At 66.2% G+C, this 57671-nt stretch carries 53 protein-coding genes (2 of these 53 only partly in view); 32 read left to right on the forward strand and 21 right to left on the reverse strand.

Going from position 1 to position 57671, the window contains the following annotated elements:
• From G539_RS0114860 to G539_RS0114965, 22 genes are all read left to right on the forward strand, one after another.
• Positions 1 to 1022, forward strand: the 3' portion of a protein-coding gene (locus G539_RS0114860) for a LacI family DNA-binding transcriptional regulator (protein ID WP_051231435.1). The gene continues 43 nt to the left of window position 1, outside the view; 1022 of the gene's 1065 nt are visible here — the last part of the coding sequence; its start codon lies off the left edge, out of view; its stop codon occupies positions 1020 to 1022.
• A 180-nt stretch (positions 1023 to 1202) separates the two neighbouring features.
• A complete protein-coding gene (locus tag G539_RS0114865) occupies positions 1203 to 2474 on the forward strand; it encodes an ABC transporter substrate-binding protein (protein ID WP_029075897.1) in 1272 nt (423 codons plus the stop codon).
• Positions 2475 to 2493: 19 nt separating this feature from the next.
• On the forward strand, positions 2494 to 3426 hold the full coding sequence (locus tag G539_RS0114870; protein ID WP_029075898.1) for a carbohydrate ABC transporter permease: 933 nt from the start codon (positions 2494 to 2496) through the stop codon (positions 3424 to 3426).
• Positions 3426 to 4253 carry a carbohydrate ABC transporter permease gene (locus tag G539_RS0114875; RefSeq protein ID WP_029075899.1) on the forward strand — a complete coding sequence of 276 codons (828 nt, stop codon included), beginning with the start codon at positions 3426 to 3428 and terminating at the stop codon, positions 4251 to 4253. The genes G539_RS0114870 and G539_RS0114875 overlap by 1 nt, the downstream gene beginning before the upstream one ends.
• Positions 4254 to 4257: 4 nt before the next feature.
• Positions 4258 to 5301 (forward strand): zinc-dependent alcohol dehydrogenase, encoded by a 1044-nt coding sequence (locus G539_RS0114880; protein ID WP_029075900.1) that lies wholly within the window; start codon positions 4258 to 4260, stop codon positions 5299 to 5301.
• Between the two features lie 34 nt (positions 5302 to 5335).
• Positions 5336 to 6115, forward strand: coding sequence for a hydroxypyruvate isomerase family protein (locus G539_RS0114885; protein ID WP_029075901.1), 780 nt, complete (start codon positions 5336 to 5338; stop codon positions 6113 to 6115).
• Positions 6116 to 6462: 347 nt separating this feature from the next.
• Positions 6463 to 7476 (forward strand): BMP family lipoprotein, encoded by a 1014-nt coding sequence (locus G539_RS0114890; protein ID WP_029075902.1) that lies wholly within the window; start codon positions 6463 to 6465, stop codon positions 7474 to 7476.
• A gap of 187 nt (positions 7477 to 7663) precedes the next feature.
• Positions 7664 to 9202 (forward strand): ABC transporter ATP-binding protein, encoded by a 1539-nt coding sequence (locus G539_RS0114895; RefSeq protein WP_035831430.1) that lies wholly within the window; start codon positions 7664 to 7666, stop codon positions 9200 to 9202.
• Positions 9202 to 10245, forward strand: a complete 1044-nt coding sequence (locus G539_RS0114900; protein ID WP_156911988.1) for an ABC transporter permease — start codon at positions 9202 to 9204, stop codon at positions 10243 to 10245. Before G539_RS0114895 ends, G539_RS0114900 begins: the two co-directional genes overlap by 1 nt.
• Positions 10233 to 11228, forward strand: a complete 996-nt coding sequence (locus G539_RS0114905) for an ABC transporter permease (protein WP_029075904.1) — start codon at positions 10233 to 10235, stop codon at positions 11226 to 11228. Before G539_RS0114900 ends, G539_RS0114905 begins: the two co-directional genes overlap by 13 nt.
• 12 nt (positions 11229 to 11240) lie before the next feature.
• On the forward strand, positions 11241 to 12254 hold the full coding sequence (locus tag G539_RS0114910) for a nucleoside hydrolase (RefSeq protein WP_029075905.1): 1014 nt from the start codon (positions 11241 to 11243) through the stop codon (positions 12252 to 12254).
• Between the two features lie 15 nt (positions 12255 to 12269).
• Positions 12270 to 13217: a nucleoside hydrolase gene (locus G539_RS0114915; protein ID WP_035831432.1), complete on the forward strand. Its 948-nt coding sequence runs from the start codon at positions 12270 to 12272 to the stop codon at positions 13215 to 13217.
• Positions 13218 to 13681: 464 nt separating this feature from the next.
• Positions 13682 to 14716 carry a LacI family DNA-binding transcriptional regulator gene (locus G539_RS24955; RefSeq protein WP_035831434.1) on the forward strand — a complete coding sequence of 345 codons (1035 nt, stop codon included), beginning with the start codon at positions 13682 to 13684 and terminating at the stop codon, positions 14714 to 14716.
• Positions 14717 to 14911: 195 nt separating this feature from the next.
• Positions 14912 to 15988 (forward strand): ABC transporter ATP-binding protein, encoded by a 1077-nt coding sequence (locus tag G539_RS0114925; protein WP_029075907.1) that lies wholly within the window; start codon positions 14912 to 14914, stop codon positions 15986 to 15988.
• Positions 15989 to 16069: 81 nt separating this feature from the next.
• Positions 16070 to 17446 (forward strand): ABC transporter substrate-binding protein, encoded by a 1377-nt coding sequence (locus G539_RS0114930; RefSeq protein WP_029075908.1) that lies wholly within the window; start codon positions 16070 to 16072, stop codon positions 17444 to 17446.
• Positions 17447 to 17521: 75 nt separating this feature from the next.
• The gene (locus tag G539_RS0114935; protein WP_084640019.1) at positions 17522 to 18376 is read left to right on the forward strand and encodes a carbohydrate ABC transporter permease; all 855 of its coding nucleotides are present in this window, start codon (positions 17522 to 17524) and stop codon (positions 18374 to 18376) included.
• Positions 18373 to 19209, forward strand: coding sequence for a carbohydrate ABC transporter permease (locus tag G539_RS0114940; RefSeq protein ID WP_029075910.1), 837 nt, complete (start codon positions 18373 to 18375; stop codon positions 19207 to 19209). Before G539_RS0114935 ends, G539_RS0114940 begins: the two co-directional genes overlap by 4 nt.
• Positions 19206 to 19940, forward strand: coding sequence for an SDR family NAD(P)-dependent oxidoreductase (locus G539_RS0114945; RefSeq protein WP_029075911.1), 735 nt, complete (start codon positions 19206 to 19208; stop codon positions 19938 to 19940). Before G539_RS0114940 ends, G539_RS0114945 begins: the two co-directional genes overlap by 4 nt.
• Entirely contained in the window at positions 19937 to 20701 is a 765-nt protein-coding gene (locus G539_RS0114950; protein ID WP_051231436.1) for a creatininase family protein, read from the forward strand. Before G539_RS0114945 ends, G539_RS0114950 begins: the two co-directional genes overlap by 4 nt.
• Positions 20698 to 21624, forward strand: a complete 927-nt coding sequence (locus tag G539_RS0114955; protein ID WP_029075913.1) for a phosphotriesterase family protein — start codon at positions 20698 to 20700, stop codon at positions 21622 to 21624. Before G539_RS0114950 ends, G539_RS0114955 begins: the two co-directional genes overlap by 4 nt.
• Before the next feature lie 6 nt (positions 21625 to 21630).
• Positions 21631 to 23124 (forward strand): xylulokinase, encoded by a 1494-nt coding sequence (locus G539_RS24960; protein ID WP_051231437.1) that lies wholly within the window; start codon positions 21631 to 21633, stop codon positions 23122 to 23124.
• 106 nt (positions 23125 to 23230) lie between these two features.
• Positions 23231 to 23581: a RidA family protein gene (locus tag G539_RS0114965; RefSeq protein WP_029075914.1), complete on the forward strand. Its 351-nt coding sequence runs from the start codon at positions 23231 to 23233 to the stop codon at positions 23579 to 23581.
• 119 nt (positions 23582 to 23700) lie between these two features.
• Here the strand turns inward: G539_RS0114965 and G539_RS27110 are convergent, their stop codons facing one another.
• The 5 genes from G539_RS27110 to G539_RS0114990 all read right to left on the reverse strand — a co-directional run bounded on the left by G539_RS27110 (position 23701) and on the right by G539_RS0114990 (position 27272).
• Positions 23701 to 23862 (reverse strand): hypothetical protein, encoded by a 162-nt coding sequence (locus G539_RS27110; RefSeq protein WP_156911989.1) that lies wholly within the window; start codon positions 23860 to 23862, stop codon positions 23701 to 23703.
• Positions 23863 to 23936: 74 nt separating this feature from the next.
• A complete protein-coding gene (locus G539_RS27115) occupies positions 23937 to 24095 on the reverse strand; it encodes a RidA family protein (RefSeq protein ID WP_156911990.1) in 159 nt (52 codons plus the stop codon).
• Between the two features lie 51 nt (positions 24096 to 24146).
• Entirely contained in the window at positions 24147 to 25037 is an 891-nt protein-coding gene (locus G539_RS24965) for a carbohydrate ABC transporter permease (protein WP_035831437.1), read from the reverse strand.
• A gap of 1 nt (position 25038) precedes the next feature.
• Complete coding sequence (locus tag G539_RS0114985; protein WP_029075915.1) at positions 25039 to 25917, reverse strand: carbohydrate ABC transporter permease; 879 nt, start codon at positions 25915 to 25917, stop codon at positions 25039 to 25041.
• Between the two features lie 86 nt (positions 25918 to 26003).
• Positions 26004 to 27272: an ABC transporter substrate-binding protein gene (locus tag G539_RS0114990; RefSeq protein ID WP_169516655.1), complete on the reverse strand. Its 1269-nt coding sequence runs from the start codon at positions 27270 to 27272 to the stop codon at positions 26004 to 26006.
• A gap of 153 nt (positions 27273 to 27425) precedes the next feature.
• On the opposite strand from G539_RS0114990, the gene G539_RS24970 reads away from it, so the two are divergent.
• From G539_RS24970 to G539_RS0115010, 4 genes are all read left to right on the forward strand, one after another.
• A complete protein-coding gene (locus tag G539_RS24970) occupies positions 27426 to 28862 on the forward strand; it encodes an aldehyde dehydrogenase family protein (RefSeq protein WP_084640021.1) in 1437 nt (478 codons plus the stop codon).
• 1 nt (position 28863) lies between these two features.
• Positions 28864 to 29634, forward strand: coding sequence for a creatininase family protein (locus tag G539_RS24975; RefSeq protein WP_051231440.1), 771 nt, complete (start codon positions 28864 to 28866; stop codon positions 29632 to 29634).
• A 12-nt stretch (positions 29635 to 29646) separates the two neighbouring features.
• Positions 29647 to 30645, forward strand: coding sequence for a Gfo/Idh/MocA family protein (locus G539_RS0115005; protein WP_084640022.1), 999 nt, complete (start codon positions 29647 to 29649; stop codon positions 30643 to 30645).
• Between the two features lie 84 nt (positions 30646 to 30729).
• Complete coding sequence (locus G539_RS0115010; protein ID WP_029075919.1) at positions 30730 to 31467, forward strand: FadR/GntR family transcriptional regulator; 738 nt, start codon at positions 30730 to 30732, stop codon at positions 31465 to 31467.
• A gap of 269 nt (positions 31468 to 31736) precedes the next feature.
• On the opposite strand, the gene G539_RS0115015 is transcribed toward G539_RS0115010, so the two are convergent.
• The 5 genes from G539_RS0115015 to G539_RS0115035 all read right to left on the reverse strand — a co-directional run bounded on the left by G539_RS0115015 (position 31737) and on the right by G539_RS0115035 (position 36883).
• Positions 31737 to 32894 (reverse strand): helix-turn-helix transcriptional regulator, encoded by a 1158-nt coding sequence (locus tag G539_RS0115015; protein ID WP_169516656.1) that lies wholly within the window; start codon positions 32892 to 32894, stop codon positions 31737 to 31739.
• 193 nt (positions 32895 to 33087) lie between these two features.
• Positions 33088 to 33847 (reverse strand): IS5 family transposase gene (locus tag G539_RS26760; protein ID WP_156912059.1). Its coding sequence is split into 2 segments (ribosomal slippage): positions 33088 to 33697 and positions 33696 to 33847, totalling 762 coding nucleotides; the frame shifts between segments, so codons are not numbered across the junction.
• Positions 33848 to 33981: 134 nt separating this feature from the next.
• Complete coding sequence (locus G539_RS0115025; RefSeq protein WP_029075921.1) at positions 33982 to 34302, reverse strand: antibiotic biosynthesis monooxygenase; 321 nt, start codon at positions 34300 to 34302, stop codon at positions 33982 to 33984.
• Between the two features lie 57 nt (positions 34303 to 34359).
• Positions 34360 to 35925: an autoinducer-2 kinase gene (lsrK, locus tag G539_RS0115030; protein WP_029075922.1), complete on the reverse strand. Its 1566-nt coding sequence runs from the start codon at positions 35923 to 35925 to the stop codon at positions 34360 to 34362.
• Positions 35926 to 35935: 10 nt separating this feature from the next.
• Positions 35936 to 36883, reverse strand: a complete 948-nt coding sequence (locus G539_RS0115035) for a sugar-binding transcriptional regulator (RefSeq protein ID WP_029075923.1) — start codon at positions 36881 to 36883, stop codon at positions 35936 to 35938.
• 242 nt (positions 36884 to 37125) lie between these two features.
• Between G539_RS0115035 and lsrA the strand changes: the two genes are divergently transcribed.
• From lsrA to G539_RS0115060, 5 genes are all read left to right on the forward strand, one after another.
• The gene (gene lsrA, locus G539_RS0115040) at positions 37126 to 38622 is read left to right on the forward strand and encodes an autoinducer 2 ABC transporter ATP-binding protein LsrA (protein ID WP_029075924.1); all 1497 of its coding nucleotides are present in this window, start codon (positions 37126 to 37128) and stop codon (positions 38620 to 38622) included.
• Positions 38615 to 39670 (forward strand): autoinducer 2 ABC transporter permease LsrC, encoded by a 1056-nt coding sequence (lsrC, locus tag G539_RS24985; RefSeq protein WP_051231444.1) that lies wholly within the window; start codon positions 38615 to 38617, stop codon positions 39668 to 39670. Before lsrA ends, lsrC begins: the two co-directional genes overlap by 8 nt.
• Entirely contained in the window at positions 39667 to 40668 is a 1002-nt protein-coding gene (locus tag G539_RS0115050; protein WP_029075925.1) for an ABC transporter permease subunit, read from the forward strand. Before lsrC ends, G539_RS0115050 begins: the two co-directional genes overlap by 4 nt.
• 14 nt (positions 40669 to 40682) lie before the next feature.
• Positions 40683 to 41714 (forward strand): autoinducer 2 ABC transporter substrate-binding protein LsrB, encoded by a 1032-nt coding sequence (gene lsrB, locus G539_RS0115055; protein ID WP_029075926.1) that lies wholly within the window; start codon positions 40683 to 40685, stop codon positions 41712 to 41714.
• Between the two features lie 72 nt (positions 41715 to 41786).
• Entirely contained in the window at positions 41787 to 43034 is a 1248-nt protein-coding gene (locus G539_RS0115060) for a class II aldolase (protein ID WP_029075927.1), read from the forward strand.
• A gap of 247 nt (positions 43035 to 43281) precedes the next feature.
• On the opposite strand, the gene G539_RS0115065 is transcribed toward G539_RS0115060, so the two are convergent.
• From G539_RS0115065 to G539_RS0115105, 9 genes are all read right to left on the reverse strand, one after another.
• The gene (locus G539_RS0115065) at positions 43282 to 44082 is read right to left on the reverse strand and encodes a glycerophosphodiester phosphodiesterase (protein WP_029075928.1); all 801 of its coding nucleotides are present in this window, start codon (positions 44080 to 44082) and stop codon (positions 43282 to 43284) included.
• 20 nt (positions 44083 to 44102) lie between these two features.
• Positions 44103 to 44942, reverse strand: coding sequence for an ABC transporter permease (locus G539_RS0115070; RefSeq protein WP_029075929.1), 840 nt, complete (start codon positions 44940 to 44942; stop codon positions 44103 to 44105).
• A gap of 9 nt (positions 44943 to 44951) precedes the next feature.
• The gene (locus tag G539_RS0115075; protein ID WP_029075930.1) at positions 44952 to 45824 is read right to left on the reverse strand and encodes an ABC transporter permease; all 873 of its coding nucleotides are present in this window, start codon (positions 45822 to 45824) and stop codon (positions 44952 to 44954) included.
• Positions 45821 to 46879 carry an ABC transporter ATP-binding protein gene (locus G539_RS0115080; RefSeq protein WP_029075931.1) on the reverse strand — a complete coding sequence of 353 codons (1059 nt, stop codon included), beginning with the start codon at positions 46877 to 46879 and terminating at the stop codon, positions 45821 to 45823. Before G539_RS0115080 ends, G539_RS0115075 begins: the two co-directional genes overlap by 4 nt.
• 62 nt (positions 46880 to 46941) lie before the next feature.
• The gene (locus tag G539_RS0115085) at positions 46942 to 48186 is read right to left on the reverse strand and encodes an extracellular solute-binding protein (RefSeq protein WP_051231446.1); all 1245 of its coding nucleotides are present in this window, start codon (positions 48184 to 48186) and stop codon (positions 46942 to 46944) included.
• A gap of 65 nt (positions 48187 to 48251) precedes the next feature.
• The gene (locus tag G539_RS24990; protein ID WP_156911992.1) at positions 48252 to 49136 is read right to left on the reverse strand and encodes an inositol monophosphatase family protein; all 885 of its coding nucleotides are present in this window, start codon (positions 49134 to 49136) and stop codon (positions 48252 to 48254) included.
• Entirely contained in the window at positions 49061 to 50128 is a 1068-nt protein-coding gene (locus tag G539_RS26315; protein WP_029075933.1) for a LacI family DNA-binding transcriptional regulator, read from the reverse strand. Before G539_RS26315 ends, G539_RS24990 begins: the two co-directional genes overlap by 76 nt.
• A 408-nt stretch (positions 50129 to 50536) precedes the next feature.
• Positions 50537 to 53434, reverse strand: coding sequence for an HAD-IC family P-type ATPase (locus tag G539_RS0115100; protein WP_210162823.1), 2898 nt, complete (start codon positions 53432 to 53434; stop codon positions 50537 to 50539).
• Between the two features lie 20 nt (positions 53435 to 53454).
• Positions 53455 to 54420, reverse strand: a complete 966-nt coding sequence (locus tag G539_RS0115105) for a polyphosphate kinase 2 family protein (RefSeq protein ID WP_245576892.1) — start codon at positions 54418 to 54420, stop codon at positions 53455 to 53457.
• 346 nt (positions 54421 to 54766) lie between these two features.
• Between G539_RS0115105 and G539_RS0115110 the strand changes: the two genes are divergently transcribed.
• Positions 54767 to 56125: an aminotransferase family protein gene (locus G539_RS0115110; RefSeq protein ID WP_029075936.1), complete on the forward strand. Its 1359-nt coding sequence runs from the start codon at positions 54767 to 54769 to the stop codon at positions 56123 to 56125.
• A 30-nt stretch (positions 56126 to 56155) separates the two neighbouring features.
• On the opposite strand, the gene G539_RS0115115 is transcribed toward G539_RS0115110, so the two are convergent.
• Complete coding sequence (locus G539_RS0115115) at positions 56156 to 57181, reverse strand: ABC transporter permease (protein ID WP_035831440.1); 1026 nt, start codon at positions 57179 to 57181, stop codon at positions 56156 to 56158.
• A protein-coding gene (locus G539_RS0115120) for an ABC transporter permease (protein WP_029075938.1) crosses the window boundary here: on the reverse strand, positions 57178 to 57671 show its 3' portion. The gene runs 487 nt beyond the window's last position; 494 of the gene's 981 nt are visible here — the last part of the coding sequence; its start codon lies beyond the right edge, outside the window; its stop codon occupies positions 57178 to 57180. The genes G539_RS0115115 and G539_RS0115120 overlap by 4 nt, the downstream gene beginning before the upstream one ends.

The following is a 57671-nucleotide window of genomic DNA, read 5'->3' on the forward strand; positions in this document are numbered from 1 at the left end:
TGTCGACCGCGACGGTCGCACGCGTGCTGAAGGCGAAGGGCTATGTCTCCGACGTGGCGCGCAGCCGCGTCGAGGCGGCGCTGAAGGCGACCGGCTACAGGCCCAATGCCGTCGCCCGCGGCCTGCGCCAGCAGCGCAGCTTCACCATCGGCCACATGCTGACGGCCATCACCGCCAATCCGTTCTTCGTCAACGTCGCGCACTGGGCCGAGGAGGCCGCGCTCGCCGAGGGCTACAAGACCTTCCTCTTCAACCATGACGGCAATCCGGAACGCGAGCGGCTCGGCGCGGAACGCTTCATCGAACGCCGCGTCGACGCGGTGCTGTTCACCAACGCCGTCGACAGCCGCAACGTGCAGCTGTTGCGAGAGGCCTCGATCCCGGTCATCCAGCTCGAGCGCGCCGCGACGATCGAGGCGCCCTCGATCCGCGTCGACAACCAGACCGGCGCGCTCGAGGCGATCGCTCATCTCGCCGAACTCGGCCACCGGCGCATCGCCTTCATCGGCGGCGACCCGAACCTCATCCGGCGCGGCGACAGCCATTTCACCAGCGTCGAGGAAGAGCGCCTGGCCGGATACCGGATCGGACTGCGGCAAGCCGGCCTTCCTGTCGACGAGGCGCTCATCCGGCTCGGGCTCTACTACAGCATCGCCGACGGCGGCTCGGGCATCGAGGGCTACAAACACATGAAGGCGCTGCTCGCCCTCCCCGAGCGCCCGACCGCAATCTTCGCCACCTGCGACATCCTCGCGGCCGGCGCGCTGCAGGCGATCTACGAGGAAGGCCTCCGGGTGCCGCACGACCTGTCGATCATCGGCTTCGACGACACGCTCGCCGCCAACCTCGCGCCGCAGCTGACCACGGTGGCGCAGCCGATGGAAGATCTCGGCCGCCTCGGATTCCGCACCGCACTCGCCGCGATCGAGGGCGAAAGCGTCCCGAATGACTTGGTTCTACCCGCGCGCCTGGTCCTGCGGCGCTCGACCGGTCCCGCACCGCACCCAAACTCGCGCCGCTGAGCCGATTGACCTCGCCTTGTGCGGGTGCTAACGATTTTAAATGTGTCATCGATGACACATGATGAAAACAGCCGTTTTCGACGAACGACAGGCCTGCGCAAGACAGGCTTCAGAACGAATTCCAGGAAACGCCGGCCACCGTCGCACGACGGCAGAGCCACTCATCGGAGGGCATACCCCATGCGCATCAAGACTCTTCTGGCCGCGACCACGATCGCGGCGGGCCTTCTGTCCGGACCCGCCCTCGCGGAGACGACCGTCAATTTCTGGCAGTTCTCGACCCGCGATGCCGACATCGCCGCCTGGAACGAGGCGATCGCCGCCTTCGAGAAGGCCAATCCGGACATCAAGGTCAACATGGAGATCGTGCCCTGGTCGGAACAGCAGCAGCGCCTCGTCAGCGCGCTCTCGGCCGGCGGCCTGCCCGACGTCTCCATGCTCGGCAACAACGTCGTCGCGCAGTTCCAGTCGGCCGGCGCCCTCGCCCCGCTCGACGACTATTTCGCCGCCTATGACAAGGAACACGGCACCAATGTCGCCGAGGACATCTGGCCGGGCGACAAGGGCTACTACAACCTCGCCGGCAAGTGGTGGGCCTCGCCGATCAGCGTCGAGACGCGGGCGCTCTACTACCGCAAGGACCTGTTCAAGGACGCCGGCCTCGCCCCCGCGAAGCCGCCGCAGACCTGGGCCGATTTCGCCACCGACGCGGTCAAGCTGACCAAGGACGGCACCTATGGGGCGGCGCTGTCGATGAGCCTCGACTACTTCACCGTCCAGAACTTCATGAGCGCCTATCTCGGCTATGGCGCACGCATGATCGGCGAAGACGGCAAATGCGGCTTCGAGACGCCCGAGTTCAAGGAAGCGCTCGACACCTATGTCAGCGTCTACAAGAACAAGGCGACCCATCCCGACGCGCCGAGCATGAGCGGCGACACCTTCCGCAAGGGCTTCCGGGATGGCAAGTTCGCGATGATCCTGTCGGATGCCGGCCTCTACAAGGACCTGCAGAACGACAAGTCCGCCTTCCTCGACGAAGTCGGCATCGCCATGGTGCCGGCCGGCCCGAAGAACCGTTCCGGTTTCCTCGGCGGCTGGCCGCTGGTGCTCTGGGATGCCTCGGAGAACAAGGAGGCGACGGCGAAATGGATCATGTTCGCCACCCATGGCGACGCGCTGAAGACGCTTGCCACCAATGGCGGCTTCATCCCCGGCAGCGTCTCGCTCGCCAAGGGCGCGCCCTGGACGGAGTTCCCCTACCCGCTCTTTGTCGAGCAGCTGCAGGATGCCCGCCCGTACCAGTATCCGAACGAGGCGATCCCGCAGATGGGCCAGCTCGAGGTCGACACGATCCAGAAGGCCGTGCAGGCCGTGGCGCTCGGTCAGCAAACGACCGATCAGGCGACCGCGCAGCTCTGCACCAGCATCAACGAAGTGCTGGCTCGCTAAGGCGCGCCAGGTCATCCTCATGGCCACGACACGCCAGGATTCCGTCCGGGCAACCATCGGGGCGGCCGCGCGCCGCCCCGATCGGGCCCGCCTCTATGATCGCCTGCTGCCCTACGGCATGATGGCGCCTGCGGTGTTCGTCGCCTTCGCGATCGCCATCGTCCCGCTCTGCTACGCGTTCTGGCTGTCGCTGCAGGACTGGTACATGCTGCGCCAGCCCGTACCGAAATGGGGCGGGCTGGTGAACTACCGCCAGCTCCTCGTCGACACCCAGCTCTGGATGGCCTTCGGCCGCACCTGGATCTGGACGATCGGCACCGTCTTCGTCGAGCTGCTCCTCGCCCTTCCGATCGCGCTGCTGCTCAACCGCGAGACGGCGATCGCGCGGACCGCCTCGGCGGTGATCCTGCTGCCCTGGGTCACGCCCTTCATCGTGCTCGGCTTCGGCTGGCGCTTCCTGCTCGATTCCGACGTCGGCCCGATCCACGCCTTCCTGCACGCGATCGGCATCGCCGGCGACAGCTCCGTGCTGAACGATCCGGTGCTCGCCTTCGCCACCATCATCTTCATCTCGGGCTGGAAGGGCACGCCGTTCCTGGTGATCGCCCTGCTGGCGGCGCTGAAATCGATACCCGACGAGCTCTATGAGGCCGCCGAGGTCGACGGCGCCAATGCCTGGGCGCGCTTCCGGCACGTCACGGTACCGGCGATCCAGAACACGGTCGTCACCGTCGGCCTCGTGCTCGGCATCCTCGCCTTCTACTCGTTCGACCTGCCCTGGATCATGACCAAGGGCGGCCCGCAGGACGCGACGACCATCGTCGGTATCGCCATGTACAAGGCCGTCTTCCTCGATCTCAGGCCCGCCTACGCCGCAGCGATCAGCATCGTCATGCTGCTCCTGCTGTTCATCGCCTCGCTGCTCGCCCTGAGGGCGCGGAGGACCACCTGATGCGCCGGACCTCCCCGCTTCGCGAAGCGACCCTCGACGCGGTCACGCTCGTCGTCCTGTTCCTGCTGCTCGTGCCGATCCTCTGGGTGTTCGTCGCCTCGGTCCGGCCCGAGACCGACATCACCGGGGGCGGCCTCTGGCCCGAGCGCTTCACCTTCGACCACTATGCGGCGATCCTCGCCAAACGGCCATTCCTGATCGCGCTGAAGAACAGCCTGATCGTCGGCATCGTCGTGGCTGTCGTCACCACGGCGCTGGCGCTTCCCGCCGCCTATGCGCTGAGCCGCTTCCAGTTCCGGGGCCGCAACGGGTTCGGCCTGCTGATCCTCGGCACGCAGATGCTGCCGAGCCTCGCCGTGCTGGTGCCGCTTGTCGTGATCGTGCGCCAGCTCGGCCTCACCAACACGCTGACGGCGCTGATCTTCACCCATCTCGCGCTCGGCATGCCGATCGCGGTGTGGATGCTCAAGGGCTACATCGACGCGATCCCCAAGGAGCTCGAGGAGGCGGCCATGATCGACGGCTGCGGCCGGATCGGCGCGCTGACGCGGGTGGTGATCCCGCTGATCCGTCCGGCGATCATCGCGGTCGGCACCTTCGCCTTCGTGCTTTCCTGGGGCGAATATCTGATGGCGCTGGCGCTGATCTCGAAGGCCGACGTGCGCACGCTGCCGCTCGCGCTGCAGGGCCTGTTCGATCCCTATTCCTTCTCCTGGGGCCAGGTCATGGCCGGCGGCACCGTCATTGCCCTGCCGGCGATCCTCCTCTTCCTCATCTTCCGCAAGCAACTGGTCGGCGGCCTCCTGGCCGGCGGCGTGAAAGGATAATGCCATGAGCGCCATGACGCGTTCGCTCTACTTCAACGGCCCGCGCAGCCTGACGATCGAGGAGGAACCGCTGCGCACGCCGGGCCCCGACGAGGTCGTGATCGAGGCGCTCGTTTCCGGCATCAGCGCCGGCACCGAACTCAACGTGTTCCGTGGCCTCGCGCCGCAGTGGCGCCAGCACATGGACCCGGTGACGCGCCTGTTCCTCGACGGCGGCGCCGACTGGAGCTGGCCGGCCCGCTACGGCTACGCCATGGTCGGCCGGATCGTCGAGACGGGCTCCTCCGTAACGCGCGTCAAGCTGGGCGACCTCGTCTACGCCTATGCGCCGCACGGCCGCCACGCCGCCCTCAACGAGAAGGCCATCATCCCGCTCGGCAACCTCGAGGATGCCGAACTCGGCGTTTTCTTCTCCAATCTCAACACCGCTTATAATGGCGTGCTCGACGCCAACCTGCCGCTCGGCGCCGACGTCGTCGTTTCGGGCCTCGGCGTGATCGGCCAGATCGTCGTTCGTCTCCTGAGGCGGAACGGCGCGCGCACCGTGATCGGCATCGACGGCATCGACCTGCGGCGCGACCTGGCGCTGGCCGGCGGCGCCGACCATGTGCTGCGCCCGGGCGAGGACAAGGTCGCCGAGCGCGTACGCGAAATGACCGACGGACGCGGCGCCGACGCCGTCATCGAGGTCTCGGGCGCCGCCCCGGCGCTCAACGAGGCGATCCGCACCGTCGGCTTCAACGGCCTCGTCGTCGCGATGTCCTGGTATGGCGGCACGTTCGAGAGCCTGAGCCTCTCCGGCGAGTTCCATCACAACCGCCCGCGCATCGTCTCGTCGCAGGTGGGCTCGGTCAATCCGTTCCTCGGGCCGCTCTGGTCGGTGCCGCGCCGCGCCCAGATCGCGCGCGAATACCTCTCGACCTATGCGCGCGACCTGAAGGGCTTCATCACGCATCGCGTTCCGCTCCAGGACGCGGCGCGCGGCTACCAGCTGCTCGACCAGGGTTCGCCCGAGGTCATGCAGGTTCTGATCGACTATCGTTCCTGAACGCCGGCCCCGAGCCAGAAAGCGGATCCGTTCCATGAAGTACTCTGCCTGTCTCGAATGGCTTTTCGCCGCCGAAGCGCCCGTTTTCGCCGATCGCATCCGCCTGGCCCGGAAGGCCGGGCTCGACGGCATCGAATTCTGGCTCTGGAGCAACAAGGACATCGACGCGGTGAAGGCCGCGCTCGACGAGACCGGCCTCGCGATCACCGGCTTCGTCGCCGAGCCGATGGTGCCGCTGACCGACCCGGCGCGGCATGACGAGTTCCTCGAAGGTCTCCGGAAATCGATTGACGTCGCCCGGCGCCTCGGCGCGCCGACGCTGATCGCCCAGGCCGGGGCCGACCTGCCCGGTCGCAGCCGGGCCGAACAGCGCGCGGCGCTGACCGACTGCCTCGGCCGCGCCGCCGACATCCTTGCCGGCTCCGGCGTGAGGCTCGCGGTCGAGCCGCTCAACACGCGGGTCGATCATGTCGGCTACTTCCTGCCCTCGACCGTCGAGGGGCTTGATATCATCGACGATGTCGGCCGCCCCGAGATCAAGATCCTCTACGATATCTACCACTCCGCCGTGATGTCGGAGGATATCGCGACGGTGCTCGACGGGCGTCTCGACCGCGTCGCTCATGTCCATCTCGCCGACACCCCTGGGCGGCACGAGCCCGGATCCGGCACGCTCGACTGGAAGGCCCGCCTCGGCTGGCTCGCGCGGAACGGCTATCAAGGCATGGTCGGCCTCGAGTACAAGCCGACCAAGGACACCGCCGCCAGCCTCGCGGCGGTGCAGGCATGGACCGGAACGAACGGCGGCCGTTGAGCCGCGGACGATCGAAGACTGCCCCCGTCCCGGCCTCCGCGCGGACGGGGGCGCGACGCGCGGATCGCACCGCGCGCTTTCCCCGATGCCGTCCACAACGTTGATTTTCATTGGTAGTCAATCAAATAAGGCTACGAGGTCCAAAACCATTCAGTTGCCAGCCCTTTCGGAATTGCCCACCTTTTCCATAGGAAAATTTCCGGATTGACAGTTGATGGCGTTCCCCTCAACCTCATACGGCCATCAATGATATTCCAGGAACCGGTGCAGGGGAAATTGCCGGGTTGATCGGTCGTGTCGTAGATGGGCACCAGACACTGCGTCTTGTCAAAATCCGGAGGTTGGTTATGTCCAGTTGGTCCCGTCGTCTCGTGGCGCTTTGCGGCGCGTCGGCTTTCGCGCTCATGAGCCAGGCCGCGCTCGCCAAAGACGTCAGCGTCGCCGCGATTTCCGGCTACTTCGCCCAGGGCTTCGGCGTCGCGATCGTCGAGGGCCTGAAGAAGGCCGAGAAGGATCTCGGCGTGAAGGTGAAGCTGGTCGATACCGGCAACCGCGCGCTCGACTATGAGGAGCAGTTCAACAATCTCGCCAAGGGCGGCGAGTACGACCTCGTCTTCGTCATGGGCTGGGAGCTGGTCGACGCGCTGCAGAAGGCGGCCGAGGCCTATCCGAACACCAAGTTCGTGTTCATCGACGGCGTCCTCGACTCCAAGAAGATCATCTACGCCAATTTCGCCCAGAACCAGGGCTCGTTCCTGGCCGGCGCGCTCGCCGCGCTGATGGCCGAGAAGGGGAGCGAGGTCGAGGGCCTCGGCGACGGCAAGGCGATCGGCTTCGTCGGCGGCCGCGACATCCCGGTCATCCGCGACTTCCTCGTCGGCTATGAGCAGGGCGCCAAGACCGCGGCTCCCGACGTGCGCCTCGACGCCGTCTTCGCCGGCACCTTCGACGATCCGGCCAAGGGCAGCGAGCTGACCATGGCGCTGTACGGCCAGGGTTCGGACATCGTCTACAACGTCGCCGGCCCGACGGGCGAAGGCGTGCTCCAGGCCAGCGCCGCCGCCGGCAAGTACTCGATCGGCGTCGACGTCAACCAGTGCGACGTCGCGCCGGGCCACGTGATGGCGTCGATGCTGAAGAACGCCAACGTCGCCGTCTACGACCTCGTCAAGGACGTGGTCGACGGCAAGACCCTCGAGCCGGGCAGCATCCACACCGCCGACGTCAAGTCGGGTGGCGTCGAGCTGCTGCTCTGCCCCGGCGTCGCCGACAAGATCCCGGCCGACGTCAAGGAGAAGCTCGAGGCCCTCAAGGCCGATATCGCTTCGGGCAAGATCACCGTCGCGACCACCACCCAGTAAGTCTGGCCGTCGACCCCGCCCATCCTCGCGATGGGCGGGGCGACCGTCCTCTCGAGTGCAATATCTTCCGGCGGCGGCGCGTCGCGACGTGCTGGCCTCTTGTGCTGCCGGCGCATTGCGTGCTGGCTGCGACGTGCCGAACTGCCGGCCGATGGCCAGGCGCGGCGCGCACCAGGGACATCTTCTCATGTCATTCGCCATCGAGCTGAAATCGATCACGAAACGGTTCGGCTCCTTCGTCGCCAACGAGGACGTCAATCTCGCCGTCGAACGCGGCAAGATTCACGCCATCATCGGCGAGAACGGAGCCGGCAAGACCACCTTGATGAACGTCCTGTTCGGGCTGCTGCAGCCCGACGAGGGCGAGATCTGGATCGATGGCGAGAAGAAGGTTCTGCCCAATCCCGCCGCGGCGATCGCCGCCGGCATAGGCATGGTGCACCAGCACTTCAAGCTGGTGCCGTCGCTCACCGTCGCCGAGAACGTCTTTCTCGGCATGGAGATCCGCAAGGGCGGCCTGATCGACCATGCCGCGCAGATCCGCAAGACCGCGGAGCTCTCCAAGCAGTTCGGCCTACAGGTCGATCCGACCGAGCGCGTCGGGCTGTTGTCGGTCGGCATCGAACAGCGCATCGAGATCCTGAAGGTCCTGGCGCGCGGCGCGCGCACCATCATCCTCGACGAGCCGACCGCCGTGCTGACGCCGCAGGAGAGCCGCGAGCTGTTCCAGACGCTGCGCGGCTTCGTCGCCCAGGGCATGACGGTCATCTTCATCTCGCATCACCTGGAAGAGGTGATGGAGGTCTCCGACACCGTCTCGGTGCTGCGCCACGGCAAGAACGTTGCTTCGCGGCCGACGGCCGAACTGAGCAAGTCCGACCTCGTCCAGCTGATGGTCGGCCGCCTCGTCTCGTTCGATCGCCTGCCACGCGGGCCGATCGCCGGCAAGACGGTACTCGAGGTCGAGGACCTCTGGTGCCGCGACGAGCGCCAGCTGCAGGCGCTGAAGGGCGTCTCCTTCCAGGTGCGGGCCGGCGAGATCGTCGGCATCGCCGGCGTCGCCGGCAACGGCCAGACCGAGCTCGCCGAGGTGCTTTCGGGGCTGCGCCCCTCGAGCCATGGCAGGATCAAGCTCGCCGGGCGAGACATCACCGGGCGCTCGGCGCGCGAGATCCGCGCGGCGGGCGTCGGCCATGTTCCCGGCGACCGCCTGGTGCGCGGCGTGGACCGCAACGCCTCCATCGCGCTCAACCTGCTGATGGGCAGGCAGGACCAGAGCCCCTGGTCGCGCCACGGCATCATCGACCGCACCTATCTGCAGCAGCAGACCAAGGCGCTGATCGAGCGCTTCGACATTCGCGCCCGCAGCCCGGAATCGACCGCCAAGAGCCTTTCCGGCGGCAACATCCAGAAGGTCGTGCTGGCGCGCGAGTTCACCGGCGGTGCCGACTGCCTGCTGATCGACCAACCGACGCGCGGCGTCGACATCGGCGCGCAGGAATCGATCCATGCCGAGATCATGCGGCAGCGCGCGGCTGGCAAGGCGATCCTTGTGATCTCCGTCCAGCTCGACGAGCTGATCGCGCTCGCCGACCGCATCCTGGTGATGTTCGGCGGCACCATCATGGGCGAGATCGCCGGCGACCGGGTCGACGAGGAGGAGATCGGCATGCTGATGGCCGGCGTCGTCCCCGACCCCCATTCCCAAACCGTGGATACCGTCTGATGTCGGACCGCTTCGACAGCCTGTTCGGCCAGACCCTGGCCATCCTGTTCGCGCTGGGGCTGGGCGCGCTCGTCATCCTGACGGTCGATGAAAGCCCCGCGCGGGTGTTCGTCACGCTGCTGAACGGCGCGTTCGGCAGCCCCGAGCGCATCGCCGGCACGCTGCTGCAGACGACGCCGATCCTGATCTGCGGCATCGCCGCCTGCATCTCGTTCCGCGGCGGCCTGTTCAACATCGGCATCGAGGGCCAGCTCTTCATGGGCGGCTTCGCGGCCACGCTGGTCGGCTTCTCGTTCAACCTGCCGCCGGTTCTGCATCTGGCGCTCGCCATGGCCGCCGCCATCGTCGCCGGCATGGCCTGGATCGCGATCCCCGCCTTCTTCCGGGCCCGCTACAAGACCAACGAGGTGGTCTCCACAATCCTCGCCAACTATGTGGCGATCCTGTTGACCTCCTATCTCACCATCAACTGGTTCAAGCGCCCCGGCGGGCAGTCCGAGACGCCGCCGATCCTCGAGAGCGCCTACCTGCCGGAGCTGTTCTCCTTCTCGCGGCTGAACTGGGGGCTTATCATCGGCCTGGTGCTGGCGCTCGCCGTGCACTTCTTCTTCACCCGCACCGCGCGGGGCTATGCCGTCAGCGAGATGGGCGCCAATCCGAAATTCGCCGAATATGGCGGCATCAACATCGGCAAGCTGACCTTCCTGGTCCTCATCGCCTCCGGCGCCGTCGGAGGCCTGGCCGGCGGCGTCGAGGCGCTCGGCGTGCACCATCGCTTCATGGAGGGTTTCGCGCCGGGCTTCGGCTTCGACGGCGTCATCGCCGCGCTGCTCGCCAACGGTCACCCGATCGGCACGATCTTCACCGCGCTGTTCTTCGGCGCGCTCCGGAGCGGCTCGCTGCTGCTGGAGGTCGACACCACGGCGTCGCGAGAGATCATCACGGTCATCCAGGCGCTCATCATCCTGGCCGTCTCGGCCCAGATCACCATCCGCCGCAAGGCATCGGATTCGACCGCGGGAGAGCGTCGATGGAAGTTCTAGAGCGTCTCCTCAACGTCACGCTGGTCATCGCGACGATCCGCACGACGGCGCCGATCCTGCTCGTCGCGCTCGGCGGCTCCTTCACCACCAAGGCCGGCATCTTCAACATCGGCCTCGAGGGGCAGATGCTGGTCGGCGCCTTCTTCGCCGTCATCGGCACGATCGCCTCGGGCTCGCCCTGGATCGGCGTGCTCTGCGGCGTCGCCGCGGCGCTGACGCTGGCGCTGATCTTCGCTCTGCTGGTGGTGACCTTCAAGGCGAACGAGGTCGTGGTCGGCCTGGCGCTGAACATCCTCGCCGGCGGCATGACCGTGTCGCTGATGAAGGCGATCTTCGGCACGCGCGGCTCGATCTTCGGCCACGGCCTCGTCGGCCTGCCGCCGCTCAAGCTGCCGAACGTCAAGGATCTCGGTTGGTTCGGCCAGATGATCTCCGGCTACACGCCGCTGGTCTATCTCGCCTTCATCCTCGTGCCGGTGCTGATTCTGTTCTACAACCGCGCCCGGCTCGGCCTCTATATCCGCGTCGTCGGCGAGAAGCCGGAAGCAGCCGAGGCTCTCGGCATCTCGATCACACGCATCCGCTACACCGCCTCGCTGCTCTGCGGCCTCTTGGCCGGTCTCGCCGGCGCGCATCTGTCGCTCGGCTACACGACGATGTTCACCGAGAACATGTCGTCGGGACGCGGCTTCATGGCGGTGGCGATCCTGATCTTCTCGAATGGCGATCCGCTGAAGATCCTGCTCGGCTGCCTGCTGTTCGGCTTCTCCGATGCGCTCTCGCTGCGCCTGCAGACGCTCGGCATCTCGTCCTATCTCGTGCTCGCCGTGCCCTATCTGGTCGCGCTGATCGCGCTCTTCGCGCTCTCCTACCGGTCACGCCCCCGCGTGATCCAGGAGACGCTGGCGAGCATGGGCCGCGCCCTTTCCGTCAAGTCCAACACCATCAAACCACGTACCGCCACGGACGCTTCCAAGCCGTGACGAGGGGATAAAATGGAACGCATCATTCTCGACGTCGACTCCGCGGGCGACGACATTCTCGCGGTGCTGTTCGCGGCGATCTCGCCGTCGATGAAGCTTGAAGGCGTCACCACCTGCACCGGTGCCGCCGGCCCGATCGACCAGGTCACCAACGTCGTGCTCAACACGCTGGCGCTCGCCGGCAAGGGCGACGTGCCGGTGGCCAAGGGCGCCTGGCGTCCGATCGTCGGCAATTCCAAGGAAGACATGCAGGCGCCGGTGCATTTCGAGAAGCGCCTCGTCGCGCGCTTCGGCGACCGGCTGAAGAAGTTCAACCCGCCGGCGCCGACGCCGACGCTGAAGGTGATCGACAAGCACGCGGTCGACTTCATCATCGACACGGCGATGGCCAATCCGGGCGAGATCACGCTCGTCGTCACCGGCCCGATGACCAACGCCGCCATGGCCTTCCTGCAGGAGCCGGCGCTCGCCAAGGCGCTGAAGCGGATGGTGCTGCTCGGCGGCAATTTCGTCACGCCCGGCAACATCACGCCGCTGTCGGAATACAACATCTGGGCCGACCCGGAAGCCGCCCGCGTCGTGCTCAACCAGGGCGTCGACACGATCCTGGTGCCGCTCGACGTCTGCGAGGACAACCGCGCCGCCGCCTCGATGCTGACCCGCGATGACCTCGCCGACCTGAAGGACGCCGGCGATCATCCGGTCCTCCAGATGATCCAGGACTCGTTCCCGATCTACATCGACATCTGGCGCGAGTTCTTCGATCTCGTCGGTTTCCCGATGGACGACATCATCACCGTCGCGCTCGCCTTCGACCCGACGCTCTGCACCATGACCGAGCCGCTGTTCTGTGACATCGTGCTCGACGGACGCGTCGCGCGTGGCCAGACGGTCGCCTATCGCGGCCGCCAGCTGCTGCCCGGCGGTGGCCCGAAGACGACGCGGATCTGCACCGACATCGACGGCCGCCGCTTCATGAAGCTCTTCAAGGAAACGATCGTCCGCTACCAGACGGCAGCGGCGTAAGGGCAGAGAATGACCATGACCGACATGACCAGCACCCGCCCGACGCCGATCCTGCTCGATTGCGATCCCGGCCACGACGACGCCATCGCGCTTGTGATGGCGCATCGCTCGAAGGCGATCGACCTCCTCGGCGTCACCGTCACCTGCGGCAATGCCGAGCCGGAGAAGACCGTCTCCAACACGCTGCGCATCCTCGAGTTCATCGGCGCGCATGACGTGCCGGTCGCCGCCGGCTGCGTGCGCCCGCTGGCGCGTCCGCTGGTGCTCGGCACAGCCGACGGCCCGAGCGGCCTGGAGGGCTCGCCCTACCTGCCGCCGGCAACCAAGAAGCTCGAGCCGATGCACGCGGTCGACTTCATCGCCAAGACGCTGCGCGAGCAGGACGAGCCGCTCCGCATCGTCGCTACCGGCCCGCTCTGCAACATCGGCCTGTTCGTGCTGAAGTATCCGGAGCTGCTGTCCAAGATCAAGGACATCACCTGGATGGGCGGCGTCTTCTGGCGCAAGAGCGAGTACATCACGCCGACCGAGTTCAACGCCTTCTGCGATCCGGAAGCGCTGAAGATCGTGCTCGACAGCGGCATCCCGATCACCATGGTCGGCCTCGACGTCACCATGCAGGTGCTGGTCGAGGCGCCGCAGTTCGCCGAGCTGGAGAAGATCGACACCGAGCTCGGCCGCGTCGTGGTCGACTGGCTGAAGTTCTACGAGAAGCTGCACCGCAACTCGATGGGCGTCGGCGGCGCGCTGCACGACCCGCTGGCGCTGGCGCTGATCATCGACCCGACCCTGGTCAAGACGCGTCCGGCCCATATCGGCGTCGACCTGACCGGCACCTACACCTTCGGCGCGACGGTTGCGGACTACTGGAACGAGCGCGGCCTGCCGCCGAACGCCGAAGTCTGCAAGGAAGTGGATTCGGATCGCTTCTTCGAGCTGCTCTACAGCCTGCTGCGCGACTAACCGAACCTGCATGGCGCCGCCTTGATGATGAGGCGGCGCGCTGCTCTCGTTCCGTCCAGGGGGCGCCTGACGGAACGAACGGGCCGGCCCGGCGGTTGATCCGCCGGCCGGCCCTTTTCCTGTCGGATCTAGCGCGCCTCGCGCCGAATGCCGATGACAGCTGCGCGGCCCATCGCTTGGGCGCAACCGCCGCCCCAACGCACCGCCCTCCGACGCCGGTCGGATAATCGTCGACACCCGGATATTACCATATTGTCCCCGGCATTCCGCCGACGCCGCCGGGCCGCTGCGTCAGGACATGCACTCCTCGGCGCCACCGCTGGATCGCCGTGCCATCCCGCGCAACATGGGCGCGGCGCTTGATGGCGTCCGCTCCGATCACGCTGCCGATCGAGCACGACGATGCTTGACTACGACCCGTCGCCCAGCCGAAATGCAGTCGGATCCACGACTTATTCAGGCCGATGAAGAAATCCGATCAGCCGCGCCGGGCCACGCTCGCCGACATAGCCGAACGCGCAGGCGTCTCGCGCAGCCTCGCTTCGCTGGCCATCCGCGGCGAAGGCGCCGTGCGACCGGAGACACGCGAGCGCATCGTCGCCGCCGCGGCGGAGCTGAACTACCAGCCGAACATGCATGCGCGCTCGCTGGCGAGCGCCGACGCCGCCTATCTCGGCGTCGTCGTCGGCCAGATCGAGAACGGCCTGCAAGCCGAGATCGCCAAGACGGCGAGCCTCCTCGCCCGCGAGCAGGGCTACAGCGTGCTGCTGTCGATCGACGCGGACACCGACGCCGACGCCGAGAACGCCATCCGCACACTGATCGCGCACCGCGTCTCCGGCATTCTGCTGATCGGCGCGCCCTACGAGAAGAAGACGATCGCTCGGGTCGCCGAATGGATCCCGGTCGTCTATGTCGGCCGCCTGCTCAAGGTCGTGAATGTCGACAGCGTCACCACCGACGACGTCACCGGCGGTACAATGGCGGTCGAGCATCTTGTGTCGCTCGGCCACCGCCGCATCGCCCATATCGACGGCGGCGCCTCGCCCGGCGCCGAGCGCCGGCGCGACGGCTATCGCGCCGCGATGACAAAGCACGGGCTTGAGGACGAGATCCGCATCCTCGACGGCGCCTACACGATCGATGCGGGAGCGGAGGCCGCGCGCCGGATCCTCGGCGATTCGGCGCCGCGCCCGACCGCCATTTTCTCCTGCAACGACATGACGGCGATCGGCCTGATCAACGAGTTCATGAAAGCGGGCGTCGCGATTCCTGGCGACCTCTCCGTCATCGGCTATGACGACATCACGCTCGCCGGCACCGAAACCCTGTCGCTCTCGACCATCCATCAGTCGGCCCGCGATCTCGCTACCGCTGGCGTCACCGCCATGATCGACCGGCTCAACGCTCCCGACGCACCGGTGAGCAAGATCCTGGTGCCGCCGCGACTGGTGGCCCGCCGATCCACCCGCACGGCCTCGGTAGAACCCGCCGCCTGAGCGTGACGCGGCCTCTTGTCCGACAAGAGCCCATGCGCCCCCCTGTGCGCCATCCCGGAATCGACGTTCAGCCGGCTTGACAAGCCCGGCCACATCCGGTGAGATCGCGTTTATTGGAGCGCTCCAATAAATCGATCGACCGCGCTGCGACCCGGCCACCGGGCCGGGCCACTATTGCCAGAAAGACGGGGAAACATGGTCGCCATCCGGATCACCGGCGTCACCAAGAGCTTTGGCGAAGTGCCCGTGCTGCGCGGCATCGATCTCGAAATCGGCCATTCCGAATTCGTCGTCTTCGTCGGTCCGTCCGGCTGCGGCAAGTCCACCCTGCTGCGGGTCATTGCCGGTCTCGAACAGGCGACGTCAGGCGACATCCATTTCGACGACCGCCGCATCACCGATGTTGCGCCGGCGAAGCGTGGCGTCGCCATGGTGTTCCAGTCCTACGCGCTCTATCCGCACATGACGGTTGCCGAGAACATGACGATGAGCCTGCGGCTCGCCGGCGTGCCGAAGCCGGAGCGGCGTCGCCGCGCCGAAGAGGTGGCGCAGATGCTGCAGCTGACGCCGCTGCTCGATCGCAAGCCGGCGGCACTTTCAGGCGGCCAGCGCCAGCGTGTCGCCATCGGCCGCGCCATCGTTCGTCAGCCGGATGTCTTCCTGTTCGACGAGCCGCTGTCCAACCTCGACGCGGCGCTCCGGGTCGAGACCCGCGTCGGCATCACCAAGCTGCACCGCACGCTCGGCAACACCATGATCTACGTCACGCACGACCAGGTCGAGGCGATGACCATGGCCGACCGGATCGTCATCCTCGACCAGGGCCGCGTCGCCCAGGTCGGCACGCCGCTCGAGCTTTATCGCCGCCCCGCCAACGCCTTCGTGGCCGGCTTCCTCGGCTCGCCGAAGATGAACTTCATCAAGGCCGACGAGGTTTCACGCAGCGGCAACTCGATCCGCCTCAAGCTCGCCAGCGGTTCCGACATCGAGGTCAGTGCCACAGCGACCGACAAGGTGGCGCTGTTCGGCATCCGGCCGGAGCATCTCGCCGTCGCCGAAGACGGGCCGATCGTCGGCACGGTCGCCGCCGTCGAGCATCTCGGCAGCGAGACGCTTATCTATGTCGAGACATCAGCCGACACCCTGATCGTCAAGGCGGGCGAGAACGCCACCGCGCAGCCGGGAGACCGGATTCGCCTGCGGCCCGAGCCGAACGCCATCCATCTCTTCGCCGCCGACGGGCGTTCCGTCGCCGGCGCGCCCAATCACTGACCGGGACTGCCGCCAAGAAAGCAGACCGGACCTGCACCAGCCGCCCACACCAGACGGGCGAACCAGAACGGGAGATCCTCCATGCTGAAAAAGCTTCTGACAGGCGGCTCCGCCGCGCTCGTCGCCGGATTGCTCGCCTCGGCGGCGCCGGCCCAGGCCGAGACGACGATCAATGTCGTCGGCTTCGGCGCCGGCTTTGCCTGGGCCGACCTGTTCGGTCCCTCGGGCACGGAAAAGACCCAGGCGCTGCTCGACTTCGAGAAGAAGGAGGGCATCGTCATCAACATGGAATATGCCGACGAGGACGTGGCGCGCCAGAAGGTGCTGCTCGACCTCGTCAACGGCACCGGCAACTATGATCTCGTCATGCTCGGCAGCGACGGCGCCGTGCAGACCTATTCCGCCGCCGGCTATCTCGAGCCGCTCGACGGCTATGCCGACAAGGCGACCGACTATTTCGACGCCAAGAAGGTCTACGCGCCCTTCCTCGAAGCCAACCGCGTCGACGGCCAGCTCTGGGGCCTGCCCTACTACTCGTTCGGCGCCGGCGTCCTCTACCGCAAGGATATCTTCGACAAATACGGCATCACCAGCTTCCCGAAGACCACCGAGGAGCTCGAGAAGGCACTGCAGACGGTCAAGGACGGCCTCGCCAAGGACGGCATCACCGACGTTTACCCGCTGACCATGCGCGGCGCGCCCGGCGAGGAGCCCTCGCTCGACCTGACCGGCTTCGTCTATGCCTATGCCGGTGATTCCGCCTGGTTCGAGGGCGGCGCCGATACGCCGGCCAAGATCAAGGAAACCGGCGCCAAGCCGGATTTCACCGGCAAGTTCAAGCCCGGCTTCGAGACCTTCGTGCGCTGGTCGAAGGAGTTCGGCCCGCCGGGGATCGCGACCCATACCTGGGTCGACATGATGAACCTCTATGCCCAGGGCAAGGCCGTCGTGCTGATGCCGTCGGCGATCAACGGCTTCGCCGGCCTCGGCAGCTCCGAGGTCGCCGCCGTCAAGGAGAACAGCGTCTTCGCTCCCTCCCCGGTCGGCCCGTCTGGCGAGGCGATCCAGAGCTTCTGGACCTTCTCGGTCGGCATGAGCAAATACGCCAAGGACAAGGAAGCCGCCTACAAGGCACTCGCCTTCCTGACCAGCCAGCCGGTGATGGAAAACTTCGCCACCCAGATCGGCTGGCCGTACACGACCTATCCGGAAATCATGCACGGCCCGATCCTGACCGGTAAGTGGCCGAAGGAGACGCTCGACGCGATCGAGGCTTCCTTCAACGACGCCGAACCGCACTACTTCCCCTACATCCCCGAGCTGACCGAGTTCATGGACAAGATCGGCACCGCCGCGTCGGAATCGATCTCCGGGGCGACCACCACCGACGAGGCGCTGAACAACCTGCAGGTCTGGGCGACCGACCGCATGGACCGCGCCGGCTACTACAAGAAGTAACGGGTCCGTCCCGATCCAACGGGCCGGCGCTTGCGCCGGCCCTCTCTCCCCCGATGGCCTGAGGTTCGCGGCAAGATGTTGCAAGACTGGCGCTTTTGGTTCCTGGCTCCGATGGTGCTCGCGCTCGGAATCGTGGTGCTGTTCCCGTCGGGCTATCTCGTCTGGATGAGCGTGACGCACTGGATCGTCACCGACCCCAGCGTCTATTTCGACGGCGTCCAGAACTTCACGACCCTGTTCAAATCGGCCAGCTTCGCCCAGGCCGTGCAGGTGACGGCGCTCTATCTCGTGCTGTCGACGATCCTGATGCTGGCCCTCGCCTTCGGTCTGGCCCTCGCCCTCTCCGGCCCTGGCTCGCCGGGCTTCATCCGCGCCATCGTCGTCATGCCGCTGGTCATCCCGCCCGTCGTCGCCGGCTTCACCTGGCGCTTCCTGATGAATGGCGAGATGGGCTTCCTCGGCGCCTTCGTGCTGCCGAATGTCGGCATCACCACCAACATGCTGGCCAATCCAACCGGCGCGCTGATCTCGATCGTCATCGCCGACGTCTGGAGCCGCACGCCCTTCATGTTCCTGATCTTCCTGGCGGCGCTGCAGGCGATCCCGCGCGACCATTACGAGGCGATCCGCCTCGACGGCGCGACCGCGCTGCAGGAATTCTGGCTGGTGACGCTGCCGATGATGCGCAGCGCCGTCGTCATCGCCCTGCTCTTCCGCGTCATCGACGCGCTCAACACCTTCGAGCTGATCTATGTGATGACCAAGGGCGGCCCCGGTCGCTCGACCCAGACGCTGTCGCTGCTCGGCTGGAAGACCGCCTTCCAGGGCTTCGACTTCGGCGGCGCCGCCGCCCTCGGCGTCGTCATGCTGGTCGTCACCACGATCTGCGCCTCGATCGTCTATCGCCGCTTCCTGAGGATGCCGTCATGAGCCATTCGGGTCCCGCCGGACAGAACCCGTTCGCCCGCCTCGGCCGCCTGGCCTTCCTCGGCGCGACGCTCGTCTTCGTGCTGCTGCCGATCGCCTGGCTGGCGCTCGGCTCGCTGAAGACCCGCAACGAGGCCCTGGCGCTGCCGCCCAAGCTGATCTTCACGCCGGACTTCTCCGCCTATCACAAGATCGTCGCGCAGGGTTTCCTCGGCGCCTTCGGCAACAGCCTCACCATCGCGCTCAGCAACGTGGTACTGACGCTGCTGCTCGGTACGCCGGCCGCCTATGCACTGACCCGCATCCGCGGCAAGGTGCAGGACAACCTCTCCTTCTGGGTGCTGTCGATCCGCATGGCGCCGCTCTTCGCCGTCATCCTGCCGCTCTACGTGCTGTTCAAGTCGATCGGCCTGCTCGACACGCGCTTCGCCGTCTCGCTGGCGCATCTCACCATCACGCTGCCGCTCGCGGTCTGGATGCTGATGACCTATTTCCGCAGCGTGCCGGAGGACCTCGACCAGGCGGCGATGCTGGATGGCGCCACGCATCTGCAGATCCTGCTGCTCGTCATCGTGCCGATCGCCCGGCCGATGCTGGCCTCCGTCGCCATCGTCGTCTTCATCCTGTCGTGGAACGAGTTCCTGCTCGCCTTCATCCTGACCTCGCGCGGCTCGCAGACCGTGCCGGTCGCCGTCGCGTCGCTCGCCGGCACCATGTCGTTCGACTGGCCGCTGATCGCCGCCGTCTCGGTCTGCTCGATGATCCCGGCGCTGCTCTTCGTCGGCTTCGCCCAGCGCCACATCGTCTCCGGCCTCGCCTCGGGAGCGGTGAAATGAACCGCCGCCACATCGTCATCACAGGGGCCGCGCGCGGCATCGGTCGGGCACTGGCCGAGCGCTTCCTCGCCGAAGGCTGGCTCGTCACCGGCGTCGACCTCGGCGCTGCGGCGCTTGCCGATCCGGCCTATCGCCACGCAATCGCCGACATCACCGACGAGCCCGCCTTCGACGCGGCGCTCGAAGCGGCGTGGGCCCGCGCGCCCGTCGCGGCCGTCATCGGCAACGCGGCGCTGACCGATCTCGCCCACCGCGCCGCGATCGACCTGCCTTATGCCGACTGGCAGCGCATCCTGCGCGTCAATATCGACGGCGCCTTCCTGACCGGCCGGCTCGCCGGCCGCCGCATGGCCGCGCAGGGCCATGGCAACATCGTCTTCGTCACCTCCTCGCTCGCCTTCCTCGATCAGGCCAAGGCCGAGGACGCGCCCTATTGCACCTCGAAGAGCGGCGTCGAGATGCTGGCCCGCGTCCTGGCGCTGGAGCTTGGCCCGCAGGGCGTCAACGTCAACACGCTGTTCCCCTCGGTGAAGATCGACACCGGCTTCTTCGCCCATCTTTCCGAGGCCGAGCGGGCCGAACTGGCGCCGCCCTCCATCCTCGACCCGGCCGCGCTCTGGCTCGCGGGCCGCATGCCCGACTATCACGGCCCGGTCTCGATCGACCAGGAGCGCTACGACGCCGACCCCGCCTATCGGGCGAGCCTCACCCAGGAGGAGACCGCAGCATGAGCGAACCGATGTTCCTCGACGCCGGCCGCGCCACGCTGCCGGAAATCGAACGCTTCATCGAGCGCGTGCCCTTCGCCATCCTGCCGGTCGGCTCGACCGAGCAGCACGGCCCGCACCTGCCGACCAATACCGACACGCTGATCGCCGAGCGGATGGCGCTCGAGATCGGCAAGAAGAGCTGTGGCCTGATCCTGCCGGCGGTGCCGCTCGGCTATGCCTGGGTCTGGCGCGACGTGCCGGCGACGCTGACGCTGCGCTTCGACACCTATATGCGGATGATCCGCGACGTCGCCGAGAGCCTCGACCGCTGGGGCATCAAGGCCGTCTATGTCGTCTCCGGCCATGGCTCCAACCCGCAGCCGATCAAGCATGCGCTGCGCGAGCTGATCCACGACCAGCTCGACATCAAGATGCTCTACGGCATGTATGGCGGGCTCAAGGAAATGCTCGCCGAGGCCGACAGCAAGCCCTGGCACGACGACATCCACGCCGAGGAAATCGAGACCGCTCTGATGCTGGCGATCGCGCCGGAGCTGGTCCACATGGACCGCGCCGCAGCCGACTATCCGCCGGTGCCGCCCGACTATGGCAAGTCGGAGCTCTCGATGGGCAATTTCATGCGCAGCGGCGTGTTCGGCGACCCGACGCCGGCCACCGCCGAAAAGGGCGAGCGCTGGATTTCGCTCGCCGCCGACCGTTCCGCAGCACTCTGGCAGGGCTTTCTCGCCCGGCACGGCCTGATCCCAGGAGAAGACAAATGACCGAAATCATGACCGTCAACGGGCCGATCACGCCCGACCAGCTCGGCATCACCGACTATCACGAGCATCTCTATGTCGAGCCGCCGACCTGGCTGCACGGCAAGGATCCCGATTTCGCGCTCGACTCCGTCGAGAAGTCGGCCGAGGAGCTGCAGAGCTTCGCCGATGCCGGCGGCCGCACCATCTGCGAGCTGACCGCCGTCGACTTCGGCCGCAACGTCGGCAAGATCAAGGCGATCGCCGACAAGGTGCCCGAGGTCAACGTGATCATGACCGCCGGCTACAACCGGCCGCACTACATGGGACGCTGGGGCTACGCCGTCGCCGAGGCGGACATGATCCGCGACACGGTGCGCGACCTGACCGTCGGCATCGACGGCACCGACATCAAGGCCGGCATCATCAAGTGCGGCACGGAATACAACAACTTCAACGAGATGGGCCAGAAGCTCGTCCGCGTGGCGGCCGCCGCCTATCGCGAGACCGGCCGCCCGGTGATCACCCACACCACCGCCGGCACGATGGGCTACGAGCAGTCGGACCTCCTGATCGAGCAGGGCGTCGACGCCCACCGCATCGCGCTCAGCCACATGGACCGCAATCCGGATGCGCCCGAGCACAAGCGCATCGCCAGCCTGGGCGTCTATGTCGGCTATGACTGCTTCGGCAAGTCGAAATACGGACCGGAGAGCCGCCGCGTGACGCTGATCCGCGACATGATCGATTCCGGCCACGGCCAGCGCCTCTTGATCGGCAACGATCTCGGCCGCCCGAGCTACTGGCGCGCCTATGGCGGCGGCCCCGGCCTCGACTTCGTGCTGACCTCGTTCCGCGCCCGTCTGCGGCAGGAAGGCTTCACCGAGGACGAGCTGACCATGCTGTTCATCGACAATCCCCGTCGCTTCTTCGCCGGCGAGCGCTGATCCGACATGCAGGCGACGCTCGGCATCGATATCGGCACTTCGGCGGTCAAGGTGGTGGTCGTCGGTGGCGACGGGTCCGTTCGGGCCCGCGCCAGCCGGCCCTATCCGACCCGGACCCCGGCCTCCGGCTTCGTCGAGCAGTCGGCTGAAGACTGGTGGGCGGCGAGCTGCGCCGCCTGCCGTGACGCCCTCGCCCAGATCTCCGACACGGCGATCGCCGGTGTTGGCCTGTCGGGACAGCTGAACGGCTTCGTGCTGCTCGACGCCGAGGACCAAATCCTCGGCGACGCCATCATCTGGCTCGACACCCGCGCCGTCGCGGAGGCACGGGATCTCGACCAGCGCCTCGGCGAGCCGCTGCGCCAGCGCGCCGCCACCGAGCTCAGCGCCATCGCCGTGCTCTCCAAGCTTGCCTGGCTGGCGAAGCACGAGCCGGCGCGACTGGCGCGGACGCGGCGCGTCCTGCTGGTCAAGGATTTCATCCTCTGGAAGCTGACCGGCGTCGAGGCGACCGACCCGTCGGACGGCTCCGCGACCGGCATGATGGATGTCGAAACATCGAGCTGGATCGGCGAACTGGCCGGTGCCGCCGGCTTCGATCCGAACATCCTGCCGGCGATCCTGCCCGCCTGCGCCATTGCCGGCGCGATCACGGAAGCTGCCAGCGCCGCGACCGGCCTCGCTGCCGGCACGCCGGTGGTCCCCGGCGGCGGCGACGTTGCCGCGCTCGCGGTCGGCTGCGGGGTGGTCGAGCCGGGTGTGCTCGGCGTGACGCTCGGCACCGCCGGCCATGTCGTACTCTCCGAGGCCGGTCTGCCGGCCGCCCGCACCCATCGCGGCTTCTGGCACATCAGCCATGCCGAACCGGGCCTCTCGATCTGGCTCGGCCTCGTCATGAGCGGCGGCCTCAGCCTTTCCTGGCTGCATCGGCTGCTGTCGTCCTGGCGCGACACGCCGCTGAAGTTCGAGGACATGGTCGCGTTCAGCGCCGAGGTGCCGCCCGGCGCCCGCGGCCTCGCCTTCGCGCCCTTCCTCGAAGGCGCCGCGACGCCCTATTCGGCGCCGGAAGCGCGCGGGGCGTTCTCCGGCCTCTCCTCCTCGCATGGCGCGGCCGAGATGGTCGTCGCCGTCATGGAAGGCGTCGCCTTCAACGTCCGCCAGTCGGTCGAGATGTTCGAGGCGCTTGGCGGCCATGTCGACGAGATACGCGTCGCCGAGGGCGGCGCCCGCGTCGACCGCTGGTGCCAGATCCTTGCCGACGTGCTGCAGCGCCCGCTCGTCCGCATCGAGGAGCTCGACGCGTCCAGCGTCGGCGCCGCGCTGATGGCGCAGGTCGGCCTCGGCGCCGGCACGCTTGCCGAAGTGGTCGGGCGCACGGTCGCCTTCGGCCAGCGCTTCGAGCCGGATCCCGGCAGGGCGCCGGCCTATGCCGAGGCCTACCGCCGATATCTGGATCTCGCCGGCCACACGATCGGCATCCCGCCTCCGCCGTCGGCCTGACCCGTCCGCTCTTCTTCCAGACCCAACTGCACCAACCGGCGCGCAGAGCCTCGCCGGAACGAACTCTCACGCCCGGCCGATGCCGCGCCTAGACAAGGAAACCAAGATGACCATCACCCGGATCGAGCCCGGCCCGCGCATGAGCAACGCCGTCGTGCACAATGGCGTCGTCTACCTCTCCGGCCTGGTCGGCCGCGACGGCGAGGACGTCGCCTCGCAGACCCGCGCGGCGCTTGCTGACGTCGATCGGCTGCTGGCGCTCGCCGGCACCGACAAGTCACATCTGATCTCGGCGACGATCTGGCTCGCCGACATGGCCGACTTCGCCGCGATGAACACGGTCTGGGACGCCTGGGTCGATCCCGCCAACACGCCCGCCCGTGCCACCGGCGAATCCCGCCTCGCCAAGGACAAGTACCGGGTCGAAGTCATGATCACCGCCGCGCTTCCCGTTTGAGCAAGCGCATCCCGCAATCGCCGTTCTCGTTCGCTCTTGCGGGCGAGAAATCGAAGCGCTCGAGGCGGGCACGATGCGATGGTCGAGGGACGTGCCAGGGTCCCTCGCCCCCCCTCCTGTCAGGACCGCCCCGATCCGGCGCGGCGGATCGCCAAAGTCGCTTCGCCGCCCACATCTCGACCTCGACGAGGAAGCAGGACGGCCTGCACCACGGTTCGCACCGCCGGCATCCTTTGCGCATAGACCTGGTTGAAGGCCTGCCATTCGGCGAGGTCGGTCATGTACACATTGACCATTGGCCTTGAACACATCGTCGAAGCTGCATCCCGCCGACGCGAGCTGACGCCGACAGTTCTCAAGCGTCGCCTTCCGACTGCTCCGCGACGGTGGAACCGACCCCACGGCCATCCGGGGCGACCGCCACCTGCCCCGAGATCACGACCAGCCGCCCGGCATCGATATCGAGCACGGACGAATAGGGGCCGGCCGTGCGATGCTGCGTTGCGCCGGGCACCGGATGCTTGACCAGACGCCTCGGGCCAGTCCTGTCCTCGTGCACCCCTCCTCAGCCCTTGATGGCACCGCGCAGCATGCCTTCGACCACGAAGCGCCAGACCATGGCGACGAGGATCAAGGTCGGCACGATGGCGATGAAGATCGACGCATTCAGAAGCCCCCAGGACACATCGGTGTTGCGGGCCAGGGCCGCCATGACGACGGAAATGGGCCGGCTGCCGGAATCGCCGGACAGGACCATGGAGAACATGAACTCGGCATAGGAGAGCATGAAAGCAAACAGTCCTGTCGCCGCGACGGAAGGCAACGCCACCGGCAGCGCGATGCGCAGGAAGGTCTGCATTCGGGTGCAGCCGTCCAGTTGCGCCGCCTCGAACAATTCGACCGGCAGCTTGCGGAAGAAGACCGAGATGATGAGCACAACGAAAGGGATCGCCTTCACGGCATGGACGAAAATGATCCCGAGCTTGGAGCCCAGCAGCCCCATCGCCTCGATCGTCATGTAGATCGGCGTCACCAGCGCCACGGTCGGAACCAGCGGACTGAGGATCAGGAACATGAAGGTGAGCTTTTTCCCGCGGAAGGCCACGCGCGCATACATATAGGCTGCGGGCGTCGCGAGTAACAACGCGAGGAGAGCGGCCGAGAACGAGATCTGAACCGAGTTGACGAGAGCGAAAGGAACCTGCCGCGCCGTCTGGGAGATCATGGCTCGGTTGGCGCCAGCCTGCTGATAGCTGTCCGGCAATTCGCCGGTGAAGATGTAGCGGTAGTTGTCGAAGCGGATACCCTCGTCAAGAAGGCCCTTGTTCTCGTCGAACAGGACCCGATCCGGAACCAGGCTGCCCGTCAGCGACATCAGCACCGGGCCTCCCGTGAAGAGGAGGATCAGCATGGCGCCGGCAAAGGTGCCGAGCCGGCCGGCAAGCGTGCGGAGCATGTCAGGCTTCCTCGAACAGATCGGACGGCATCGCCTTGGAAATCGCCAGGATCAGCAGTGCCGAGATGGCAACGACGATGAAGGCGACAGCCGAACCAGCGCCGAAATCATACATCGAGAAGCTCTCGCGCCAGATCTGGAAGGCCAGCAGGGTCGTCGCGGTGCCGGGACCGCCGCCCGTCATCGCATAGACCAGGTCATAGGCCGTGAAGGCGGTCAAAGCGTTGTAGATCAAGAGAACGACGATCATCGCCTTGATCTGCGGAAAGGTGATGAAGCGGAAGCGCTGCAGCGCATTGGCCCCGTCGATCTTCGCCGCCTCGATCGCCTCCTCATTGGTTGCCGACAGCGCCGCCATCACGAGGACCACGGCAAACGGAACCTGCGTCCAGACATGAGCCGCAACGATCGAGACGAAGACGAGATTGACGTCGATGAGCCAGGGAATCGAGCGCTCGATCAATCCGAGCGATTTCAGCAGGCCGTTGAGCACGCCGAAGCTCGGATGAAACACCCACACCCACAGAACTGCGCTGATGGCGCCGGGCAGCACCCAAGGCAGCAACACGACGGACCGGACGATACCCGCTCCAAAGAACGGGCGGCGCAGGAACAGCGCCACGGCGGTGCCGATGATCACGACCAGAGGTGCGCAGAACAGCACGAAGAGCAGCGAATTGCGCAACGCGTCGGCGAAGTAGTCGCCGAAGATCACGGTTTTGTAGTTCTCCAGCCCGACAAAGGGCTGGTCCGGCATCAGCACCATGACCTGGTGCAGGCTGGTCCAGAGCGCCTCGGCGACCGGATAGATTGTGAAGAGGGCGACGGGTATCAACGTCGGCAACACCCAGGCGGCCGGAAAGCGTTCGATGGTCGACATTATCGGGGAAACCCTGAAGAGCCGTCCGGATCAACCGGAACGAAAGGACCGGGTCCACGATATCGCGGACCCGGCACGTCGTCAGATCACTTCGCGAAACGCGCCTGCATCATGTTCCAGCGCTCGGCGCCCGCCTTCATCGTCTCGGCAACGCTCGCCTCGCCGACCATGGCCTTGGCCAGCAGCGGCCGGAAATAGGCAGACCAGATCACCGTCCACTCGGTCCAGGTGCCCGCCCTGGCGGATGCGACCTGCTTCTCCAGCGTCGGCACGTCGACCCATTTCTGCCAGGCGTCGATGACGTCCTTGTTCTGGAACAGCGGCATCTGGCCAAAACCCAGGCCCTTCTCCGCCGCCCAGCGCTCGGCCACCTTGTAGGGCTTGCCGGCCATGAAGTTGACGAACTTCCACGCCGCTTCCGCCCGCTCGGCGTCCGCCGCCGTCTTCGCCGTGACGGCATAGAACTTGGTGAAGCCGAGCGTCGACTGCGCCGAGCCCGGCATCGGCGCCAGCGCGAACTGGCCGGCGAGCGCCTGCTCTCCCGGCGTGTTCATCGCCGCCAGGACATAGTTGTAGACGATGGTGAAGGCGTGCTTGCCGGTGTTCATCGCCGGAATGATCTTGGATTCATGCGTTTCCGGCTGGACCAGCCCCTTGGCGAAGGCGTCGGCGAGCCACTGCAGTTGCTGATACGCCGCGTTCTCCGGATTGTCGAAGATCGCCTTCTTGTCCGCATCGAAGAGATCGCCGCCGCGGGAATAGGTCTGCGCGACGAAGGCATCGAAGAAGTTCGGCAGCTCCTGATTGTATTCATAGACGATCGGCCGCTCCATGCCGTCCGCCTTCAGCTTCTCCGAAGCCGCCATTACCTCATCCCAGGTCGTCGGCACCGGGATGCCCTTCTCTTCGAGAATCTTCTTGTTGTAGAGGAAGGATATGGTGTCGGCATAATAGGGCAGACCGTAGAGCTTGCCCTTGTAGGTCATGTCGCTGAGCGCGAAGCCGGCGATGTCCTTCTTGAGCGCATCCAGCGTCTCGGCCGGAGCAATGTCCTCCAGCGGCGCAAGATAACCGGCTGCGGCCCAGGCGGGCAGCCAATCCTGACCACCATAGACGACGTCCGTCTGCGTGCCGCCGCGGAAGCGCAACAGCAAACTGTCCTGGTAGTCCGGCCAGGTATAGTCGGTCAGATTGACGGTGATGCCGGGGTTCTCGGCTTCGAACTTCTTGATGTTGTCCTGGATCGTGTCGATCGAATAGTTCCAGACGACAAACTCCAGTTTGACATCGGCCAGGGCCGGCTGAGCGGTCAGGGCCGTGCCGGCGATCGCCAGCGCGCCAAACCATGCCTTCATGCGCGGTTTCATTGTCGCCATCCCTCCATAAACGACAAGTGGATCCGATTTCCGGTGCGGCCTTCCCATGAGCGTTGACAGGATGGCCGATCCGCAGACTATAAGAACTGCCTGAAACCAATATCAACCACTTTCACGCGCTTTGGTGCACTCATGAACGCTGACAATTTCATCGACGGGGTCTGGCGTCCCTCGCTGGACGGCGAGACGCGGCCCGCCCACAGCCCCATCGACGGCGCCGTCATCGGATCGATTGCCTGGAGCGACCGGGCAACGGCCATCCTCGCGATCGAGGCGGCGCGCCGCGCGCAGCCCCGCTGGCGCGCCGTGTCCCTGTGGGAGCGGGCCCGGATCTGCCGACGCATCGCCGAAGCGATCCGGTCCGAGGCAGCGCCCCTCGCCGGCCTGCTCTGTCTGGAGCAGGGCAAGCCCATCGCCGAGGCGCGCTTTGAGGTCGGCAAGGCCGCCGACGGCTTCGATCTCGCCGCCGACCTCGTTCGCTTCATCGAAGGCGCCACGATCCCTACCGAGGATCCGCGCAAGCGCGTTATGACCTTCTACCAGCCGCGCGGCGTCTACGCGGTCATCACCCCCTGGAACTTCCCGGTCAACATTCCGGTCGAGTATCTCGCTCCCGGCATCGCGGCCGGCAACACCGTCGTCTGGGTGCCGGCGCCGACGACCTCGCTGGTCGCCGTCGGGCTGGCCAGGATTCTCGAACAAGCGGACCTTCCGCCCGGCGTGATCAACCTCGTCACCGGTGCCGGCGCGGTTGTGGGCGATGAAATCGTCGCCCATCGCGGCACCGACGCGGTCGGGTTCACCGGCAGCCCGGTGACCGGCCGTCGCATCTGCGAACGCGCCGCCGGCAAGCCGCTGCTCATGGAAATGGGCGGCAATGGTCCAGTGATCATCCTTCCCGACGCCGATCTCGAAGCGGCGGCGGCGGCGACAGCCTCGGGCTGCTTCGTCAATGCCGGCCAAGTCTGCTCCTCGTCGGAGCGCATCATCGTGCACCAGGCCATCCACGACGAATTCGCCGAGCGCATGGTGGCGGCGGCGCGCGAGGTGAAGCTCGGAGATCCGCGCCAGTCCGGCATCACGATGGGCCCGCTCAACAATCCGGGCGTGGCGGAGAAGGTCGCGCTCCATGTCGACGACGCGCTTGCCCGCGGCGCCCGCGCCCTGACCGGCGGCGGGGCGGCGACCGACATGCCGAGCCCCCTCTACTTCCAGCCGACAGTCCTCGACCGCGTGCCGGCCGACAGCCTGATCAACCGCGAGGAAACCTTCGGACCGGTGGCACCGCTCGTCGCCGTCGCCGACGACGATCAAGCGATCCGTCTGGCCCACGACAACCCGTACGGTCTGGTATCCTCCGTCTTCACCCGCGATCTCGACCGCGCGTTCCGTTTTGTCGAGACCTTGCCGACCGGCATCGTCAACATCAACGACACCAGCAACTACTGGGAACTCCACATCCCCTTCGGCGGCATCTCGGGCAAGGAAAGCGGCATCGGCCGCATCGGCGGCAAGCACAGCCTCATCGCCATGTCCGACCTGAAGACCGCCACGTTCACGGTGAAATGACATGCGCTACGAGGAACTGAGTTCGCCGGAGATCGATGCACTCGATCGCGACAGGACCGTGTTCGTCCTGCCGATCGGCTCGGTCGAGCAGCACGGCCGGCACATGCCCGTCGGCACCGACACCATGCTGGCGGAAAGCGTCGCGCTGGGCGCGGCAGCGCGGCTGGCCGGCCGGGCGGTGGTGATGCCGCCGCCCTGGTACGGCTTCTCCGCGCACCACATGCGCTTCCCCGGGACCGTGACCCTCCGCGCCGAGACGCTGATGGCGCTGGTTGGCGACATCGTCGGCAGCCTGGTCGAGCATGGTTTCCGGCGCATCCTCGTCGTCAACGGACATGGCGGCAATGGCGGCGTCATCGACGTTCTCGGCTCGACGCTCGGCCATCGCTTCCACGGCAAGGCGCGGATCGCCTGCCTCACCTATTTCCAGCTCGCCCGCGAAGCCATCGCGCGGTTGCGCGAATCCGGTCCGGGCGGAATGGGGCACGCCTGCGAGTTCGAGACGGCGATGATGATGGCAGTGCGCGAGGATCTCGTTCATCTCGACAGGGCCGTCGCCGCCTATCCGGATCCAGGCTCGTCCTACCTGACCACCGATCTTCTCGGCGGCTCTGCCATTCGGACCTATCACGACTTCGCAGACCTTTCGGAGACGGGCACCTTTGGCGACCCGATGCTCGCATCGCCCGGCAAGGGCAGCGATTTCCACGCCGCCGTGGTCAACGAACTGGTGCGCTTCATTGACGATTTCGCCGGCTGGCGGATGGGCTAGGGAGAGGGAAACATGAGACAATTGAACGTCGGCGTGATCGGGCTTGGCTATTTCGGCGAACGCCACGCGCGGATCTATCATCGCATCCCCAACGCCAGACTGGCGGCGGTCTGCGATCTCGACGCGGACAAGGCCGCAAAGCTCGGCGCCGACCTTGAGGCCGATGTCTATTCCGACTACCAGGCGCTGCTCGACCGGCCGGATATCGAGGCCGTGTCGCTCACCGTGCCCGATCGAAAGCATGTCGATGTCGCGATCGCGGCGGCGAAAGCCGGCAAGACAATCCTGCTCGAAAAGCCACTCGCCCATGACGCCGAAAGCGCCCGCCGGATCGTCGACGCCGTCGAAGCCGCCGGCGTCCGCCTGATGATCGGCCATATCCTGCGCTTCGATCCGCGCTACGTGCAGGTGCACGCCGCCGCCGCCCCCGAGCGCCTCGGCGATCCCATCCATCTGCGCGCGAAGCGCAATGGCGTCCGCTCGGTGGCGCGCCGGCTCGGCTCCGCGAGTTCGATCCTGTTCTACATGGGCGTGCATGACATCGACGCCATGCAGTGGATCGCGCGCTCCCGCATCAGCCGCGTCTATGCCCAGAAGCGGCAGGTGCTCGGCACCGGCAACGAAGACGCCCTCTATGCCGTGGTCAATTTCGAGAACGGGGCCATCGGCAACATCGACTATAGCTGGGCCTGGCCGGACGGGCTGATGAACGGCTACCGCGCCGCGCTCGAAATCGTCGGCACCCGGGCGGCAACCTATCTCGACTGCGCCGACCAGGGCTTCTACGCGGTCGAGGACAGCACTACGACCGGTGGCGACACGCATCTCTGGCCCGAGATCAACGGCCGGATCGTCGGGGACCTAGCCGACGAGCTTGCCCATTTCGTCGATGCCACGATCGCCGGCACGCCCTATCTCCAGCACTATCGCGAGGCGTTCGACGCCATCCCGGTGTTGGACGCCCTGGCACGGTCGGCCGAGACAGGCCAACCGGAGGACGTCATTCGCTGAAGCGCGTCGAATTGCGCGGCAATGGTTGACATTTTTCCGGGATCTCGGCTTTCTCGCGAACCAAGAAGCCAGTCAGGTTCATCCATGTCGTCCCCAATCGTCATTGCCCCTCTCACCGCCATCTCGACTCATGAGCGGGCAACGCCGTCCCTCGTCTACCGCTCCCTGCTGAAGAGCATCCATGACGGCCACATGGTTCCGGGAGCCAAGCTCCCGAACGAACGCGACCTCGCCCGCCAGCTCAATACGAGCCGGACGGCGGTGCGAACGGCGCTGACCATGATGGAACGCGAGGGCCTCATCCACCGGCGCGTCGGCAGCGGGACTTTCCTCGCTGACGACGCGCTCGACGTGTTCAGCCGAATGGACCAGACCAGCGTCACGGAGCACAGCTCGGTTCCGAGCTTCGTGGAGATCGTCGAGGGCCGCCTCCTGTTCGAGCCGGCGATGATGCATCTCGTCGTCGACCGGATCGATGAGGCGGCCATCGCCGAGATGCGGCAGACATTGCAGGCGATCGTCGTCTCGCCGAGCTGGCGCGACTTCAAGGAGCAGATCTACGACCTGCACCGTCAGTTCTTCGCCGCGACCAAGAACCGCTTCCTGCTCCAAGTCATGGAGAGCATCGTAACCGACCGACGCGCCGTGCAGTTCGACGGCAAGGAATTGGAAAAGCAGGCGCCGGAGCTAGTGCGGAAACAGACGAGCAAGGAGCTCGGAGCAATCGTCGAAGCGATCGCCGATCGCAACGCCAAGCGTGCCGAGGATCTGATGTCAGAGCACCTCATGCGGATCCTGGCCACGATCAACATCTGGCAGTAGGCGCGCGAGGCGCGTCCCATGCGGAAACCGCGCCCCGATTGAAGCATTGGTCGGACCGTATCGAACCAGCCAAACCGCCGCTGTCAGGCGACGCGAGCCGCCTGCGTCGAACGCCGGAAGCGATCGAGCGCGACGCCTGGCCATTTCCTCCGTCGTGCCGAGAGCGTCCTCAGACGAGTTGATCAGCGGTTCGCGCGAAGGAAAGCGCTAGCGTACGTCGATGTGCCGCTTGACTGGTTGATGTTACTCGCACCAAGTAGAGGCCGAATCTAACTTCGCAACCAGCTCTTAGTTGCTACTCGACCCATGAGTGCTACTAATTCAGCCTGTCTGCTCGTCTCTGTCTTGCTGAAGATCGAGCGCAAGTGTGTTCGCACAGTCTCGTAAGTGATCGACTTTGCCTCCGCGATATTGCGCAAGCTTTGGCCCTTGCCGAGCATGATCACGATGTCCGTTTCGGCAGGGGTCAGGCCGAAAACCTGTCTGAGTATTCCCGGTTCGGATCTTGGCGTCGCTTCTGGATCCTCCACGAGGCAAACACCGACAGAATGCGAGAAGAAGTCAGGGAGACTTCCGCCTAGCCTTTGAATGCGAACAACCAGCGGGCGCGCTCCATCGCGCGCGACAAAAATCGGTCCGCTGGAACGATCCGGTCGCAGCCAGTGTTCGCTCAAGATTGACTGCATCTGCTTGTTGATATTCGCGGTTTCGCTGTGCCGTCGGGAACGCAACTGTCTGTCGGTGACCTGCAAGTCCCTGCCGAGCAGACGAGACGCCAGGTCATTCATCATGGTTACCTTGCCAAAGCGATCAAAGAAGATCGCTGCAACATCGGTCATTTCAAAAGCCTCGGCCATACCCGAAGCCCTCTGTTTGGATGCGCTGCGCATGATGATGGATGACGTCATGAGGCGGTCCCTCATGGCCCGGAAGATGGCAATTTCATCATCCGCGAAGAAGTCGTGCTCCAGCCTTCGGTGGAGCGTGAGCACCAACATGTCCTCTGGCGTAGAGAAGTTGACCATGCAGGTGCGGCCGATGCCATGCTTGGCCTGAAATCGGTAGTAGGCCTGACGCTCGAAATCGTCTCGCGATGTGTACTGCTGATCGCAAGCTGTCCCTTGCCTCAGCAAGAACGGAATTGCGCGTAGTCGCCACTCGTTCTCATGCCAGCCGTCATTGAAGTAGTCCTCAAGCGGTCGGTTCATGCTCTCGGTCGCAATCACCAGTCCTGGTGCTCGTTTGCTCGCCGGGATGATGTTTGCCCCAAACGAACCCGTCACATTTGCCAGGCCTTGAAGAACGCTTGGCCATAGCGAGTGATCGACCGCCGCCTCCAATGCTCTATCAAGAGCTTGATCGAGCTTGGCGAAATCAATGCGCATTTTGCCGAGAAGCCCCAAAGGAAACCTGGCGGTAAATAGCATGCATTGGTTAGCTTTGGGTAGGCTGCGTAGCATCTAATAGATTTGGAGCTGGAGCCTCCGGCAAACCAGGTGCAATACACTCGCATCCGGCCAAGAGGGGGGCGTTCGTCGCGACGTCAGAGCGGATGCCGTGTTACACGAGGCCCGCTCGCTATACGTTTTGCCTACAAGCTATTGGGCCTAGGGTCTGGCCTCAATTGAGCCAGTAGGCGCGGATTGCGGCCAGGGGCACGCCGGAGAGGTAGTTCCTGGTCAGCTTGTCGTATCGGGTAGCGACGCGGCGGAAGTCCTTGAGTCTGCACCACATGCGTTCGACGCGGTTTCGATCCTTGTAGGCGATGGTGTCGTAAGGGATGGGTTCCCGTCGCGAAGCGGTGGACGCGATCACTGCCTCTGTGCTCTGGGCGGCCAGGCGCCGCCTGAGGTGGTTGGCGTCATAGCCTTTGTCGGCCAACAACAGCCGGATCGGCCCTGCCGCCTGGATCAGCGCCTCCGCCATGCTGATATCGTTGATATTCCCGGCGCTGAGCAGGAGGACGCACGGCCGGCCACGGTCGTCCACCAACTCGTGAACCTTGGTGCTCCGCCCTCCACGCGAGCGGCCTATGGCGTGGGCGAAGGCCCCCCCTTTTGCGCCTGCGGCGGAGCGATGCGCCTTGACGTGGGTGGCGTCGATCGCCGCGCCGTCGAAGATGCCGCTGTGCCCGGTCAGCGCTTCGAACATCCGCAACCAGAGCCCCTGTCGGCTCCAGCGATTGAAGCGGTTGTAGACCGTCGTGTACGGGCCAAACTCCGATGGACAGGCGCCATCGGGATCCGCTCTTCAGCATATGGACGATGCCCGAGATCACGCGCCGGTCGTCAACACGATGAGCGCCCTTGCGCCCACGCGGCAGCAAGGGCTCGATCCGACTCCACTCATCGTCACTAAGCCACTGAACCTGCTTCGTCATATTCAAGGCTCCCTTCCAGAAGCCTTGAATCAGAAATACTCCTGCGTCGCCAGACCTTATTGAGTACCGACCCTAGCCGGCCCGCCGTTGGGGCCGTTCAGCTTCCTATCCGTGCGCGCTCTCCATGCGCGGGTCTAGCCCTCGGTCACGGCATCGGCCAGGAAGTCCGCCATCTCGGCATGGTAGAAGACCTTGGTGCGAGGGCCGGTCTGGATCGGCTCGAGCAGGCTGACGCATTTCTGGTAGTGCGGGGTGCGGCGGTGCTCCTCGAGCGCGGCGGCGGACTTGAACACCTCGTAGATCAGGAACTTGTTGGCATCATCCGGATCGCGCAGGACGTCGAAGCGCAAATTGCCCGGCTCCTGGCGCGTGCCTTCGTAGTTGATACGGAAGGCCTCGATGAAGTCGTCGGCATGGCCCGGCTTGACCATGATGGTCACCATCTGGATGAGCATGTTCACTCCTTTTCAATCAGGTCGCGGCCGCGCCAGCGACGCGGCCAAGTCTCGAGATCAGAGGCCAGGCGCCTTCCACATCGCGGTGGTGACGCCCTCGTCGACGAGCTGGCGCTGCAGCGCATAGGCGCGCGCCCAGCGCTCGCCGGCCTCGTCGTAGATTGCCTTGTGCGCGGTCTCCGGCTCGAAATGGCGGTCCCAGCGCACCCAGCTTTCGGCGGTCGAGACGAAGTCGCGCTGCAGCCCGGCGCCGATCGCGGCGGCCGCGGCGCAGCCGAGCGCCGTCGCCTCCTTCACCACCGGCGTCACCACGGGCAAACCCGTCGCGCTCGACAGGATCTGGGCCCAGTGCGCGGACTTGGCGGCGCCGGCGGCGAAGACGATCCGCTTCGGCGTCACGCCGGAGAGCGCGAAGATCGCGGCCAGATTGCGCGCCGCGACGATCGCCGCGTTTTCCTGCAGCGCGCGGAAGATCGCGGCCTTGCCGGATTTTTCCGGGTCGATCGAGAGGTTCAGGAGCGAGGGCGCGGCGTGGTACCACTTGCCGTAGCGCATCACGTCGGAGAACACCGGAATGATGCCATAGGCGCCCGGCGGGATATGCGCCGACTGCGCCTCGAGCCGCGCATAGGCATCGCCCCCGTCGGCATCGGCCGCCGCCACCTCCGCCGCGCCAAAACTGTCGCGGAACCAGCGCATGACGACGCCGACGAAGAAGCTGATCGCCTCGGCCTGGTTGAGGCCGGCGACGACATGCGGATTGATGCGGAGATTCATGGAAGGATCGGTCAGCGTCTGCTCGACATTGACGATCTGCTGCCAGAACGTGCCGCCGAGCACGGCGCAATCGCCCTTGTTGACGACGCCGAGGCCAGCCGTGCCGATCTGGCAGTCGCCGCCGCCGGCGACGACGCGGGTGCCGGCCCGGAGCCCGGTCGCCTCGGCCGCCGCCGCGGTCACATGGCCGATCACCGCGCCGGGCTCGACCGTCTCGGGGAAGATGTCGTCGCGCATGCCGGCCCAGCGCATCGCCTCCGGCATCCATTGCCGCTCGCGAAGATCGAACAGGCCCGTCGTGCCGGCATTGGAGGGCTCGCTGGCGAGAACGCCCGAGAGCCGCGCAAGCACCCAGTCCGACAGCATGCTGATCCGGTGCATCCGGTCGTAGACTTCCGGCAGATTGCGCTTCAGCCAGAGCAGGCGCGGCAGCGCGCCGAGCGCGAAGGTCTGGCCGGTGTGCCCGTAGAGCCGCGCCTCGAGCTCCGGGAATTGCTGCTTCAGCTCGCGCACTTCGCTGTTCGAGCGGCTGTCGACATTGGCGCAGGCCCAGATCTCGCGGCCCTCGGCGTCATAGACGACCAGCGCCTCGCGCATGCTGGTGGCGCTGACGGCGGCGATGTCGGCAGCCGAAATGCCGGCGCTGGCGATCGCCTGGCGGATGGCGCGGGCGAGATGGGCCCAGTTGCCCTCGATGTCGAAATCCATCGAGCCTTCGAAGCGCGGATCGGGCTTGTGCCACCATTCATGCTGCGCGGCCGCGACCTGGTTGCCCGCCGCGTCGAAGACGACCGCACGGCCGCTCCCGGTTCCGGCATCGACCGCCAGAAGATACGTCCCCGCCATAACCCTCTCCCTAGTCCTTGAGGTCCATCAGACCCAGCGCCGTCGTTTCATCGGTGATCAGGATGCCGACGAACTTCCCCTTGAGCGCGGCGTGGATGGCCGGCACCTTTTCCAGGCCGCCGGCCGTCGCGACGACCTTCTCGGCGCGCGACAGCGCCGCGAGCTTCACGCCGATGACGCGGTCGTGCAGCTGCAGGTCGAGCACTTCGCCCCTGTCGCTGAAGAACTGGCAGAGGATGTCGCCGACAGCGCCCTTGCGGCGCAGCGGCTCGATCTCGTCCGGCGTCACATAGCCGGAACGCACCACAGTCGACGTTCCGGAAAGCTCGCCGATGCCGACCAGCTGGTAGGAAGCGTTCAGCGCCATGTCGAGCAGGTTGGCGACGGCGGGCTCGGAGGAGAGGTTCCTGGCGACGTCCGGGTCGCGCACGACCAGCGGGGCCGGCACGAGATGGACGCTGCTGCCCCAGTTCGCGGTGCGCATGCCGTCGACATAGGTGCCGACGCCGCCGGTCAGGCTGACCAGGCCGATATTGCGCTCATTGGCGAGATGGCCGAGGCGCTGGATGGCGTTGCTGACGGTGGCGCCCCAGCCGACGGCGAGAAGGTCGTCCGGTTGCAGCCGCTGCATCAGGAACTGCGCCGCCGCCTGGCCGAGCCGGTCGCTGGCGCTCTGCTCCGGCAGTTCCGGCACGACATAGGCCTCGAGCAGGCCGTAGCGGCTCTTGATCTCGCGCTCGAGCGACAGGCAGCCCTGGTAGCGCGAGTTGATGCGGACCTGGATGATGCCGGACCGGCGGCCGCTCTCGAGCAGGCGCGACACCTTGATGCGCGACATGCTCAGCTTTTCGCCGATCTCGTTCTGCGTCAGGCCGTCGTTGTAATAGTACCAGGCGATGCGCGTGAGGATCTCCTCGTCGGCATCGCCATAGCTCCACTCGTTGCTGTCCAAGGCCATTCGGCGAGCTTCCTTCTCTCGCGAGACGTGATCATATCGATATCGCAAAAACATTTGATCCGTCAACAGCGCAAGCTCGACATGTGTCACGCTACCCGGCACAACCGAAAAAGCTCCGAAAATCCCCACACTGAAGCGCAAAATGCCTGAACCGTCGCAACACCCCCGATTCCGAGCATATTGACGCCGTCCGAATCTTGTGATCACTTGAAAACAACAAGAGACATCTGAACAGGTGCGGAATGACTGCGGAGATCGTGGCCGGGAGGGCCGCACAGCTCACCGGAATATGGAAATCCTACGGTTCCGTGCCGGTCCTGAAGGGGGTCTCGCTCGCCCTGCAAAAGGGCGAGGTGCATGCGCTCCTCGGCGGCAATGGCGCCGGCAAGTCGACGCTGATGAAGATCATGTCCGGTCTCGTGCCGGCCAATGCAGGCTCGATCGAGATCAACGGCGAGCCGCTGACCCACGCCTCGCCGGCGCTGGCGCAGCAGCTCGGCCTCTATCTGGTGCCGCAGGAAGCGCACATCCTCGGCAACCAGTCGGTGCTGGAGAACATCTGCCTCGGCCTGCGCCCGTCACCGCGCACGCTGCGCAAGCGGGTCGAGCAGCTGATCGCCGAACTCTCGGTGACGCTCGACCTCGACGCGCAGGCGGCGACGCTGGAAATCGCCGAACGCCAGATCGTCGAGATCCTGCGCGGCCTGATCCGCGAGGCGCGCGTCCTGATCCTCGACGAGCCGACCTCGGCGCTGACGCCGTTCGAGGTGCACGCGCTCTTCCAGCGCGTCCGCAAGCTCCAGGCCCAGGGCGTCGGCATCTTCTTCATCTCGCACAAGCTGCGCGAGATCCGCGAGATCTGCGGCACGATCAGCGTGCTGCGCGACGGCGTCGTGGTGCTCAGCGGGCCGCTCGACACCTATAGCGACGCCAAGATCATCGATGCGATGAGCCGCGTCGCCACCGGCGCCACGCCCGTTGTCGCCGAACGATCGGCCCGCGAAGGCGGCGCCGTGCGCCTGTCGGTGCGCAAGCTGAGCGGCGAAGGGTTCCGCGACATCAGCCTGCAGGTCCGCGCCGGCGAAGTGCTGGGGCTCGCCGGCGTCGTCGGCGCCGGCCGCACGGAATTCTCGGAGACCCTGTTCGGGCTGCGCCGCCAAAGCGCCGGTTCCGTCACGCTCGACGGCGTCGAGCTTTCCAGCCGCTCACCGCGCCGCTGCATCGACGCCGGCCTCGTCTACCTGCCGGAGGACCGCCAGCAGAACGGCCTGTTCCTCGACGCGCCGCTCTACTGGAACACCTCGTCCTACCTGATCCACCGCCTGCCCTTCTTCCTGCGGCCGGGCCGCGAGCGCGGCCTCTTCAACGGCTTCCGCCAGAGGATGGGCATCAAGTGCACCGGCCCCGGCCAGTCGGCGAAGGCGCTTTCGGGCGGCAATCAGCAGAAGGTGCTGATGTCGAAGTGCTTGTCGGCCAAGCCCAAGGTGCTCGTGCTGGATGAACCGACCCGCGGCGTCGACGTGGCGGCGCGCAACGACATCTACGCCCTTATCCGCCAGCTGGCGGCCGACGGCGTCGCCGTCATCCTGATCTCGTCCGATTTCGACGAGATCGAGCTGCTCGCCGACCGCGTCACGGTCATGGCCTTCGGCCAGCTCGGCGGCGAACTCACAGAGAACATCAGCGTCGACGCGATTGCCCGCCTGGCATTCGGCGCGGGGGAGCAGGCCCATGCTTAATCTCGTCGCGCGCAACCGCGTCATCATGCTGGTGCTGGTGATGGCGGTCGCCTGCCTGGCGCTCGGCGTCGCCGCGCCCGGCTACCTCTCGGGCGCGACCGCCTCGGTGATCCTGTCGAACAGCCTCGTGCTGCTCCTGATCTCGCTCGGCACCATGCTGGTGATCCTGACCCGCAACATCGACGTTTCCAGCGGCTCCATCCTGGGCCTCAGCGCCGCGACGCTGGGCCTTTCGTTGAACGCCGGCGTCAGCCTGCCGCTGGCGATCGCGCTCTGCATCCTGACCGGCGTCGTCGCCGGCGCTATCAACGGCCTGCTCGTCGCCTATCTGCGCATCCCCTCGATCGTCGCCACGCTCGGCACGCTCGGCCTCTATCGCGGCATCATGCTGATCCAGACCGGCGGACGCTGGATCGAGGGCCTGCCACAGGATCTGAAGGCGCTGGCGGGAAGCATCGGCTTCGGCGTCTCCGTGCTGACCATCACCGTGCTGGCGCTGTTCGTGCTCGCCTGGATCTTCCTGCGCCGGACCCGGTTCGGCCGTTATTTCTACGCCGTCGGCGACAACCGCGACGCCGCCCATCATCTCGGCGTGCCGGTCCGGCGCGTGCAGTTCACCGCCTTCGTGGCGTCCGGCGCTTGTGCTGCGATCGCCGGCCTGATCTTCGCGGCGCAGATCGGCTTCATCCCGAACCAGGCCGGCAACGGCATCGAGCTGAAGGCGATCGCCGTCAACGTGCTCGGCGGCGTCAGCCTGCTCGGCGGCAGCGGCTCGGTCGCCGGCGTCTTCACCGCCGCGATCTTCCTGACCTCGATCGACAGCGCGCTGGTGTTCCTGAAGATCCCGGCGTTCTGGAACGACTTCATCGCCGGCGCGATCCTCCTGATTGTGCTGCTACTCGACGGACGCATCCGCCTCCTGATCGATCGCCGTATCCGCGCCCGCCGCTACGCCGTCCATGACCGCGCGCCGCAAGCCGGCGAGGCGGTCGGCAGGAGCCCGGAGAAGATCGCCGAAAATGCCCTGCTGGCGGAGGCAAGCCGATGAAAAACCTGCTCTTCCGCTGGGAAGCGGCGCTGTTCCTGATGCTCGTCGCCGAGCTCGCCGTGTTCGGCTACATCAACCCGCGCTTCCTGAACGTCGGCAACCTCGTCTACGGCACGTCGGACTTCGTCCAGATCGGCATCGTGGCGCTGCCGCTGACGCTGGTCATCATCGCCGGCGGCATCGACGTCTCCTTCGCCTCGGCGATCGGCCTTTGCGCCATCGTCTTCGGCGTCTCCAACTTCTTCGGCCTGCCGTTGCCGCTGGCGATCGGTCTCTCGCTCGTCGCCGGTGCGCTCGCCGGCCTGCTCAACGCCACCGTCATCCACCTGTCGAAGATCCAGCCGCTCGTGGTCACGCTCGGCAGCCTCTATCTGTTCCAGGGCGCGGCGACGGTGCTGTCCGGCGTCGTCGGCGCCGGCGGCTATGAGGGCATCGGCAACTTTCCGGCGAGCTTCACCTCCTTCGGCTATGCCGAGTTCCTCGGCCTGCCGGCGCCGCTCGCCGTCTTCCTCGGCCTCGCCGCCGTGCTCGTCGTGCTGCTGCACTTCACCCGCTTCGGCCGCGCCGTGTTCCTCGTCGGCCAGTCGGCCGAGGCAGCGCGCTATTCCGGCCTGTCGGTCGTGACAACGCAGACGATCACCTATGTCATCACCGGCGTCTGCGCCGCGATCGCCGGCCTCGTGATGTCGGCCTATTTCGGCTCGGCCCGCGTCGATCTCGGCGCCTCGACGCTGCTGCCGGCGGTCACGGCCGCCGTGCTCGGCGGCGCCTCGATCTATGGCGGCCAGGGCTCGATCCTCGGCACGCTGCTCGCGACCTTCGTCATCGGCTACCTGCAGCAGGGCCTGCAGGCGAGCGGGGTTCCGAGCCAGATTTCCAGCGCACTTTCGGGAGGATTGCTGGTCGCGGCGGTCGCACTGCGCCACGGGAGCGCATTGCTGGCCGATTTCATCGCTGTCGCCCGACAGAAACGAAACGATCGGGCCATGGCATCTTGAGGAGGAAAACGGAAATGACGATGAAGTTCCTGAAGTCCGGCCTGATGGCGGCGACCCTGCTGGCGGGCACGATGTTCGCCTCGGGCGCGGCGCAGGCCGAATCCCAGATCGCCTTCATTCCGAAGCTGGTCGGCGTCGGCTTCTTCACCAGCGGCGGCGCCGGCGCGGTCAAGGCCGGCGAGGAAGTCGGCGCCAAGGTGACCTATGACGGCCCGACCGAGCCGAGCGTCTCGGCCCAGGTCCAGTTCATCAACAACTACGTCAACCAGGGCTACAACGCGATCGTCGTGTCGTCGGTGTCGCCCGACGGCCTCTGCCCGGCCCTGAAGCGCGCCATGGATCGCGGCGTGCTGGTCATGACCTGGGACAGCGACGTCAATCCGGACTGCCGCAGCTACTACATCAACCAGGGCACGCCGGATCAGCTCGGCGGTCTGCTGGTCGACATGGCGGCCGAGGGCGTGACCAAGGAGAAGGCCAAGGTCGCGTTCTTCTATTCGAGCCCGACCGTGACCGACCAGAATGCCTGGGCGGAAGCCGCCAAGGCGAAGATCGCCAAGGAGCATCCGGGCTGGGAGATCGTCACCACCCAGTACGGCTACAATGACGCGCAGAAGTCGCTGCAGACGGCCGAGAGCATCCTGCAGACCTACCCCGACCTCGACATCATCATCGCGCCCGACGCCAACGCCCTGCCGGCAGCGGCCCAGGCGGCCGAGAACCTGAAGCGCGCCGATGGCGTCAACATCGTCGGCTTCTCGACGCCGAACGTCATGCGCCCCTATGTCGAGCGCGGCACGATCAAGCGCTTCGGCCTCTGGGACGTCACCCAGCAGGGCAAGATCTCGGTCCATGTCGCCGAGCACGTGCTGAAGAACGGCAAGATGAAGGTCGGCGACAAGCTCGACATCCCGGGCATCGGCACCATCGAAGTCTCGCCGAACAGCGTCCAGGGCTACGAGTTCGAGGCCGACGGCAACGGCATTGTCCTGCTGCCGGAGCGGACCGTGTTCACCAAGGAAAACATCGGCAACTTCGACTTCTGATCGAACGACCAGCGCGGGCGGCTCCTCCGGAGCCGCCCGATCCATTTCTCCAGAACAGACGGATCCTGACCCATGCAAAGCCGCTGGAACGGCGACGAGGCCAATCGTTTCATTGAGGCAGCCCTTGCCGCCGGCCAGAGCGAGGCGCTCGGGCTGCGCATCTATACGTCGCGCATTATCGGCCAGGATCCCGATCTCGTCCTGCATGGCGGCGGCAACACCTCGGCCAAGGTGACCGGCGCCGACGGCCAAGAGATCATGCACATCAAGGGCAGCGGCTGGGACCTCGACACCATCGAGGCGCCGGGCCTGCCGGCCGTGCGGATGGAACCGCTCCTCGCTGCGCGCGACGGCGGCAAGCTTTCGGATCCCGAGATGGTGGCGCTGCTGCGTTCCGCACTGCTCGACCCGGCTTCGCCCAATCCCTCGGTCGAGGCGCTGCTGCACGCCTTCCTGCCGTTCCGCTTCGTCGACCATACGCACGCGACGGCGGCGCTGGCGCTCGCCAACCAGCCCGACATGCGCGAGACCGTGAAGCGCATCTATGGCGACCGGCTCGCCTGGGTCCCCTATGTCATGCCCGGCTTCGATCTCTCGATCGAGGGCGACAAGGTCTATCGCGACCATCCCGGCTGCGAGGGTCTCTGGCTCGAGAACCACGGCCTGTTCAGCTTCGCCGATACGGCCGAGGGCGCCTATGAGCTGATGATCGAATTCGCAACGCTCGCCGAGCAGGAGCTCGCCCGCGCCGGCGTGACGCTGGAAGGCCCGCAGGCAAGCGACCGCGACGCCGACCCGGCGCTGGTCGAGCGGCTGACCGCCGCCCTCACCCGCGCCGGCTCGCCCTTCGCCAAGGGCCTTGCGCTCGACTACCGCTCGACGCCGGCGATCCGCCGCCACGTGTCCAAGCCGGATGTCCAGGCGATCGCATCGCGCGGCACGGTCACGCCCGACCACGTCATCCGCATCAAGCCGTTCCCGTTGATCCTCAATGCCGGGGCTTCCGAGGCGGATATCGACAAGGCGCTCGCCGGCTATATCGAGCGCTACACGGCCTATTTCGAGCGCAACGCCGCCAAGGCCGCCGAGCCGAAGACGATGCTCGACGCCTATCCGCGCGTCGTGATCGTGCGTGGCGAGGGCATGTTCGGCCTCGGCGCCAATGCCAAGGCGGCGAAGATCGCCGGCGACCTGATCGAGCAGTCGACCCGCGTCATGAACGCCGCCGAAGCCTATGGCCGCTTCACGCCGATCTCGGAAGCGGACCTCTTCGACATGGAATACTGGTCGCTCGAGCAGGCCAAGCTGAAATCGGCCTGAGACAAATCGGCGTTGCGCGCCATGGCCCCTAGCCGGCAGCGCGCGCAACCAAGACGGCCTGACCAAAGGGATGGCCGCGGCCATCAGGCTGATTGAAGAGCGCATCTCTGCGGGCGGGCCGGCGGCGCGCCAAGGGCCCGCCAGCCGGGATATCGCTCGATCCCGGCCGGCCAGGCTTCGGCGCGCCCGGATCGAGGCGGACCTTGCCTGGCCGGCCGGAAACCGAGACTCTGCGGCCGAACCGGCGCTACAGGGCGGCGTCGCGGAACTTGCGGAGCCAATCGACATCGTCGCCCGAAAGCGTGTCGATCAGGCCCGCCTTGAGCCAGGCCGCCAGATCGTCGGTCCAGCCAAGTCCTGCGCGGATCGACATGTCGATCGTCGCCGGACTGTAGGCATGACAGCGAATGGCGATGCCGGCCTCGTGCAGGCGCTTGGCGTGCTCGGGGTCGAACACCGACAGGTCGATGCACAGTTCGTCGAGGTCAGCCGCCCGCGCGACCGCCACCGGATCAGCCAGACGTTCGTGGACGATGCCGCCGGTGCGGACATGCGGGATCGCCGCCTTGACCTCCTTCAGATGCGCGTGGTCGAACGAGATCATCATGACCCGCCCGCAGTCGCGCGGATCCGCCAGCACCGGCTTGAGCGCCTCGATATAGGCGGCGGGATTGAGCTTCTCCTTGATCTCGGCCTCGATCACCAGATCGAGCTCATGCGCCTTGGCGATCACCTCACGCAGGGTCGGAACCCGCTCGCCCGCGAACTCGGCACCGAACCAGGAGCCGGCGTCGAGCTTGGCGATCTCCGCCGCCGTCATGTCCTTGACGGCACCCGTGCCGTTGGTCGTCCGGTCGACGAGCAGGTCATGCAGGACGACGATCTCGTTGTCCTTGGTGAGGACGGTGTCGATCTCGATACTGGTGCCGCCGAGATCCCGCGTCGCCTTGAAGGCGGCGATGGTGTTCTCCGGGGCGCCGTCGCTGTGGCCCCGATGCCCGCAGACGTGGACGAAACCGTTCTCGGCGGCGAAGTAGCTTTTTCTCACAAGCGTATTCCTTGTTGGGACTAGAGTTTACCCAGGCCCGAAGCCATCACGTCTTCCTTCAGCATGCGCTCTGCGATGAAGAAGATGACGAGCATGGGAACGAGCAGGATGAAGGTGACGACCGCTGCGGTCGGCAAAACCAGGACGGCACCGCCCAGATAGCTCCAGAGCCGCACGGCGAGCGTCTGCACCTGCGGTGCCCCGACCATGAAGCTCTTCTCGAACTCCTCGAACGAGGCGATGAAGTTGAGCAGGCCCGCCGCGAAGAAGCCGGGCCACGCCAGCGGCAGCGCGATGCGCCGCACGGCCGTCCGCTGGGAAGCTCCGAGCGTCCGCGCCGCCAGGATCAGCTCCTTCGGGATACCCTCCAGGGTGGCGGTCAGGATGCGGATCATCAGCGGCAGGGTGCCGATGGTCTGCACCAGGATCACGCCGAGCACCGTTCCGGACAGGCCGAACGAGAAGAATACCTCGCCAAGGCTGACGGCCACGACGATGCCCGGGACGATCAGCGGCGCGAGGACGAAGACCTCCACCGCGCGCTTCAGCTTGAACGGAAACTGCGCCAGCGCCCAGGCCGTCGGAAAGGCGAGCAAGCCCGTCAGGACGGTCACCACCGTCGAGACGAACAGGCTGAGCATCGCCGACGGAAGGATCTGGCGGTCGGACAGGACCTCGCGCCAGGCCGAGACGGAAAACGAACGCGGAACGATGTTGGGCGGAAACCAGCCGACCTTGGGATCGTAGAAGGCCCACATGGCGATGACGGCCAGTGGCAGGAAAAGGGTGATGGCGAGATAGAGATAAAGACTGCAGCCAACCCAGAGCTGGGTGCGCCTGTTGTGTGTCGATACGCTCATCGGGGCGCCTCAGCTGTCGCGCTTCGAAAGGGGCTGGGAGCGACCGGTTGAGCCGACGATCGCGTAGTAGACGAGAAGGATGCCGATCGCGACGACGCTCAGCAGCGTGCCCATCGCGTAGACCATCGGCCAGTTCCCGTTCTGGAAGCCTTCCCTGTACATGCTCACGCTGAGCGGCAGCGGATAAGCGGGACCGAGCAGGCTCGGGATGACGAAGGAACCGAGCGAGCCGATAAAGCTCAGCAGCACCGCGGCGGTGATGCCCGGCTTCGCCAGCGGCATCTGCACGCGCCAGAAGATGGTCACCCGGCCGGCGCCCAGCGTTCGCGCCGCCGACAGGACCTCCTTGTTGATGGACGCCATGGCGCCCGAGATGATCAGGGTCATGAAGGGGATCGACTTCCACGACGAGGCGATGATGGCGCCAAGGCCCCATTCGTCGCGCACGAGACGCGGAAGGGTCAGTCCAAGCGGGGCCGCGAGACGCGCGGCCATGCCGCCGCGATCGAGGATGACGAGAACCAGGAACCCGGCGACGATGCCAGGAACCACCAGAGGCACCCGGTACAAGGCGCCGAACAGCTTCCGGCTTCGTTCATTGGCCAGCATCAGGGCCGACAGCGGCAGGCTGACCAAAAGGCTGAGGACCGTGGGAGCGAGCCCGAGCCAGATCGAGAACCAAAGGCCATCGAGATAGACCGGCGTGGCGAACAGCGTCGCCCAGGTATCAAGCGTCGGAAACGACTCGCCGGGCTTGTTGCTGGAGAAGCTTCCCACCAGAACCCGCACGAGCGGCACGCCGAAGAATACGGTCAGGTAGCCGACGCCCGGAAGCAGGCAGAGCAGGAGAACGGGCGTCCGGACCCGCGTCGCCTCGTTCATGACACCGCCCCCGGCGAAGGCTGGAAGCTCCGGAGCAGATGCAGGCTCGGAGGGGCCGTCAGCTTCACCTTCTGGCCGTTGTCGAGCACCGCGGTATGTCCGCCGGTCGCAATCGAGCGCAGGGTCTTGCCGCCCACGGAGATCCAGTAATGCGTCGCCGCTCCCATGAACATCGATTGCTCAATGACGCCGTCGGCCTCGCCGTCGGTCGACTCGATCGAAAGGTCTTCGGGACGGATCGCAATGCCCTCGACATTCCTTTCGTCGGGATTCTCGACCGGCCGCACCGCGCCCCACGGCAATCGGCACTCTCCTGCCCTCACCTCGGCGTCGATGACGTTGGTCATTCCCAGGAACTCCGCCGTGAAGCGGAAGGCAGGGCGGCGGTAGAGATCGACCGGCGTGCCGCGCTCGACAATCTCGCCGTCCTTCATCACCACGATCTCGTCCGCAAGCGCCATCGCCTCCGTCTGGTCGTGGGTGACATAGATCGAGGTGATGCCAAGCTTCTGCTGGAGCGTCCGGAGGTCTTCCCGCAGGCTGTCGCGCAGCTTGGCGTCCAGATTGGACAGCGGTTCATCGAACAGAAGAACGTTCGGCTCGATGACGATGGCGCGTGCCAGCGCAACCCGCTGCTGCTGGCCGCCCGACAATTGGCGCGGCAGGCGCCGGGCGTGCTGCCCGAGGCCGACGAGATCGAGCGCGGCCGCGACGCGACGCGCGATATCCGGCTTGGCAACGCGGCGCATCTCGAGCCCGAACGCCACGTTCCTCTCGATGCTCATATGGGGAAATAGCGCGTAGGTCTGGAAAACCATGCCGAAATTGCGCTTTTCGGGTGCGACCCCATCAATGCGGCGATGGCCGAGCCAGATCTCGCCGGAGGTCGGATCGGAAATGCCGGCGACGGACCGCAAGAGCGTGGTCTTTCCGCAACCCGACGGCCCGAGCAGCGTGACGAAGCGGCCCGCGGAAATATTCAGGTCCAGCCCCTTGAGAACGCGCGTCGAACCGAAGTCCTTGATGAGATTGCGAATGGATATCGAACAGTCCATGTCTGCTTTCCTTCTGGAGGGGTGGCGGCACAGTTTGCGCCGCCACCGCTTGGCGTCGGCGGTTACTTGCGCAGCAGGTTCGCGACGAAGTAGGCGCTGAGCGCGTTGTTCAGCGGCGCGGGCATGCTTTCGCGAGCGCGGGTGGCGAACTGGTCATTGGGGATCAGGCGGGCAACCTGGTCCGACGTGAACGTCGCCGCCGGATCGAGGTCGGTGCGCGCCGAACGCGAGCCGTTTCGCTGCAGCTTCTCGAGCTGGACGTCCTTGCTGACCAGGAAGTCGATGAACAGCAGCCCGCCGGCAGGCGCCTTGCCGTTGACGGGGAGGAACACGCCGTCGCCGCCGCCGACCTGGCCTTCCACGAGCAGTTGCTGGCGCACCGTCGGAGGCAGAAGTCCACGGCCGGAGAAGTCGTAGGCCATGTCTTCCCAGGCGGTGCCGATGGCCCCGCCGCCGTTGGCAATCAGGTTCAGCGTGTCGGAGTTGCCGTTCGTGACTTCGACGGCCGGCAGGAGTTCCTTGTAGTAGTCCCAGACGGGGTTCATGCAGCTGCTGGCCGCGAAGGCCGTCGCCTCGTCCTTGCTGATCTTGTAGTTGCTGAACGCGGCGCGGCATTCCGGATCGGTGACCTTGGCGAAGGCGATCGACTGCAGGAAGCCGCTGCCCGAGCCGCCACCGCCCGGCGACGTGACGATGAACTTGCCCGGATTGGCCTTGGCCCAGGCAAGCAGGGCATCGAGGTCGGTCGGCACCGAATCCGCGGGGAACGCGCCGGAGTCATAGACGATGCTGGTCTGGTTGCGGTGGAACGGCACATAGGAGCCGCCATGCTCGATCCCGCCGGAGACCGTCGCGATCTTCGGGTCAAGCGCCTTGCCGTTCGGCAGCAGCGTGTTGAGCGGCACATTGGCGATCGTGCCCGCATCGCGCAGCAGACCGAGCTTGCCGGAGCTGACGAAATAGGCGTCGGCCGGAGACTTGGCGCCGGCATTGCGAGCCGCCACGAGCTGCTGCGCCGAGGCGTCGCCCTCGCCGCGCACATACTCGACCTTGAGCCCGTACTTGGCTTCGAACTCGGGGATCAGGTGCTCGTTGAACAGCGGACCGAAGGAGTCGCTGAAATCGTAGAAGGTGACCGTGCCTTCCTTCTTCGCCAGCGGCACGATAACGTCATAGAAGTTGTCGGCCGTCAGCGTCGCCAGGTCGAAACCCGGATCGGTGTTGAACTTGTCCGAACCGACCGGTTCGGCCGCGAACGCCGCGGTGCTGAGAAGGGCAGCGAGAGATGCTGCGACAAGGGCTTTCATTGAGATGTCTCCAAGTTGACCGAGAGGATCGCGATCGGGTCGCAACTTCACCGGAACGCCGCTGGTCATTTCTGCCGAAGTAGCGGAGAGCCGGAGAACGGAGCCGGCAGCAGGCCGAGCAATTGATCGGAAATCACGGGTGCCGCGGCATAGGCCGGCGCGCCGTGGCGGAGCCCATCCATCGACACGTAGTCGATGATGACGGCCCCCGCGCAGGACGCGATATAGAGCCCGCCAACGGCATCCCAGGCGTTCATGTGCGGCTCGACATAGGCGTCGAGGCGACCGGCGGCGACATGCGCCAGCGACAGGGCTCCAGCCCCGAGCCGCCGGTTTTCGGCGCCCGCCTCGAACAGCCTTGCGACGATGATGCCGCCCAGGTCGTTCTGATGGCGTGGGGAGAAGCCGAGGCCGACCACCGCCTCCGCGAAATCGGACGGCGAGGCGCAGCGCATCGGCGCGCCATTGAGAAAGGCGTTGCCTTCGGCATCGGCCGAGAAGAGCTCATCCAGCACCGGATCGAGGACCCAGGCCGCGATCGGCCCGCCATCCTTGAGCAAGGCGATGGAGATGCAGAAATAACTGAGCTTGCGGGCGAAGTTCACGGTGCCATCGACGGGGTCGATGAGCCAGGTGAAGCCATCGGCGGATGCCGCGCCGCCAAACTCCTCGCCGATCACGCCGTCTTCGGGATAGGCGTCGAGCACCGCCGCCCGCACCATCTTCTCGATGGCAAGGTCCGCCTCGCTGACGACATCGCCGGGCCCCTTGCTGTCGACGCGGAGCGCGGGATTTCGGAAGGCGGCCAGCGCGAGGCGGCCGGCTTCGTGGGCGAGGTGCTGGCCAAGCGCGAGCCGGCCGGCAATGGCGTCGTTCATTCTGTTACTCCGGAAGTTGACCGCACGATCAGGCGCGGCGGGCAGTACAGGACCCCGTCCGTGCCGGCGCACCAGGACGAGCCATCCGAACCCGTCGAGGCGGTGTTCCTGCTCTGCTGGTGCGTTTCGACATGGTCGAGGACGCGGCTGACCATGTCGTCGAGCGGCTGCTCGAAGGTCGTCAGCTGATAGGGCGTCCAGGAGGACGCGGGGAGGTTGTCGAAGCCGACGACGGCCACGTCGCGAGGGATCGAAATGCCCGAGGGACGCAGTCCGTCGATGAAACCGAGCGCCATGGCGTCGTTCGTCGAAAACACCGCATCCGGCCGCTCGGCCGGCGGCATGGCGAGAAACCGCTCGGCGCACGCCTTGCCGGCCTCGATCGACATGACCGGATTGCTCCACACCGAGGGAGCGATGCCGCGCTCCAGCATGGCATCGAGGAACCCCTGGGTTCGCAGACCGTTCGCCCAGCCACCCTGCGGACCGCCCAGGACGACGAAGCGACGGCGCCCATCGGCGACGAGGAGCGACGCCGCCATCGCGCCGCCGAGCGGATTGTCGGTGGCAACGGAGAAGGCGCCAGAATGGTTGGCCGGACGATTAAGCGCAGCCAGGAACTGGCCGCGCGACAGGATCGCGTCGGCGCGCTCGCGGCCAATCACCCCTGCCGTGACGATAACGCCACGGGTCCGCCAGCTGATGGTCTCGCCAAGCAGCCGATCCACCTGGTCGTCATTCTCGGCGTAGAACAGGATGGGCTTGAGGTGCCACTCCTCAAAGGCCTTGAGAAGGCGCGACAGAACCCGGGCGCGCCAGTCAAAGTGCAGGCGCGTGGTGATGACGGCCACCAGCGGCGCGTCCCCCGTGACCATGCCCGCCGCCAGCGCATTGGGCTGCCAGCCGATCTCGGCAGCCACGGCTAGGATGCGCTCGCGCGTTTCAGGGGCGATGCGGCCCTTGCCGGAGAAGGCGCGGCTCACCAAGGCCTGGGAAACATTCGCCGCCCTCGCCACATCCCGCGATGTCACGGCGCTGATGCCGTTCGCCTTGACGGGGGCCATCACCAGGCCCCGCCCGTCAGTACGGTCATACGTATTACCAGCGAGAACATCTTGCAGGGGCCAATCACGTTCGGTGTCCGGCGGGTCTTGAATGCCCCTGTTCTAGGAGGCCTTCATGACGCCCGGATTTCACCCACGTGACAGTTCCATGATCATTCGGGGCGGGCCGACATGCCTCCGGGCAGCCGGTCCCGCATCGACATCTGCCGCGCGTCGCACCGCTCGTTCGACCACTGGGAACGAGCGATCGCTCCCAGCCCCGCTCCTGCCTCCGGCGGCGCAACCCCGCAACATCCCAACCCGCCAAGCCCAGCGGTCGGCAGACGCTCTCGCCTCGAAGGTCCTGGCCTCCGCCACGCCGGCCCTCCCCCGCCAGGCTCCTGAGGGGCTAGGATGGCGACCGCCGCCCTAGCGACTGGTGGCGGCGTGCTGTAGCAGGGGGATCGACCGGATGATGAGCTTCTCCGCCTCCACCGCAAGGAAGAAGAGGATGCCTCCTCCCCAGAGCCAGAGCCATGCATAGAGCGGCGGCGCCTCGGTATCGAAGACCGCGTGGAACGGCGGCGCGTAGGTGAACAGGAACTGCAGCACGAAGACGCCCGCAACGCCGTACCAGAGATAGGGATTGCCCAGATGGGCCCGGACCGACAGCGATGAATCAACCAGATAGCGGCTGTTGAGAAGATAGAAGACCTGGCCGAGCGTGATGGCGTTGACGGCCACGGTTCGCGCCATCGGGTCGGACGCGCCCTGCCCCTTCATCCAGAAGAAGGTGGCGAGCGTGTAGAGCACCAGCGCTGCCCCGACGAAGAGAATGCGCCAGAGACCGAAGCCGGTCACGATCGGGCGGTCGATGGCGCGGGGCGGTCGCCGCATCACATCCGCCTCATGCGGCTCGAACGAAATGACGAGTCCGAGGGCGACGGATGTCACCATATTGACCCAGAGGACCTGCGGCGCGGTGATGGGCAGCGTGAAGCCGAACAGGATGGCGATCGCGATCACCGCGCCCTGGGCGATGTTGGTCGGCAGCAGGAACAGCATCGCCTTCTCGATGTTGTTGTAGACGGTGCGCCCTTCCTTCACGGCCGCCGAGATCGACGCAAAGTTGTCGTCGGCGAGGATCATGCTCGCCGCCTCCTTCGTCACCTCCGTGCCCTTGATGCCCATGGCGACGCCGATATCCGCCTTCTTGAGCGCGGGCGCATCATTGACGCCGTCCCCGGTCATGGCGACGATCTGCCGGTTGGCTTGCATCGCCTTGACGAGCCGGAGCTTGTGCTCGGGGCTGGCGCGGGCGAACACATCGACGTCGCGCACGCATTCCTGCAGCGCGGCATCGTTCATGGCCTCGATCTCGGTGCCCGCCACCGCGGTCTTGCCATCGCCGATGCCGAGCATCTTGGCGATCGCCGCGGCCGTGATCTTGTGATCGCCGGTGATCATCGTCACGCGGATGCCGCCGCCATGGCACTCCCGCACGGCCTCGACCGCCTCCTTGCGCGGCGGATCCATCAAGCCGACGAGGCCAAGGAGAACCAGATTCCCTGGCAGGTCCTCCGGCCCGAGGCTGCCGGCCTCCAGGCCCGGATTCGCAAGCCACGCCAGCCCCAGCACCCGCTCCCCCTGCGCGGCGAGCCGGTCGCCCTCCCGCACGAAGTGGTCGCGGTCGAGCGGCGCCGGGCCGGCCGCCGATTGCTGCCGGTCGCAATGCTCGAGGATCACCTCCGGCGCCCCCTTCACCAGCAGGATCTCGCCATCCGCCGTCCGGTTCAGCGTCGCCATGAACTTGTGCTCGGACTCGAAGGGAATGGCATCGAGCCGCGGCGCGGCGCCCACCACTTCGGCGCGATCCAGGCCGAGCTTGGTCGCAAAGGGGTAGAGCGCGCCTTCCGTAGGATCGCCCTCCACCGTCCACTTGCCGTCGTCCTGAAACAGCCCCGCATCATTGCACAGCACCGACACCCGGCCCATCAGCGCGAGCACCTCGGGCGTCGCGCCGATCGGCTTGCCGGCCGCCCTCACCTCGCCCTCCGGGGCATAGCCGTCGCCGGAGACCTCGTAGGCAGCCTCCGCCGTCACGGCGGAGGTGACCATCATCTCCATCAGCGTCAGCGTACCGGTCTTGTCCGAGCAGATGCGCGAGACGGAGCCCAGCGTCTCCACCGCCGGCAGGCGGCGGATAATCGCGTTTCGCTGCGCCATGCGCTGCACGCCAATCGCGAGCGTGATCGTGATCAACGCCGGCAACCCCTCGGGGATCATTGAAACGGCGATACCGACGACCGCCTGGAACAGCTCGACGAAAGTCATGCGCCCGAGCCAGTGCCCCCAGGCGAAAAGCAGCAGGCTGATGATGGCGATGGCGATGGTGATGACGTAACCAAACCTCTTGATCTGCCGCAGCAGCGGCGTCTCCAGCGCGCTGACCTCGGCCAGCATCTGGTTGATGCGGCCGAGCTCGGTGGCACTGCCGGTGGCCACGACCACACCGGTCGCCCTGCCGGAGACCACCATCGTGCCGGAGAACCCCATGTTCTGCCGGTCCCCGACGGTCGCCTTTTCCTGAACGGGCGCCGTTGCCTTCTCGGCGGGAACCGACTCGCCGGTCAACGCCGCTTCCTCCGTGCGCAGGTTCTTGGCATCAATCAGGCGCAGATCGGCGGGAATCCTGTCGCCGGATTCGAGGAGGACGATATCGCCCGGAACCAGGTCCTCGGCCGGGATCAGCCGCGTCTCCCCGTCGCGCAGCACCCGCGCCTCGGCCGACAGCATGTTGCGGATCGAATCGAGCGCCTTCTCGGCCCGCCCCTCCTGCAGAAAGCCGAGCAGCGAGTTGAGAATGACCACGGCGAAAATGATCGATGCGTCGAGCCACAGGCTCAGCATCAGCTTGACGAAGCCGGCGACGAGCAGAACGTAGATGAGGATGTTGTTGAACTGGGCGAGGAACCGCATCAGCGGGCTCTTGGCCTTCCCTTGGGGCAGACGATTCTGCCCGAAGGTCCTCAGGCGCGCCGCCACCTCCGCCGCGTCCAGCCCGCGCACCGGATCGACGCGCAACTGTCCCTCGACTTGCTCCGCGGACCAGGCATGCCAGGGCGCGCTCTCTGCGCCGGATGTGGTGACCCCTTGCACGCTCATACGGATCCCTCGCCGTGTCTGCCGATTTCTGTCGTCCGTCCGGATCGCCGGGCCTTGCACGATCGAGGACCGCGGCGCGCCGCTCCCTGCGCCAACAGTCCCCGACGACAGGCCCGGGCGATTTCGTCTCCTGTCGCCAGGGATCGCGAGCATCGCCGCCATGCGCGGCAACCCGCTTCTTCCTATTGCTGCTCAAGCTCGCGCCGCGCCGCCGCGAGATCCTTCCGCTGTTCCGACGAGACCTTGGGATATTCGAGGTCAAGCTTCTCGACCGCCTCGACGATCGCCGCCGCCACGACGAGACGCGTGAACCATTTGTTGTCGGCCGGCACGACGAACCATGGGGCGCTCTTCGAGGCCGTGGCTCGGATCGCCTCGTCATAGGCCTTCATGTAGTCGCCCCAATACCGGCGCTCACGAACGTCGCTCGCGGAGAACTTCCAGTTCTTCTCCGGCGTGTCGAGGCGGCTCATGAAGCGTCTCTTCTGTTCCTCATAGGACAGGTTCAGGTAGAACTTCAAAATGATGACGCCTTGCCGCGTGAGGTAATCCTCGAAACGGGCGATATCGGCGAGGCGCTCTTCCCAGATGTTCTTCCCGACCAGTTGCGGCGGGATCTTCTGCGCCTTGAGGAGTTCCTGATGCGTGCGCACCACGAGGACCTCTTCGTAATAGGATCGGTTGAAGATGCCGATGCGCCCGCGCTGCGGCACCTTCATCGCGTAGCGCCACAGAAAGTCACGCGACAGTTCTTCGTCCGATGGCTGCTTGAACGAAAAAACATCGCAGCCCTGCGGATTGACGCCAGACAGGACGTGCTTGATCGTCCCGTCCTTTCCGGCCGCATCCATGGCCTGGAACACAAGCAGCACGGACCAGGAATCCTGCGCATAGAGCATGTCCTGCTCCATCGCCAGCCATGCCGATCCGCGACGGAGCAGTTCGGCGGCCTGCTTCTTGTCGATTTTCAGCCCCTGCGTATCACCGGGATCGAAATCGGCCAGCCGGAAGCCCTTCCCCTTTGTTACCCGGAACGGCTTTGTATATTTTTCGATATATTCCAGAATTTCTCTTCGAGACATGGAAACCTCGAATACAATTCGTCGGACTATCTTGAATATGCCATCAACGGACGACCCCGACGACATCCTGCGGAGCCGTAATTCCTAGCGCCTCCGGCGAGCGAGGCATCGGCCAGTCGCCACGGATATCTCTTCAGACATCATGCCAAGAAGAGGTCCTCCCGGGCTCATCCTCTGGACACAGTCCGAACGTGCCTCACCTCTTCTGCATGGCCGCAAGACTATCCAGCCCGGAACAGGCGATGGCAAGTGGCAATGAAGACAGACTGAAACGAGATCCCTGGCGACCAGGCCCGCCACGCCAGCCGGCGAAGTCATTTGCCCCGACCGACCGGGGGCATCGCGTCTGCTGGCTTTCGGGACCACCTCGGCTATGGTGCTGGAAAGACTACCGATTGGGGGGAACCAAGACGTGACGGCCACACGATCCAATGCCGACGAACTGACCAAGCTCGCGTTCGAGAACTGCCTCTTCCCGGTGATCGACCAGGAGACGGTGCGGCGGGAGGGGCCGCGCATCTATTTGAAGGGCGACGGCATCGAGCTCACCGACCTCGCCGGCAACACGATGCTCGACATGATGGGCTCGCACACGCGCGCGAATTCGCTCGGCTACGGCAATCGCGAGATCGCCCAGGCGGTGTTCGACCAGATGACGGCGGTCCACTATGTCGGCACCACCAGCCATTTCGCCGAGCCGACCATCCGCCTCGCGGCCAGCCTGGCGGAGCTGACGCCGGGCGCGCTCAAGCGCGTCGCCTTCACCTCGGGCGGCTCGGAATCGGTCGAGACGGCGCTGAAGCTCGCCAAGCAGTACCAGCGCGAAAGCGGCAACAAGCCCCGCGCCTACAAGACCATCTCGCGCTGGAACGCCTATCACGGCTCCAGCATGGGGGCGCTGTCGGTCACCGACTGGCTGGCGGTGCGCGAGATCTTCGAGCCGCGCGTGCCGGGGCACAGCTTTATCCCGAACCCGACCCGCTACCGCAATCCGTTCGGCATGGAGGAGGAGGCGTATTTCGAGCTCTGCGCCACCTATCTTGAGCGCGAGATCGAGCTGCAGGGGCCCGACACGGTCTCGGCCTTCATCGGCGAGCCGGTGATGCAGGCGAACGGCGTGCAGGTGCCGAGCCGCCACTATTGGGAGCGCGTGCGCGAGATCTGCGACAAGCACGGCGTGCTCTTGATCGCCGACGAGGTGATCACCGGCTTCGGCCGCACCGGCACCTGGTTCGCCTGCGAGCATTTCGGGCTCGAGCCGGACATCCTGACCATGGCCAAGGCGCTGAGTGGTGGCTATGCGCCGATCGGCGCCGTCATCACGTCAGATGCGATCGCCGACGCGATCCCGATGCTGCGCCATGTCCACACCTTCGCGGGACACGCCAGCGCCGCGGCGGCGGCCAATGCGGCGATCACCATCAAGCGCCGCGACGGGTTGATCGACGACGCGCGCGAGAACGGCGCCTATTTCGGCGCCGAGCTCAAGGCGGCGCTCGAATCCCATCCGATCGTCGGGCAGGTGCGCGGCCTCGGCCTCTGGCATTGCGTCGACTTCACCGCCGATCGCGCCACCAAGGCCAAGTTCGAGGATGACACCGTCTCGGTCATCGTCGAGCGGATGCGCGCCCATGGCGTGCTCGCCTGCCGGATCGGCACGGCGCTCGAAATGTCGCCGCCGCTGATCACGACGCGGTCGCAGCTCGACACCGCGGTCGAGGTCTGCGCCCGCGCCGTCCACGAAGTGGCGCGCGAGCGCGGTCTCGCCTGACAATCGCCAGGCCTGGCGCCCTCCCGGGCGTCAGGCCAGCCTGGCGTGCCTCCGGTTCCGCAGCCTGCGGAACAGGATCGGCAGGGCGATGACGACGATCAGCAGCGTGCCGGTGAAGATCGACATCACGATGCCCGGCACGTTGAGCAGGCCGAGGCCGAAGGTCATCAGCCCCATGATGAAGGCGGCCAGCACCACGCCGAGGATGCCGCCGGCGCCGCCGAGGATGTTGACGCCGCCCAGCACCACCATGGTGATGACCTCGAGCTCCCAGCCCTGGGCGATCGCCGGGCGGGTCGAGCCGAGCCGCGAGGTCAGAAGCACCGCCGCGATGCCCGACATCAGGCCGGTGAGGCAGAACAGCATGAACTTGATCCGCCCGACGCGCAGTCCGGAGAATTGCGCCGCCACGTGATTGTTGCCGATGGCGAAGATGCGCCGGCCGAAACTGGTGCGGTGCAGCAGGAAATAGTAGAGCGCCGCCGCCGCCAGGAAGAGCGCCAGTTCGAACGAGATCACCCAGAACACGTAGCCCTGGCCGAAATAGCCGAAGCTGGCCGGATAGCCCTTGAACACGCCGTCGCCCAGGATGATGTAGCTGACGCCGCGGAAGAGGCTCATCGTGCCGATGGTGACGACGATCGACGGCAGCCCGAGCCGGGTGACCAGGAAGCCGTTGAAGGCGCCGCAGAGCAAGCCGGTGCCGATGCCGATGGCGACGAGGCCGGGCGTGCCGACGCCGTATTGCGCGGCGAGACCCATGAAGGTCGAGCAGAGCGCGATGATCGAGGCGACCGACAGGTCGATCTCGCCGCTGATGATCAGAAGCGCCATCGCCAGCGCGATCAGCGCCTTCTCGGTGAAGTTGAAGGTGAGGTCCGACAGGCTCCACGCATTGAGGAAATAGGGCGAGGCGAAGCTGTTCGCGACGAAGATCGCCACGGCCACGGCGAGCAGCAGCATTTCCCAGGACAGGAGGCGCGCGCGCAGCGGGCTCCCCAGCCGGTCGGGAATATGGCGCGGCACGGCGGCGTCGATGGACGTATGCTCGTTCATGCCGCGTGCTCCGCCTGCTTGAGAATGATGCGGCCACGCTTGCGTTCGATGCGGGCGTTGAAGATCACGGCGAGCAGGATCGCCAGGCCCGAGATCGCCATCTGCCAGAAGGGCGAGATGTTGACCACCGGCAGCGCGTTGTTGACGACGCCGAGGAACAGCGCGCCGAGCACCGCGCCGGCAACGGTCCCGATGCCGCCGGCGATCGAGACGCCGCCGATCACGCAGGCGGCGATGATGGTCAGCTCGAAGCCGCCGGCCACGTCGACATAGGCGACGGCATAGCGGGCGATCCAGAGATAGCCGGCGACGCCGGAGACCAGGCCCGACACGCAGAAGGCGATGAAGCGCGTCCGCCCCACGTCGATGCCGACATAGGTGGCGGCGGTCGGGTTGATGCCGGTGGCGTAGAAGGAGCGGCCGAGCGAGGTGCGCGTCATCAGAACGTAGAACAGGCCGACGGCCACGATGGCGAACCAGCTCAGAACCG

This window comes from Kaistia adipata DSM 17808 (assembly GCF_000423225.1).
GTDB lineage: Bacteria > Pseudomonadota > Alphaproteobacteria > Rhizobiales > Kaistiaceae > Kaistia > Kaistia adipata.

Coding starts and splice junctions, on each gene's coding strand:
- G539_RS24965 (WP_035831437.1), bottom strand. CDS start 25,037: ATGCTCCGCACGCTTGCCGGCCGGCTCGGCACCTTTGCCGGCGCCATG.
- G539_RS0114990 (WP_169516655.1), bottom strand. CDS start 27,272: ATGAAGGCATGGTTTGGCGCGCTGGCGATCGCCGGCACGGCCCTGACC.
- G539_RS0115025 (WP_029075921.1), bottom strand. CDS start 34,302: ATGCTCATCCAGATGGTGACCATCATGGTCAAGCCGGGCCATGCCGAC.
- lsrK (WP_029075922.1), bottom strand. CDS start 35,925: ATGGCGGGGACGTATCTTCTGGCGGTCGATGCCGGAACCGGGAGCGGC.
- G539_RS0114910 (WP_029075905.1), top strand. CDS start 11,241: ATGGAACGCATCATTCTCGACGTCGACTCCGCGGGCGACGACATTCTC.
- G539_RS0115050 (WP_029075925.1), top strand. CDS start 39,667: ATGAAAAACCTGCTCTTCCGCTGGGAAGCGGCGCTGTTCCTGATGCTC.
- G539_RS0114885 (WP_029075901.1), top strand. CDS start 5,336: ATGAAGTACTCTGCCTGTCTCGAATGGCTTTTCGCCGCCGAAGCGCCC.
- G539_RS0114880 (WP_029075900.1), top strand. CDS start 4,258: ATGAGCGCCATGACGCGTTCGCTCTACTTCAACGGCCCGCGCAGCCTG.
- G539_RS0114900 (WP_156911988.1), top strand. CDS start 9,202: ATGTCGGACCGCTTCGACAGCCTGTTCGGCCAGACCCTGGCCATCCTG.
- G539_RS0115105 (WP_245576892.1), bottom strand. CDS start 54,420: ATGTCGTCGGGGTCGTCCGTTGATGGCATATTCAAGATAGTCCGACGA.
- G539_RS24975 (WP_051231440.1), top strand. CDS start 28,864: ATGCGCTACGAGGAACTGAGTTCGCCGGAGATCGATGCACTCGATCGC.
- G539_RS0115005 (WP_084640022.1), top strand. CDS start 29,647: ATGAGACAATTGAACGTCGGCGTGATCGGGCTTGGCTATTTCGGCGAA.
- lsrB (WP_029075926.1), top strand. CDS start 40,683: ATGACGATGAAGTTCCTGAAGTCCGGCCTGATGGCGGCGACCCTGCTG.
- G539_RS0114945 (WP_029075911.1), top strand. CDS start 19,206: ATGAACCGCCGCCACATCGTCATCACAGGGGCCGCGCGCGGCATCGGT.
- G539_RS0114935 (WP_084640019.1), top strand. CDS start 17,522: ATGTTGCAAGACTGGCGCTTTTGGTTCCTGGCTCCGATGGTGCTCGCG.
- G539_RS24955 (WP_035831434.1), top strand. CDS start 13,682: ATGAAGAAATCCGATCAGCCGCGCCGGGCCACGCTCGCCGACATAGCC.
- G539_RS27110 (WP_156911989.1), bottom strand. CDS start 23,862: ATGACCGACCTCGCCGAATGGCAGGCCTTCAACCAGGTCTATGCGCAA.
- G539_RS24960 (WP_051231437.1), top strand. CDS start 21,631: ATGCAGGCGACGCTCGGCATCGATATCGGCACTTCGGCGGTCAAGGTG.
- G539_RS26315 (WP_029075933.1), bottom strand. CDS start 50,128: ATGGCCCCCGTCAAGGCGAACGGCATCAGCGCCGTGACATCGCGGGAT.
- G539_RS0115035 (WP_029075923.1), bottom strand. CDS start 36,883: ATGGCCTTGGACAGCAACGAGTGGAGCTATGGCGATGCCGACGAGGAG.
- G539_RS0115080 (WP_029075931.1), bottom strand. CDS start 46,879: ATGGACTGTTCGATATCCATTCGCAATCTCATCAAGGACTTCGGTTCG.
- G539_RS0115085 (WP_051231446.1), bottom strand. CDS start 48,186: ATGAAAGCCCTTGTCGCAGCATCTCTCGCTGCCCTTCTCAGCACCGCG.
- G539_RS0115010 (WP_029075919.1), top strand. CDS start 30,730: ATGTCGTCCCCAATCGTCATTGCCCCTCTCACCGCCATCTCGACTCAT.
- G539_RS0115015 (WP_169516656.1), bottom strand. CDS start 32,894: ATGCTATTTACCGCCAGGTTTCCTTTGGGGCTTCTCGGCAAAATGCGC.
- G539_RS24970 (WP_084640021.1), top strand. CDS start 27,426: ATGAACGCTGACAATTTCATCGACGGGGTCTGGCGTCCCTCGCTGGAC.
- G539_RS0114950 (WP_051231436.1), top strand. CDS start 19,937: ATGAGCGAACCGATGTTCCTCGACGCCGGCCGCGCCACGCTGCCGGAA.
- G539_RS0114955 (WP_029075913.1), top strand. CDS start 20,698: ATGACCGAAATCATGACCGTCAACGGGCCGATCACGCCCGACCAGCTC.
- G539_RS0115060 (WP_029075927.1), top strand. CDS start 41,787: ATGCAAAGCCGCTGGAACGGCGACGAGGCCAATCGTTTCATTGAGGCA.
- G539_RS0114930 (WP_029075908.1), top strand. CDS start 16,070: ATGCTGAAAAAGCTTCTGACAGGCGGCTCCGCCGCGCTCGTCGCCGGA.
- G539_RS0115070 (WP_029075929.1), bottom strand. CDS start 44,942: ATGAGCGTATCGACACACAACAGGCGCACCCAGCTCTGGGTTGGCTGC.
- G539_RS0115100 (WP_210162823.1), bottom strand. CDS start 53,434: ATGGCGGCGATGCTCGCGATCCCTGGCGACAGGAGACGAAATCGCCCG.
- lsrC (WP_051231444.1), top strand. CDS start 38,615: ATGCTTAATCTCGTCGCGCGCAACCGCGTCATCATGCTGGTGCTGGTG.
- lsrA (WP_029075924.1), top strand. CDS start 37,126: ATGACTGCGGAGATCGTGGCCGGGAGGGCCGCACAGCTCACCGGAATA.
- G539_RS0114985 (WP_029075915.1), bottom strand. CDS start 25,917: ATGTCGACCATCGAACGCTTTCCGGCCGCCTGGGTGTTGCCGACGTTG.
- G539_RS0114895 (WP_035831430.1), top strand. CDS start 7,664: ATGTCATTCGCCATCGAGCTGAAATCGATCACGAAACGGTTCGGCTCC.
- G539_RS0115115 (WP_035831440.1), bottom strand. CDS start 57,181: ATGAACGAGCATACGTCCATCGACGCCGCCGTGCCGCGCCATATTCCC.
- G539_RS0114940 (WP_029075910.1), top strand. CDS start 18,373: ATGAGCCATTCGGGTCCCGCCGGACAGAACCCGTTCGCCCGCCTCGGC.
- G539_RS0115075 (WP_029075930.1), bottom strand. CDS start 45,824: ATGAACGAGGCGACGCGGGTCCGGACGCCCGTTCTCCTGCTCTGCCTG.
- G539_RS0114890 (WP_029075902.1), top strand. CDS start 6,463: ATGTCCAGTTGGTCCCGTCGTCTCGTGGCGCTTTGCGGCGCGTCGGCT.
- G539_RS0114870 (WP_029075898.1), top strand. CDS start 2,494: ATGGCCACGACACGCCAGGATTCCGTCCGGGCAACCATCGGGGCGGCC.
- G539_RS0114905 (WP_029075904.1), top strand. CDS start 10,233: ATGGAAGTTCTAGAGCGTCTCCTCAACGTCACGCTGGTCATCGCGACG.
- G539_RS0114965 (WP_029075914.1), top strand. CDS start 23,231: ATGACCATCACCCGGATCGAGCCCGGCCCGCGCATGAGCAACGCCGTC.
- G539_RS0114865 (WP_029075897.1), top strand. CDS start 1,203: ATGCGCATCAAGACTCTTCTGGCCGCGACCACGATCGCGGCGGGCCTT.
- G539_RS0114915 (WP_035831432.1), top strand. CDS start 12,270: ATGACCGACATGACCAGCACCCGCCCGACGCCGATCCTGCTCGATTGC.
- G539_RS0114925 (WP_029075907.1), top strand. CDS start 14,912: ATGGTCGCCATCCGGATCACCGGCGTCACCAAGAGCTTTGGCGAAGTG.
- G539_RS0114875 (WP_029075899.1), top strand. CDS start 3,426: ATGCGCCGGACCTCCCCGCTTCGCGAAGCGACCCTCGACGCGGTCACG.